This is a genomic window from Maricaulis sp. CAU 1757 (assembly GCF_054482675.1).
The window spans coordinates 439,702-495,792 of sequence record NZ_JBTLRI010000001.1 but is presented as its reverse complement, the minus strand read 5'-3'; the positions used below and the strand labels follow the sequence as shown (position 1 = coordinate 495,792).

Annotated in this window: 55 protein-coding genes and 1 riboswitch (1 of these 56 only partly in view); of the genes, 34 read left to right on the top strand and 21 right to left on the bottom strand. The window is 66.5% G+C overall.

What is annotated here, in order from left to right; all coding sequences use genetic code 11:
• The 8 genes from ptsP to ACXYMR_RS02270 all read left to right on the top strand — a co-directional run.
• A protein-coding gene (gene ptsP, locus ACXYMR_RS02305; protein WP_458941135.1) for a phosphoenolpyruvate--protein phosphotransferase crosses the window boundary here: on the top strand, nt 1–358 show its 3' portion. It extends 1,934 nt beyond the left edge of the window; only the last 358 of its 2,292 coding nucleotides appear in the window; its start codon lies beyond the left edge, outside the window; its stop codon occupies nt 356–358.
• A gap of 82 nt (nt 359–440) precedes the next feature.
• A complete protein-coding gene (locus tag ACXYMR_RS02300) occupies nt 441–1,304 on the top strand; it encodes a helix-turn-helix domain-containing protein (protein WP_458941134.1) in 864 nt (287 codons plus the stop codon).
• Nucleotides 1,305–1,415: 111 nt separating this feature from the next.
• Nucleotides 1,416–2,555, top strand: coding sequence for a flavodoxin-dependent (E)-4-hydroxy-3-methylbut-2-enyl-diphosphate synthase (gene ispG, locus ACXYMR_RS02295; protein ID WP_458941133.1), 1,140 nt, complete (start codon nt 1,416–1,418; stop codon nt 2,553–2,555).
• 90 nt (nt 2,556–2,645) lie between these two features.
• On the top strand, nt 2,646–2,993 hold the full coding sequence (locus ACXYMR_RS02290; RefSeq protein WP_458941132.1) for an ArsC/Spx/MgsR family protein: 348 nt from the start codon (nt 2,646–2,648) through the stop codon (nt 2,991–2,993).
• Between the two features lie 52 nt (nt 2,994–3,045).
• Nucleotides 3,046–3,627, top strand: coding sequence for an LOG family protein (locus ACXYMR_RS02285; protein WP_458941131.1), 582 nt, complete (start codon nt 3,046–3,048; stop codon nt 3,625–3,627).
• Between the two features lie 91 nt (nt 3,628–3,718).
• Nucleotides 3,719–5,314, top strand: a complete 1,596-nt coding sequence (locus ACXYMR_RS02280) for a lysine--tRNA ligase (RefSeq protein ID WP_458941130.1) — start codon at nt 3,719–3,721, stop codon at nt 5,312–5,314.
• Between the two features lie 138 nt (nt 5,315–5,452).
• Nucleotides 5,453–5,872, top strand: coding sequence for a hypothetical protein (locus ACXYMR_RS02275; protein ID WP_458941129.1), 420 nt, complete (start codon nt 5,453–5,455; stop codon nt 5,870–5,872).
• Between the two features lie 3 nt (nt 5,873–5,875).
• Nucleotides 5,876–6,094, top strand: coding sequence for a helix-turn-helix transcriptional regulator (locus ACXYMR_RS02270; RefSeq protein ID WP_458941128.1), 219 nt, complete (start codon nt 5,876–5,878; stop codon nt 6,092–6,094).
• On the opposite strand, the gene ACXYMR_RS02265 is transcribed toward ACXYMR_RS02270, so the two are convergent.
• Nucleotides 6,076–7,485, bottom strand: coding sequence for a cytochrome P450 (locus tag ACXYMR_RS02265; protein ID WP_458941127.1), 1,410 nt, complete (start codon nt 7,483–7,485; stop codon nt 6,076–6,078). The two genes, ACXYMR_RS02270 and ACXYMR_RS02265, sit on opposite strands and share 19 nt — an antisense overlap.
• Nucleotides 7,486–7,538: 53 nt before the next feature.
• Nucleotides 7,539–8,162, bottom strand: a complete 624-nt coding sequence (locus ACXYMR_RS02260) for a S24 family peptidase (RefSeq protein ID WP_458941126.1) — start codon at nt 8,160–8,162, stop codon at nt 7,539–7,541.
• Between the two features lie 92 nt (nt 8,163–8,254).
• Here ACXYMR_RS02260 and ACXYMR_RS02255 point away from each other — a divergent pair, with 92 nt between their 5' ends.
• Entirely contained in the window at nt 8,255–8,611 is a 357-nt protein-coding gene (locus ACXYMR_RS02255; RefSeq protein ID WP_458941125.1) for a DUF952 domain-containing protein, read from the top strand.
• Complete coding sequence (locus tag ACXYMR_RS02250; protein ID WP_458941124.1) at nt 8,608–9,642, top strand: quinone-dependent dihydroorotate dehydrogenase; 1,035 nt, start codon at nt 8,608–8,610, stop codon at nt 9,640–9,642. The genes ACXYMR_RS02255 and ACXYMR_RS02250 overlap by 4 nt, the downstream gene beginning before the upstream one ends.
• Here the strand turns inward: ACXYMR_RS02250 and ACXYMR_RS02245 are convergent.
• The 8 genes from ACXYMR_RS02245 to ACXYMR_RS02210 form a co-directional block, all read right to left on the bottom strand.
• A complete protein-coding gene (locus tag ACXYMR_RS02245) occupies nt 9,594–10,961 on the bottom strand; it encodes an MATE family efflux transporter (protein ID WP_458941123.1) in 1,368 nt (455 codons plus the stop codon). The two genes, ACXYMR_RS02250 and ACXYMR_RS02245, sit on opposite strands and share 49 nt — an antisense overlap.
• Before the next feature lie 49 nt (nt 10,962–11,010).
• Nucleotides 11,011–11,379 carry a thiol-disulfide oxidoreductase DCC family protein gene (locus ACXYMR_RS02240; protein WP_458941122.1) on the bottom strand — a complete coding sequence of 123 codons (369 nt, stop codon included), beginning with the start codon at nt 11,377–11,379 and terminating at the stop codon, nt 11,011–11,013.
• Between the two features lie 66 nt (nt 11,380–11,445).
• Nucleotides 11,446–11,865: a PaaI family thioesterase gene (locus ACXYMR_RS02235; protein WP_458941121.1), complete on the bottom strand. Its 420-nt coding sequence runs from the start codon at nt 11,863–11,865 to the stop codon at nt 11,446–11,448.
• Complete coding sequence (locus ACXYMR_RS02230; protein ID WP_458941120.1) at nt 11,862–12,350, bottom strand: PaaI family thioesterase; 489 nt, start codon at nt 12,348–12,350, stop codon at nt 11,862–11,864. Before ACXYMR_RS02230 ends, ACXYMR_RS02235 begins: the two co-directional genes overlap by 4 nt.
• 58 nt (nt 12,351–12,408) lie before the next feature.
• Nucleotides 12,409–13,158 carry a response regulator gene (locus ACXYMR_RS02225; protein ID WP_458941119.1) on the bottom strand — a complete coding sequence of 250 codons (750 nt, stop codon included), beginning with the start codon at nt 13,156–13,158 and terminating at the stop codon, nt 12,409–12,411.
• A gap of 148 nt (nt 13,159–13,306) precedes the next feature.
• Nucleotides 13,307–13,612, bottom strand: coding sequence for a DUF6460 domain-containing protein (locus tag ACXYMR_RS02220; protein ID WP_458941118.1), 306 nt, complete (start codon nt 13,610–13,612; stop codon nt 13,307–13,309).
• 53 nt (nt 13,613–13,665) lie between these two features.
• Nucleotides 13,666–14,502, bottom strand: coding sequence for a mechanosensitive ion channel family protein (locus tag ACXYMR_RS02215; RefSeq protein ID WP_458941117.1), 837 nt, complete (start codon nt 14,500–14,502; stop codon nt 13,666–13,668).
• A gap of 76 nt (nt 14,503–14,578) precedes the next feature.
• Nucleotides 14,579–15,529, bottom strand: coding sequence for a hypothetical protein (locus ACXYMR_RS02210; protein ID WP_458941116.1), 951 nt, complete (start codon nt 15,527–15,529; stop codon nt 14,579–14,581).
• 160 nt (nt 15,530–15,689) lie between these two features.
• Between ACXYMR_RS02210 and ACXYMR_RS02205 the strand changes: the two genes are divergently transcribed.
• Complete coding sequence (locus tag ACXYMR_RS02205; protein ID WP_458941115.1) at nt 15,690–18,173, top strand: ligase-associated DNA damage response DEXH box helicase; 2,484 nt, start codon at nt 15,690–15,692, stop codon at nt 18,171–18,173.
• The gene (gene pdeM / locus ACXYMR_RS02200) at nt 18,163–18,894 is read left to right on the top strand and encodes a ligase-associated DNA damage response endonuclease PdeM (protein ID WP_458941114.1); all 732 of its coding nucleotides are present in this window, start codon (nt 18,163–18,165) and stop codon (nt 18,892–18,894) included. The genes ACXYMR_RS02205 and pdeM overlap by 11 nt, the downstream gene beginning before the upstream one ends.
• Here the strand turns inward: pdeM and ACXYMR_RS02195 are convergent.
• From ACXYMR_RS02195 to ACXYMR_RS02175, 5 genes are all read right to left on the bottom strand, one after another.
• Nucleotides 18,870–19,334: a DUF3429 domain-containing protein gene (locus ACXYMR_RS02195; protein WP_458941113.1), complete on the bottom strand. Its 465-nt coding sequence runs from the start codon at nt 19,332–19,334 to the stop codon at nt 18,870–18,872. The genes pdeM and ACXYMR_RS02195 overlap by 25 nt on opposite strands.
• A gap of 95 nt (nt 19,335–19,429) precedes the next feature.
• Nucleotides 19,430–20,188, bottom strand: coding sequence for a TIGR02186 family protein (locus ACXYMR_RS02190; RefSeq protein WP_458941112.1), 759 nt, complete (start codon nt 20,186–20,188; stop codon nt 19,430–19,432).
• The gene (locus tag ACXYMR_RS02185) at nt 20,189–21,124 is read right to left on the bottom strand and encodes a sulfite exporter TauE/SafE family protein (RefSeq protein WP_458941111.1); all 936 of its coding nucleotides are present in this window, start codon (nt 21,122–21,124) and stop codon (nt 20,189–20,191) included.
• 7 nt (nt 21,125–21,131) lie between these two features.
• Nucleotides 21,132–24,215, bottom strand: coding sequence for a peptidoglycan-binding protein (locus ACXYMR_RS02180; protein WP_458941110.1), 3,084 nt, complete (start codon nt 24,213–24,215; stop codon nt 21,132–21,134).
• Between the two features lie 216 nt (nt 24,216–24,431).
• The gene (locus ACXYMR_RS02175) at nt 24,432–26,114 is read right to left on the bottom strand and encodes a hypothetical protein (protein ID WP_458941109.1); all 1,683 of its coding nucleotides are present in this window, start codon (nt 26,112–26,114) and stop codon (nt 24,432–24,434) included.
• A 117-nt stretch (nt 26,115–26,231) separates the two neighbouring features.
• Here ACXYMR_RS02175 and ACXYMR_RS02170 point away from each other — a divergent pair, with 117 nt between their 5' ends.
• The 8 genes from ACXYMR_RS02170 to ACXYMR_RS02135 all read left to right on the top strand — a co-directional run bounded on the left by ACXYMR_RS02170 (nt 26,232) and on the right by ACXYMR_RS02135 (nt 36,000).
• Complete coding sequence (locus ACXYMR_RS02170; protein ID WP_458941108.1) at nt 26,232–26,714, top strand: MerR family transcriptional regulator; 483 nt, start codon at nt 26,232–26,234, stop codon at nt 26,712–26,714.
• Nucleotides 26,715–26,783: 69 nt separating this feature from the next.
• Nucleotides 26,784–28,571 (top strand): acyl-CoA dehydrogenase C-terminal domain-containing protein, encoded by a 1,788-nt coding sequence (locus ACXYMR_RS02165; protein ID WP_458941107.1) that lies wholly within the window; start codon nt 26,784–26,786, stop codon nt 28,569–28,571.
• Between the two features lie 135 nt (nt 28,572–28,706).
• Nucleotides 28,707–29,873, top strand: coding sequence for an acyl-CoA dehydrogenase family protein (locus ACXYMR_RS02160; RefSeq protein ID WP_458941106.1), 1,167 nt, complete (start codon nt 28,707–28,709; stop codon nt 29,871–29,873).
• A gap of 22 nt (nt 29,874–29,895) precedes the next feature.
• Nucleotides 29,896–30,498, top strand: a complete 603-nt coding sequence (locus tag ACXYMR_RS02155; RefSeq protein ID WP_458941105.1) for an FMN-binding negative transcriptional regulator — start codon at nt 29,896–29,898, stop codon at nt 30,496–30,498.
• A 261-nt stretch (nt 30,499–30,759) separates the two neighbouring features.
• Complete coding sequence (locus tag ACXYMR_RS02150; RefSeq protein ID WP_458941104.1) at nt 30,760–31,965, top strand: acetyl-CoA C-acetyltransferase; 1,206 nt, start codon at nt 30,760–30,762, stop codon at nt 31,963–31,965.
• 24 nt (nt 31,966–31,989) lie between these two features.
• On the top strand, nt 31,990–34,200 hold the full coding sequence (locus tag ACXYMR_RS02145; RefSeq protein ID WP_458941103.1) for a 3-hydroxyacyl-CoA dehydrogenase NAD-binding domain-containing protein: 2,211 nt from the start codon (nt 31,990–31,992) through the stop codon (nt 34,198–34,200).
• A gap of 336 nt (nt 34,201–34,536) precedes the next feature.
• Entirely contained in the window at nt 34,537–35,628 is a 1,092-nt protein-coding gene (locus ACXYMR_RS02140; RefSeq protein ID WP_458941102.1) for an ankyrin repeat domain-containing protein, read from the top strand.
• Nucleotides 35,629–35,775: 147 nt separating this feature from the next.
• A complete protein-coding gene (locus tag ACXYMR_RS02135) occupies nt 35,776–36,000 on the top strand; it encodes a hypothetical protein (protein ID WP_458941101.1) in 225 nt (74 codons plus the stop codon).
• Nucleotides 36,001–36,060: 60 nt separating this feature from the next.
• Here the strand turns inward: ACXYMR_RS02135 and ACXYMR_RS02130 are convergent, their stop codons facing one another.
• Genes ACXYMR_RS02130 through ACXYMR_RS02120 form a run of 3 tightly spaced genes read right to left on the bottom strand, consistent with a single transcriptional unit; the run spans nt 36,061 to nt 39,030 of the window.
• A complete protein-coding gene (locus ACXYMR_RS02130; protein ID WP_458941100.1) occupies nt 36,061–37,368 on the bottom strand; it encodes a magnesium transporter in 1,308 nt (435 codons plus the stop codon).
• Complete coding sequence (locus tag ACXYMR_RS02125) at nt 37,365–38,183, bottom strand: magnesium transporter MgtE N-terminal domain-containing protein (protein ID WP_458941099.1); 819 nt, start codon at nt 38,181–38,183, stop codon at nt 37,365–37,367. Before ACXYMR_RS02125 ends, ACXYMR_RS02130 begins: the two co-directional genes overlap by 4 nt.
• A gap of 4 nt (nt 38,184–38,187) precedes the next feature.
• Nucleotides 38,188–39,030 carry a mechanosensitive ion channel family protein gene (locus ACXYMR_RS02120; protein WP_458941098.1) on the bottom strand — a complete coding sequence of 281 codons (843 nt, stop codon included), beginning with the start codon at nt 39,028–39,030 and terminating at the stop codon, nt 38,188–38,190.
• 196 nt (nt 39,031–39,226) lie between these two features.
• Between ACXYMR_RS02120 and ACXYMR_RS02115 the strand changes: the two genes are divergently transcribed.
• Genes ACXYMR_RS02115 through thiD form a run of 5 tightly spaced genes read left to right on the top strand, consistent with a single transcriptional unit; the run spans nt 39,227 to nt 43,843 of the window.
• Nucleotides 39,227–40,060 carry a methyltransferase domain-containing protein gene (locus ACXYMR_RS02115; protein WP_458941097.1) on the top strand — a complete coding sequence of 278 codons (834 nt, stop codon included), beginning with the start codon at nt 39,227–39,229 and terminating at the stop codon, nt 40,058–40,060.
• Nucleotides 40,061–40,075: 15 nt separating this feature from the next.
• Nucleotides 40,076–40,966 (top strand): LysR family transcriptional regulator, encoded by an 891-nt coding sequence (locus ACXYMR_RS02110; RefSeq protein WP_458941096.1) that lies wholly within the window; start codon nt 40,076–40,078, stop codon nt 40,964–40,966.
• 37 nt (nt 40,967–41,003) lie between these two features.
• Entirely contained in the window at nt 41,004–41,879 is an 876-nt protein-coding gene (locus ACXYMR_RS02105; protein WP_458941095.1) for a hypothetical protein, read from the top strand.
• Nucleotides 41,880–41,931: 52 nt separating this feature from the next.
• On the top strand, nt 41,932–42,957 hold the full coding sequence (locus tag ACXYMR_RS02100) for a tetratricopeptide repeat protein (protein ID WP_458941094.1): 1,026 nt from the start codon (nt 41,932–41,934) through the stop codon (nt 42,955–42,957).
• Between the two features lie 28 nt (nt 42,958–42,985).
• On the top strand, nt 42,986–43,843 hold the full coding sequence (thiD, locus tag ACXYMR_RS02095) for a bifunctional hydroxymethylpyrimidine kinase/phosphomethylpyrimidine kinase (protein WP_458941093.1): 858 nt from the start codon (nt 42,986–42,988) through the stop codon (nt 43,841–43,843).
• On the opposite strand, the gene ACXYMR_RS02090 is transcribed toward thiD, so the two are convergent.
• Nucleotides 43,844–44,761 carry a DMT family transporter gene (locus ACXYMR_RS02090; RefSeq protein WP_458941092.1) on the bottom strand — a complete coding sequence of 306 codons (918 nt, stop codon included), beginning with the start codon at nt 44,759–44,761 and terminating at the stop codon, nt 43,844–43,846.
• Nucleotides 44,761–45,894 carry an aminotransferase class V-fold PLP-dependent enzyme gene (locus ACXYMR_RS02085; RefSeq protein ID WP_458941091.1) on the bottom strand — a complete coding sequence of 378 codons (1,134 nt, stop codon included), beginning with the start codon at nt 45,892–45,894 and terminating at the stop codon, nt 44,761–44,763. Before ACXYMR_RS02085 ends, ACXYMR_RS02090 begins: the two co-directional genes overlap by 1 nt.
• Before the next feature lie 91 nt (nt 45,895–45,985).
• On the opposite strand from ACXYMR_RS02085, the gene ACXYMR_RS02080 reads away from it, so the two are divergent.
• Entirely contained in the window at nt 45,986–47,176 is a 1,191-nt protein-coding gene (locus tag ACXYMR_RS02080) for a phosphoserine transaminase (RefSeq protein WP_458941090.1), read from the top strand.
• Between the two features lie 59 nt (nt 47,177–47,235).
• Nucleotides 47,236–47,808, top strand: coding sequence for an acyloxyacyl hydrolase (locus ACXYMR_RS02075; protein WP_458941089.1), 573 nt, complete (start codon nt 47,236–47,238; stop codon nt 47,806–47,808).
• A gap of 222 nt (nt 47,809–48,030) precedes the next feature.
• Here ACXYMR_RS02075 and ACXYMR_RS02070 read toward each other — a convergent pair whose 3' ends face one another.
• On the bottom strand, nt 48,031–48,579 hold the full coding sequence (locus ACXYMR_RS02070; protein WP_458941088.1) for a hypothetical protein: 549 nt from the start codon (nt 48,577–48,579) through the stop codon (nt 48,031–48,033).
• A gap of 204 nt (nt 48,580–48,783) precedes the next feature.
• On the opposite strand from ACXYMR_RS02070, the gene ACXYMR_RS02065 reads away from it, so the two are divergent.
• The 7 genes from ACXYMR_RS02065 to ACXYMR_RS02035 all read left to right on the top strand — a co-directional run bounded on the left by ACXYMR_RS02065 (nt 48,784) and on the right by ACXYMR_RS02035 (nt 55,868).
• Complete coding sequence (locus ACXYMR_RS02065; RefSeq protein WP_458941087.1) at nt 48,784–50,073, top strand: adenylosuccinate synthase; 1,290 nt, start codon at nt 48,784–48,786, stop codon at nt 50,071–50,073.
• A 104-nt stretch (nt 50,074–50,177) separates the two neighbouring features.
• Complete coding sequence (locus ACXYMR_RS02060; protein ID WP_458941086.1) at nt 50,178–50,573, top strand: hypothetical protein; 396 nt, start codon at nt 50,178–50,180, stop codon at nt 50,571–50,573.
• A gap of 37 nt (nt 50,574–50,610) precedes the next feature.
• Nucleotides 50,611–51,006: a hypothetical protein gene (locus ACXYMR_RS02055; RefSeq protein WP_458941085.1), complete on the top strand. Its 396-nt coding sequence runs from the start codon at nt 50,611–50,613 to the stop codon at nt 51,004–51,006.
• Nucleotides 51,007–51,384: 378 nt separating this feature from the next.
• A riboswitch (TPP riboswitch) is annotated at nt 51,385–51,500 on the top strand.
• Nucleotides 51,495–51,863 (top strand): MmcQ/YjbR family DNA-binding protein, encoded by a 369-nt coding sequence (locus tag ACXYMR_RS02050; RefSeq protein ID WP_458941084.1) that lies wholly within the window; start codon nt 51,495–51,497, stop codon nt 51,861–51,863. (Overlaps the previous riboswitch by 6 nt.)
• Nucleotides 51,864–51,903: 40 nt before the next feature.
• Nucleotides 51,904–53,775 (top strand): phosphomethylpyrimidine synthase ThiC, encoded by a 1,872-nt coding sequence (gene thiC / locus ACXYMR_RS02045; protein WP_458941083.1) that lies wholly within the window; start codon nt 51,904–51,906, stop codon nt 53,773–53,775.
• 227 nt (nt 53,776–54,002) lie between these two features.
• Nucleotides 54,003–55,193, top strand: a complete 1,191-nt coding sequence (locus tag ACXYMR_RS02040) for a GmrSD restriction endonuclease domain-containing protein (RefSeq protein ID WP_458941082.1) — start codon at nt 54,003–54,005, stop codon at nt 55,191–55,193.
• 3 nt (nt 55,194–55,196) lie between these two features.
• Nucleotides 55,197–55,868 carry a hypothetical protein gene (locus tag ACXYMR_RS02035; RefSeq protein WP_458941081.1) on the top strand — a complete coding sequence of 224 codons (672 nt, stop codon included), beginning with the start codon at nt 55,197–55,199 and terminating at the stop codon, nt 55,866–55,868.
• Nucleotides 55,869–56,091 lie beyond the last annotated feature (223 nt).

Sequence of the window (56,091 nt, the reverse complement as noted above, 5' to 3'; positions counted from 1 at the left end):
GAATGCGCGTGTCTCGGATCGGTACGATGTGTTGTCGCCACAGGCACTCGACTTGCTGAAATCGATCCAGGAAGTCTGCGACAAGTACCAGACCCCAGTCTCGGTTTGCGGCGAGATCGCGGCCAAGCCGTTGGAGGCTGCGGTGCTGATCGGGCTTGGTTATCAAAGCCTTTCCATGGCGGCGGGCAATATCGGGCCGATCAAGAAACTGATTTCCGGCCTCGATGCAGAGCGTCTTGGCACTTGGCTTGCGAGTCACCGCCGCAGCCGGGTGGACAGTCTTCGCCCCCTCCTCCTGGAAGCGGGAGAGGAGGCCGGGTTGCCCCGCGAGGCTGTTGAATCGCAAAGAGGGATTTGATCTTATAGGCGTGCGGTGGGACAATGAACGCCAGGATGCGTCTAGAGTTTGATCGCTCCTAGCAGTGAGAGCGTCGAGTATCATGTCGGGTGAAGAAATGCGTGCGGGCTTCGTGCCAGTGGACGCCGTGTACCGTGATGACGGTGTCGGATATGCGCCGATGTCGGCGGGGGACCGTCTGCTGGACGCTCGCAAACGCCTGAACCTGACCCTCGAACAGGCCTCCAAACAGACCCGTATCCGCGCCGACTACCTGGAAGCGCTGGAGACCATGGACCCGCGCGGCCTGCCGGCCCGGGCCTATGCGATTGGATATCTGCGGACCTATGCCCACTTCCTGTCGCTCGACCCGGGTGGCGTCGTCGAACAGTTTAAGCGCGAGGTCGATACCGAGACCGGACGGGCCCAGCCGACGGCTGCGGCCAAGACCCGCGAGCCGATCAAACTGCCCAAGGGCGTGTTTGGTGCCGTGGCCATCCTCGCAGTCGTGGCCGGTGCTGCCTGGTGGTATTCCGAGCAGACCGGAGGTGCCAGTATCGGCAACCTCCCGTCGCCGCCCGATGCGGCACCGGAATGGGCGCGCGCCGATTTCGACACCTCGCGTCCGGCACCGGCGATCGAGCAGATCTGGCGGGATGTCCCGCTCGGCGAAGATCCCGAGGATCCCAGCGTCGTGTTGCGCGCCCTGTCTCCGACCTGGCTGGAAGTGCGTGATGCATCCGGGCGCATCCTGTTCTCGCGCCGTCTCGAAGGGGGCGAGACCTACCGCATGCGCGAGCCGGGGCTGACCGTGTCCGCGGCCAATGCCGGTGCCATCCTGATCGAGCAGGATGGGGCCGAGGTCGGCCCGCTCGGTAATATCGGGGTGGCCGTGGAGAATCTTGAAGTTCTGGCCCAGCTGGAAGCAACCCAGCTTGGCAATGCGCCCGAAGTGCAGCCACAATAGCGGGCCCCCAGGGGGCGGTCAGGTGTGGCGAATGGTCCGCTGAAGCGGGTCGTATCCTCGCCGCATTGTCGCTATATCAGGTCCCCGGACACGGACGAGCGAACACCAGTCATGACACAATCCAATGATCCGCGCAGCGTGCGCCCCTGGCGCATGATCGAGCGGCGCAAGAGCCGCAAGATCATGGTCGGCAATCTGGAAATTGGCGGTGATGCGCCGATCAGCGTCCAGACCATGACCAATACGCCGACCGCCGACGCCAACGCCACGATCTCGCAAATCCGGCGCTGCGAGGAAGCCGGCGCGGACCTGGTCCGTGTGTCTTGCCCGGACGAGGATTCGACCGCGGCGTTTCGCGACATCGCGCGGGCCGCCAGCGTGCCGCTGATTGCCGACATTCATTTCCACTACAAGCGCGGGATCGAGGCGGCGGAGGCCGGCGCCGCGTGCCTGCGCATCAATCCGGGCAATATCGGCTCCATGGACCGGGTGCGCGACGTCGTGCAGGCGGCCCGCAATAATGGTTGCGCCATCCGTATCGGCGTCAATGCCGGCTCGCTCGAGCGCCACCTTCTGGAGAAATACGGCGAGCCGTGCCCGGAAGCGATGGTGGAGAGCGCCCTGGACCATGCGCGCATCCTGGAAGACCTGGATTTCCGCAATTACAAGATTTCGGTGAAGGCGTCCGACGCCTTTCTGACCGTGGCGGCCTACCAGGCTCTGTCCGAGGCGACCGATGCGCCGCTGCATCTCGGCGTGACCGAGGCAGGCGGGACGCGGATCGGCACGGTCAAGTCCTCGATCGGCATCGGGTCCCTGCTGTGGGCCGGGATCGGCGATACCATCCGGGTTTCGCTGTCGGCGGAGCCGGAAGAGGAAGTCCGGGTCGGCTTCGACATTCTCAAATCGCTCGGCCTGCGCACGCGCGGGGTGAATATCATTGCCTGCCCCTCGTGCGCGCGGCAGGGGTTTGACGTCATCCGGACGGTGGAAACCCTCGAGGCGCGTCTGGCGCATATCTCCGAGCCGATATCACTGTCGATCATCGGTTGTGTGGTGAACGGGCCGGGTGAAGCCCTGATGACCGATCTCGGTTTTACCGGCGGAGGCGCGGGCCGCGGCAAGATGTATGTCTCCGGCCGACCCGACCATAACGTGTCCAATGAACAGATGGTCGACCATATCGTCGAGATGGTGGAGGCGCGGGCAGAAGAATTGCGGCGCAGCCGCGAGGATGAGGCTGCCGCCTGAGTGGACGACCAATCACAGATTGTGGTCCCTTGAGTTTTCTCACGGAAGCGTCACACTTCCGGTTCGGAAGGATGATTCTGCGGAACGGGGATGTCAGTGTTTGTCTACGGTTTGAAGAACTGTGACACGTGTCGCCGAGCGATGCGCGACCTCGCTTCCGCTGACGTTACCTACACGTTTGTCGACATCCGCGAGGAAGCCGACCGGGCCACCAAGGTGCCGGTCTGGGTCGAGGCGGTCGGTGGCGACGTGCTGGTCAATACGCGGTCGGCCACGTGGCGCAATCTTTCGGCCGAGGACCGCAGTTTTGCCGATGATGACCCGGCCGGCCTTCTCATCGTTCACCCGACCCTGATCAAGCGGCCGGTGATCGAGACCCCTGGCGGTTTGGAGATCGGCTGGAATTCCGAGATCCGGGACCGCATCGTTTCGTTGTGATCGAAACCGGGGTGCCGGTGCTTCTGAAGTCACTTCACAACAGGTCAGATACATGAAGGCCATATGCGTCTATTGCGGCTCGAACCCGGGCCGTGACACCCGCTTCGTCGAGGCGGCTCGCCGGGTCGGCATCTATCTCGCCGAACACGGCCTGACGACCGTTTATGGCGGCGGTCGGGTCGGGTTGATGGGTGAAGTGGCCGATGCCGCGCTGACGGCCGGTGGCAAGGTGACCGGCATCATCCCGGAATTCCTGGCGCTCAAGGAAGTGGCGCATGCCGGGCTTACTGCACTGCACGTGGTGCCCTCCATGCACGTCCGCAAGGCGATGATGGTCGAGCATTCCGATGCCTTCATCGCGCTGCCGGGCGGCATCGGTACCATGGAGGAAATGTTCGAGGTGTGGACGTGGGCCCAGCTCGGACAGCATCGCCACCCGGTCGGACTGCTCAATGTCGGCGGGTATTACGACGAGCTCGTCGCCTTCCTGGACAAGATGACGGACCAGGGCTTCCTCGCCGAGGACCATCGTTCGGCGCTGATCGTGTCGGAGGATATCGGCGAGCTGGTGGACGCCTTCCACCGTTACGAGGCGCCGGCAGCCGATGTCCGCCTCAAGACCGGCCAGACCTGATCCCGGGCGACCGCCATGCTTGACCGTTCCGGCGCGCCCCTCTACCTCGCAGCCCGAAGGAATGGCGTGGCCGTTCCGGCAGATCAACAGGATGACCGACATGTCCGCGGAACTCGCTCAGAACGCTAAGGCCTGGCCTTTTGAACAGGCGCGCCTGGTCAAGAAACGCGTCGAGGAGAAGGGGCTGAAGGGCGATGCGGTCATCTTCCAGACCGGCTACGGCCCGTCGGGCCTACCGCATTTGGGCACGTTCGGTGAAGTGGCGCGCACGAGCATGGTGCGGCACGCCTTTGTCGCGCTGACCGAGGGTCGCTACCCGACCAAGCTGATCGCCTTCTCCGACGATATGGACGGCATGCGCAAGGTGCCGACCAACCTGCCCAACCAGGACATGCTGACCGAGCATCTGGGCAAGCCGCTGACCGACGTGCCGGATCCGTTCGGCACGCATGACGGCTTTGCCCAGCATAACAATGCCCGCCTGCGCAGCTTCCTCGACAGTTTCGGCTTCGATTACGACTTCTACTCGGCCACCGAACAGTACCGCTCGGGAGCCTTCGACGACGCCCTGCTGCGGGCGCTCGAGAAGTTCGACGACATCATGAAGGTGATGCTGCCCACCCTCGGGGCGGAACGCCAGGCGACCTATTCGCCCTTCCTGCCGATCTCGCCGACCACCGGCCGCGTGCTTTACGTGCCGATGAAGGCGGTCAATGCCAAGACCGGCGAGATCACCTTCGAGGACGAGGATGGTACCGATGTGACGATGCCGGTCACCGGCGGCCGGACCAAGCTGCAGTGGAAGCCCGACTTCGGCATGCGCTGGGCCGCCCTCGGGGTCGATTTCGAGATGTTCGGCAAGGACCACGCCGCCAATGCCCCGGTGTATTCGAAGATCTGCCGAATTCTCGGTGAACAGCCGCCGGTGCAGTTCATCTACGAACTCTTCCTCGACGAGAAGGGCGAGAAGATCTCCAAGTCCAAGGGTAACGGGCTGGCGGTCGAGGAATGGCTGCGCTACGCGCCGCAGGAGAGCCTGAGCTACTACAATTTCGTCAAGCCGAAGACCGCCAAGCGGCTGCACTTCGACGTCATCCCCAAGGCGGTCGACGAGTATATGCAGCACCTGGCGGCCTATCCGGGACAGGAGCCGGCGAAGCAGCTGGAAAACCCGGCCTGGCACATTCATGACGGCGAGCCGCCGACCGACGTGTCGCCGATCTCTTTCGCCTTGCTGCTGAACCTGGCGTCGGCCGCGAGCGCGGAGACCAGCGAGCAGATGTGGGGCTTCATCGGGCGCTATGTGGATGGGGCCAGCGCCGAGACCCACCCGGTCCTTGATCGTCTGGCCGGATTTGCGGTGCAGTACTATCAGGATCAGGTGAAGCCGACGAAATCCTTCCGCGCCCCGACCGAGCTCGAGCGCGCGGCGATGCAGGACCTGCTGGCCCGACTGAAGGCGCTGCCGGCCGATTGCCGCGATGGCGAGACCATCCAGAACGAGGTCTATGCGGCGGGCAAGGAACACGATTTTGACAATCTGCGCGACTGGTTCAAGGGCCTCTATGAGGTGTTGCTGGGGCAGTCCCAGGGGCCGCGCTTCGGCGGCTTCGTGGCGATCTACGGCATTCCCGAAACGGTGCAGCTGATCGAGACCGCGCTCGCAGGCGACCTGGTCTCGACCTGATCGGCCTCGAATTCCTGGCGCCCCGGAAGGGGCGCCATTCTTTCTCCGATTCAGGTAAAATAATTTTGACATCATGTTTGCTTTCTCATACACCGTGTCATGTACAATATATTTGACATGAGGTTCGGGAGTTTTGACATGACATTTCGCGAGAAAAGCAATGCGCTGATGCTGGTGGCGCTGGTTGCGGTTTACAGCGGCCATTTCTGGCTGACCCTGCAGGCTGCCCTGGCGGGCGATGCCGTCCTCGACACAGTCCTTCTGCTCAAGACCGGCACCGTGCTCGTACTGATCGCCATCGCCGGACATGTGGTGATTGGAGTGATGTCCGCGGACAAGAACGCCCCCATCGGCGACGAGCGGGACGAGATGATCGACCTGCGCGGCGATCGGCGGGCCGGTTATGTCCTCGGCTTCTTCGCCTTTACCGCCCTGGCACTGGCGATTTTCGAGCAATCGGTGTTCTGGATCGCCAACAGCATCCTGTTCGGCCTCGTTATCGCAGAGGTCGTGAAGGGGATTTCTAAACTGGTTGAATACCGGCGTGGCGTGGTCTGAACCATGGCCCGCTCCACAGCCATTTCCAACCAGATCCGCACTCTGCGGTTTCACGCGGGAGAAATGACCCAGGCCGAACTGGCCCGGCGGGTCGGGGTAACGCGGCAGACCGTGATCGCCATCGAGCAGGGCAAGTACTCGCCCTCGCTGGAGGTGGCGTTCAAGATCGCCCGCGTCTTCCGGACCGGCGTCGACGAGGTGTTTCAGTTTCCCGAGGACTGAGCGGCGCGGCGGGTCACGCGCATCGGGACCGGTCGGTCCGGTTGCAGCGTGATGCGCATGACCGGTCGCGGGTGGTCGTCGGAGGTCAGGTCGAGCCGGACCCGGCGGTACAGTGTGGCCACCACGATAACCATTTCCATCATTGCGAAGCGGGCGCCGATGCAAACACGTGGCCCGATGCCGAAGGGCAGATAGGCGCCGCGAGGAATGTCCCTCGCGGCGTCGCCGAGAAAGCGTTCCGGTTTGAAAGCATCGGCGTCCGGCCAGAGACTGCGCTGGCGGTGCAGCAACCAGGGCGATACCAGCACATCCGTGCCGGCCGGCACAGGCAGTCCGGTCACCAGGTCCGCTTCAACCGAGGTGCGCGCCAGCATCGGCGCGGACGGGTATAGCCGCAGGCTCTCCTTGATCACTGCGGTGGTGAAGGGCAGGGCGTCGCCCCATTCCGCCGGGGGTCGATTGTCGAGACCGGCGCCATCGATCTCCGTTTCCAGCCGGTCCCGGACGTCTGGGGCCTGGGACAGCAGGTAAGTGGTCCAGGTCAGGGAGCGCGCGGTGGTCTCGTGCCCGGCGGCCAGGAAGGTGAGCAGATTGTCGATGATGGCGGTTTCGTCGAGATCGGTGGCGAGCAGCAGGTCGAGAAAGTCGGCCGGCCCTGCTTCGCCGTTCGGGCGCGGATGGGCCCGGCGGTGGCGAGCCACTTTGCCGACCTGTTGGCGCAGGTCTTCGATGATCGGTCGCGACTGGCCCTGACCGACCCGTGGGACCCAGTCCGGGAAATTCGCCAGGTCAAAAGGATGGGGCAGGCCGCTCAGCTCCAGCAATCGGTGGATGCCGGCCGTGAACCGGCGCTTGTCGAGGGCTTCGTCACCGGAGAACAGGGTCTCCATTAGGATATCGAGGGTCAGGTCGACAAACAGGTCGGAGGCTTGGATGGTGTCCCCACTGGCGGATGTCAGACGCTCGGTCTGTTGCTCGCAGATGGCCAGAATCTGCGGCGCGAACCCGTCCACCCGCCGTGGCGTAAAAGCCGGCGCCACGCCATGACGGACGGTCTTCCAGGTCTCGCCCTCGGCGGTCAGCAGGCCATCGCGCAGGAAGGGCTTGAGCACGGCCTGGCGCAGACGGTTCATGCGATAATTCGAGGCGTGGCTGACAAAGCAGTGGTGGATCGCGTCGGGGTCCGACACCAGGAGGCTGGAGCGCCCGAGAAACTGGAACGGGGCGAGGCGGATGGAAAAGTGCTGCTCGCCCCAGACTTCCAGCGGGTTGCGCCGCATGGCCCGGAAATAGGTCCAGTAGTCCGACAGGGCGAGCCGGCCGACCCCCTTGTAGACGGCGGAGGCCGGGCGTGGCGGCACGAAGGGGGGATGCGGGGCGGATTGATCCATACGCTGCAGTCTAGGTCGGTGCGTATCCCCGGTCTCGGGCCAAATGGTCGCGCTTACTGGCTGGCCCAGATGATGCGGGCGACCCAGTCCAGGTCGCGTAGCTGCAGGATGCGGTCGGGCCGGGCCGGGTTGAGCGATTTGACCTCCAGCGCGCTCACTGTGAGCCGTCCCAGGGTCCAGCCGTCGAGTGTGCCGTCACGGTGATGAACCATGATCCGGTCGCCCGCCCGCGGGGCTGCTTCGCGCGACACGATCAAGGTGCTGCCGGGGCGGAAGACGGGTGCCATGTGGTCATTGTCGACCGACAGGGCATAGGCCCGGGTCAGGTCGAAATCGGGAAAGGGAAGATCGACCCAATGGTCGCCGGACGGGCGCCCCAAGCGGTCGAATGCCGTGATCGCGGCACCATCGGCGAGCTCGAGGCCGGGCAGGGATTGCCGGCTGCCACCGCAGGCAAGGCGGGCAAAGTCGGCCAGGTCGAGATGGGCGGCCTGGAGGGCCTTCGAGAGGCTTTCCGTCGACGGCCAGCGCGGTTTGGTGCCGTCGCGCGTTGTGCGCTTGGACGGGTTGAAGGTGGTGGCGTCAAGGCCGGCGCGACGGGCCAGCCCCGACGGGCTGGTGCCGGCGTGAGCGGCGAGCTCGTCAATGCCGCGCCAGATCTGGTCATGAGTGAGCATGGCGCATCCCGTTCCTGTTTCACGCTATAGGAAAATTGTCCCATTCTCAACGCGGCCTTGCCAGCGCGAACAGGCGGGGTTACGCCCCTCCCATGACACCAAGAATCGCATACCGACTGGCCGCGCCCGAACGCTGGGCCCAGGCCATGGCCGACGGCGTCTTCAAGGGCGATCCGCATGATGTTGAGGACGGCTTCATTCACCTGTCGGCGGCGGCGCAGGTCGAAGGCACGCTGGTAAAGCATTACGGCGATCATGACCGCCTGCTGCTGGTCGAGATCGACCTGGAGGCGCTGGGCGACAGCGTGAAATGGGAGAAATCCCGGGGCGGCGAGCTGTTCCCGCATGTCTATGGGGAAATCCCGATGGCCGCGGTCACCGGCATGCGTCATGTCGGGCGCACGCAAGACGGTGACTGGATGCTGCCTGCCGATTTGGAGCGCGATTGATGGTGTTCGATCTGGCCACAGGCGTGCTGCGCCGGATGGATCCGGAGCAGGCCCACAAGCTGGGAATGGCCGGGCTCAAGCTGGGCCTCGGTCCGCGGCAGTCGCAGCCGGACGATCCGCGCCTGGCGACCCGGCTGGCGGGCATGGACCTGCCCAATCCGGTCGGACTTGCGGCCGGCTTCGACAAGCATGCCGAAGCCCCGGATGCCCTGCTGGCGGCCGGCTTCGGCTTTGTCGAATGCGGCGCCGTGACCCCGCGAGCCCAGGCGGGCAAGCCGCGGCCGAGGATTTTCAGGCTCGAGGAGGACCAGGCGATCATCAACCGCATGGGTTTCCCCAGCCAGGGTCTCGACGTGTTTCGCCGCCGCCTTGAAGAGCGCAAGTCGCGTGCGGGCGTGGTGGGCGTCAATCTGGGCGCCAACCTGGATTCCGAGGATCGCGCGGCGGACTATGTCACCTGCCTTTCGGAGCTGAAGGGCAAGGCGCAATTCTTCACCGTCAACATTTCCTCGCCGAACACGCCCGGCCTGCGTGCCCTGCAGGACAGTGCGGCGCTGGACGATTTGCTGGCCCGGGTCTGCGAGGTCCGCGGCGTCGAGCCGGTTTTCCTGAAAGTGGCCCCGGATATTGCCGACGAGGATGTCGACACCATGGTCGCGGCGGTCAGCCGGCACCGCCTCGACGGGGTAATCGTTGCAAACACAACAATCACCCGACCCAGCCATTTGAAAAGCCCGCGCATGCGCGAGGCAGGCGGCCTGTCGGGGCCACCGGTGTTTGCGCGGTCGACCGAATTGCTCAAGCGCTTCCGCTCGGTGGCTGGCCCCGACATGGCCCTGATCGGTGTGGGCGGCGTCGACAGTGCCGATGCGGCCTATGCCAAGATCCGCGCCGGCGCCAATGCGGTCCAGCTCTATACCGGCATGGTCTACCACGGACCCGGGCTGATCCGGCGCATCAAGACGGGGCTGGTGGACCGGCTTCAGGCGGACGGCTTCGCATCGCTGTCAGAGGCCGTCGGCGCCGACTGAATCCGGCGCTCCAGTGCCGGATAGGCGGCGGCAAGGAAGCCGCCCCGGGCCAAGTAGAACACCATGTAGGCGGCCCAGACCCCGTGATTGGCGAACAGGCCGGCCAGCACGACATCAGCAACCAGATAGACCGCCACAGACCCGATTGCCGCATTGCGCAGCATGCGGCCACTGGTCGTGCCGATGAAGATGCCGTCCATGAGCCAGGCCAGAGCGCCCAGCAGGGAGGCTGCAGCACACCATGGCAGGTATCGGATCGCCGCCTCGCGCGCTGCATCATCGGCGACCACCGCCCGCAGCGCGTCATCGCCGAACGCCAGGGTGATCAGGGACAGGCCGGCCGCGGTGATAAACAGGGGCTCTCCTGTCACTCGCACGACGTGCCGCATCGCCCTGACCGATCTTCGGCCGAAGGCCCGCCCGGCTTCCGTTTCGGCAACGAAGGCAAAGGCATCCAGCACAAAGGCCCAGAGCGCCACGATCTGCATCAGGATGTGATTGCCGGCGAGCGCACTGGTGCCCTGGCGCGCGCCGGCATTGGCAAACCAGGTCACGCCGATGATCAGGGTCCATGACCGGATCATGAGGTTGGCATTGATGGCGAACAGCGATTTCAGGGCGGCGCGGTCCAGCAGGGCCGGTCGCGAGAATGCACCGGGTGCCCAGCCGCCGCGCCGGCGCACCGCTTGCAGGGCAAACCCGGCGGCGGTCAGCAAGGCGCACCATTCGGCTATCGCCGTCGCCGCGCCGACCCCGCCCGGGCCATAGCCCAGGCCGAGAACAAACCACAGGTCGAGCCCGATATTGACCGATGACATGACGAAGTAGATGGCCAGGTTCGAAGCGTTGCGGCCAAGGCCGATCAGCCAGCCGGCCAGCGCGAATGTGCCGAGGGCCGCTGGGGCCCCCCAAAGCCGCGCCACGAGATAGTCGCGCCCCTTGGCCTCGACGTCAGCCTCGCCCTGCAGCACCGCCAACCCGGCCAGCGCGATGAGATCGCGCAGCAACCACGCGGCGCTTCCGAACAACGCGGCCAGTCCCAGCGCGCGCAGCAGGATGCGCTGGGTCTCCGCCGCCTGCGCCGCGCCATCCGCCTGTGCGGTCAGCCCGGTCGTGCCCATGCGCAGGAAGTAGAAGCTCCAGTAGAAGACGTTGAAGATGGCTCCGCCGAGCGCGACGCCGCCCAGGTCGGCGGTATCCCCGGCCAATGACAGCACGAAGGTGTCGGCGACGGCCGCCAGGGGCAGGGCGGCATTGGCGAAGACCAGGGGCCAGGCCTGCTTGAGGACGTCGGTGCGGGTCAGGGGAAGGTCGGCCATGGCCGCTCCTAGCCCGCGCCACTCCGGCAGGCAAGCGAGGCGCTCGGGCTCAGGTTTCGCAGGCGCCGTCGCGGCAGGTCCGGCGCGGCCGGTAGGGTGCGAGACGGCGATAGACCCAGTCGAGCGGAATCCGGATCGGGGCCGGGCGGGTGAGCATGGCCAGCCAATGCCAGCCCGGCAGCCGTTCCCAGATGGCGATGAAAGCGTTCCAGCCGGTCACCAGCTCGCCACTCGGAAGCCGCACGTGCATTGCTTCCAGGGCGGCGTCGCGGTCGACATCGTCGGGGATATCCCCGTTGCAGTCCTGCAGCTTGATGATGTGTTCGCCAAAGCGGCTGTAGTGCCGCATCTCCCGCACGCAGATCGGGCAAAGGGCGTCGTAATAGGCAATCACGGGGCCGGGTCGGGTCTGGGTCATGCCGGTGAAGTGTGTCACCCGGACAGTCGGGGCGAAGTGACGGATTGCCGCACCCGCGGTGGCGCCTCAGCCGCTGTCGCCACTAGTCGGCGTGATCAGGAAGTGGCCATGCAGGGTGGCAACCGGCGCTTCGATGCGGCCCTGCCAGGCTTCCACCCTGACATTGGCCACGCGGCGGCCGCTGCGCGCCACCACGGCCCGGGCATACACGTCGTGGGCGCGGGCAGGGCGCAGGTAGTCGATGGCCACGTCGATGGGTTTCGGCAAGCGTTCGAGCGGTTGGCTGACCAGCAGGGATGCCGATGCGACGATCTCCAGGAAAGCTCCCACGGCCCCGCCGTGCAGGGCCGGGATCAGCGGATTGCCGACCAGGTGTTCGGCATAGGGAAGGACGCCGGTCAGCTCGGTGCCCTTCTGCTCGACGCGAACTCCAAACTTGGCGACATAGGGGGCGGCCAGCAGTGTTTCGATCAGGGCCCGGCTCATGCCCCGCCTCCATCACGAACTTCCTGTGCGACACGATCCTGCGCCGCCTTGGAGACCTTTGAGATCATGAATGCGGCCTGGGCCAGCGCCACCGGATCGTCAGGGTCGCCATCGTGGGCGGTTGCACGCACGAAGGTCACCAGGCCGTGTGATTTGAGACTCGACGCCACCGCGACCACGTCCTTTCCCGGCCGCGCCGGGCGCATGTAGTCGATCCGCAGATCAAGCGTGGCCGGCGTATCGGTCGCGCCGAAGCCCGCGAAGGCGGCAATGCCGCAGGCATGGTCGAGCAGGGCGGTCACCACACCGCCGTGCAGGGTGCCGGTCTCCGGGTCACCGATCAGCTCGCTTGAATAGGGCGCGCGCATGATCGTCTCCTCGGCGGTCAGGCGATCAATGGTCAGGCCGAGCGATACGGCGTGGGGCGATCCGTCGACAATCAGCGGTGCGAGGGTTTCAAGTCGGGTCTGGAGATCGTCGGTCATGGCGGCTCCGGCTGGCTTCCTCCCTGATAGGTCACACAGGGGCGGCCGAAAAGCAGAATTAGCGCCGCCGCATCCGCTTGGCGACCACTTGCTCGAGACCGGTCACCACCGGCTCGCGCAGCTTGTGGCCATCCTCGGCCATGCGCACCAGCTGGGCCAGGGCAGCACGATGCATGTCGACAACTTCCGCCTCGATAGGCGTGTATTCCGTGAGGTGCGCCATGAAGCGCTGCAGCGAGCGACCGACCCGGATGGCGAGCGGGTCCCCGCTCAGGCGGGTTTCGTGGGCGAGGGCCACGGCGGCAGCCCGGGCGGCCTGCATGGCCGTGGTCAAACCGGCTTCGACATCGGCGGTGCGCTTGAGGCTGGGACCCTCCGCACGGCGCGGGCGGCGTCGGCGGTCCGGGCCGGAAAAGCGCGGTGATGCCACGAAACCGCGGGGCTGGCTCTCCAGGCTGCGCAGCCGTTCCTGCATGGTGATCGGGGCCAGCGGGGTCACCAGAACCTCGGTTACACCGGCGTCGCGGGCCATCTCGATGGAGCGGCGCGGACAGGGTGAGGTGACAACGATCACCGGGGTTTCGCGGGTCGCCGGGTTGGCGTGTTCGCGTATCCGGCGGATCAGGCGCAGCCGGTCCTCCTCCGGGTCATCATGCGCATCCCAGTCCATGACGATAAGACTCGGCGCGCGTTCTCCCAGCAGGCTGAGCGCCAGGTCGGCGTGTGGCACTTGCAGCACGTCACCGGCACCGGCGCTGCGCAACAGGGTGGTCAGGATGTTGCGCATGTAGCGATTGGGCTGGAGCACGAGCGGTTGTCCCGCCCGTCCCAGAGACCCGGTCGGCTCGCGGCGATCGCCGGGGAAGAGTTGCAAGGCAGACTGCATCCCCACGCGTTTACGCGCAAAGTCTTGAAATGCGGCAAAGAGGCGTGGTTAACGCAAGAGAAACAGCAGTCTAGCGACGGCCCATGGCGCGCAGCAATCGCAAGACGAACCAGATCGGAATGACGATGATGGCGCCGAGCAGGAAATATTCGATGGCCCACCCCGCACTCTCGGTCAGGAAGTGGATGAAGCGGCTCCACGCCTCGGTCACGGTGCCGAAGAAGTCGATCCACAGGCGCCGCGGATTGAGGTGGAAGGCGGCGAGGATGAAGCCGACCAGCACACACAGGAAAACCAGCCGTGCGACGTCGGTGGCCGACACCGCCACGAGGCGCTGGACGAAGCTCTTGCGTTCGGAAGAAGTGTTTTCGCTCATGCGGTTCACTCTAGCAGCAAATGAGGCCGTTGCGGGGCCGCATGTGCACGGGCTCAATCGTCGCGATTGACGATGACGCGGTGCGGATAGGGGATGGAGATGTCATTGGCATCAAAGGCCTGTTTGACATTCTTCAGGCCGTCGAACTTGACGCCCCAGTAATCACCGGTGGCGGTCCAGGCGCGCGCCGTGATGTCGACCGAGGAGGCGCCATGGGCGCTGACCGCGGTAAACACGGCCGGGTCGGTATGGACGCGCTCATCGGCGGACAGCGTGTCGCGGATGACCTGCATGGCCTTGTCGATGTCGTCATCGTAATCGATCGAGAACACGAAATCGACGCGGCGCGTCGGGTTGGCGCTGTAGTTCGTGATCACATTGCCCCAGACCTCGCCATTGGGGACGATGACCTTCTTGAGATCGCCGGTGGCCAGTTCGGTGGTGAACAGGTTGATGTCGACAACGGAGCCGGACACGCTGCCCACTTCCACCCAGTCGCCCAGCTTGTAGGGCCCGAAGATCACGATCATGACGCCGGCGGCGAGGTTGGAGAGCGTGCCCTGGAGCGCCAGACCGATGGCCAGGGTGGCCGCACCGAGCGCCGCCACCAGGCTGGTCGTCTCCACTCCGAAGCGCGACAGTACGGCGATGATCACCACCACCATGACGGCGTAATAGGCGACGGAACCGAAGAAGTTGCCAAGCGTCGGATCGATCCGCTTGCTGCGCGAAATGGCTCGCCTGACATTGCGTTTGATGAAGCCGGCAACCATGAAGCCGGCGACCAGGATAAGCGCGGCAAGGACCACGTTCACGGTCATGCTGAGACCGTAATTGGCGATGACGGCGAGCGTTTCCGGGTTGATCAGGTCGGTATCCGAGACAGTCAAAGGGCATCTCCTTTTGGCCTTTCAGGCTGCCTAGCATGACTGTAACGATACGTGAAACCCGTTGCGGCGAGTGCGTCTATGACGAGGTCACGGCGACGGCGGTACTGGTCGATGCGACCATTGCGGCCATCATGGCCGCCTGGGCCGCGAGAATGGCCGCGAGGTCGCCGGCTGCAGAAGTCACCGGCAGTTGGCCGGCTTCGGCCTGGGCCAGGCGCATGGCGATGCGCCCGGCAGCACCGCCGCAGGATCTGGGCTTCAGCGATCTGACATGGGCATGACCGGAAAGCAGTGCCTCGGCCATGGCGTGTCCCGGACCGCTCGCGGCAAGCACGGCGAGCCCTTCGCGTCCGATATTGCTGCGCAGGCTGCCATGCTTGCGAACGGCCAGATTGATCGTCGTCCAGTTTCCGCTCAGCCGGTCGGGCCGGTAGGGCAGCAGCATGACTTCGTGCATCGCCTTGGTAGCCACACCCTTCGGAATGCCGGCATTGACGAGGTCCCGCTCGGTGCGCTCCAGCTTCTCGCGGGCCGTAACCGGAGTTTCACCAAGCGCTGTCAGGCAGGCTGCCAGAACAGCTTCGCTATTGGCGTCGCGGCGCCACCAGGGGGCGGAGATGGTCTCGCGGATATCGAAAAAATCGTCGGCCATGTCGGGCTTGCCACCGGCGGCGACCAGCGCCAGCGCAGCCGGGCTTCCACCCTGGGCGAGGCCGCGTGCACCGCGCGCCTTGCGCCGTTCGGACAGGGCCGTGCGGACCCGGAAGAATTCGGCGACACTGCAATCCGCTGCGGCCAGGACGGCAGCGTAGATCGGGCGCATGGCCCGCTCGGGGGCACGCCAGTGGCCCAGCCGGTCATTGAGGCCACCCAGTCGTTTGAGGGTTTCCCTGGCAAAGGCTTGCGGCGCGAGGGCCGAATTGATGCCGGCCAGGGCTGCGAACGGAGCGTGGGAACGATCCTGGCGCGGCAAGGACTCCCGCAGGGCATCCACCGTCTGGCTGAACCGGTTATGTACTTCGCTCATGGGAAACCCCCTCCTGACACCCGATACGCTTGATTTGAACAGTATTTCACCGGGCCCCGTTCCGCGGCAGGGGGACGGTGCACCGCCGCTTCCCCCGCGATCACGGGTGTGACTACGCTTGGCCGTCGCATCGGGCGCCGTCCGGCGCTAGATAGGAAGCATGGTCGACACGCCGTCCCTGTCTCGAGTGCTGCCTGCACGCTTCGCCGACTGGTTCGCCCGGCGCGGCTGGCAGGCCCGCGATCATCAGCTGGCCATGATCGAGGCCGATCAGGCCGGCGAGGATGCCCTGCTGATTGCCCCGACCGGCGGCGGCAAGACGCTGGGCGGCTTCCTGCCCAGCCTGATCGACCTGGCCGAGATTGCTGACGGGGCTGGCGGGGCCCGGCGACCTCATCGCCTGCACACGCTCTACATCTCGCCGCTCAAGGCCCTCTCGGTCGATGTCGCGCGCAATCTGATGATCCCGGTCGAGGAAATGGCACTGGATCTGCGCATCGAGACGCGCACCGGCGATACCTCCACCTCCAAGCGCCAGCGCCAGCGAGCGCACCCGCCGGACATCCTGCTGACCACGCCGGAACAGCTGGCGCTGTTCTGCGCCACGGCGAATGCCAATGTGTTCTTTGCCGACCTGCAACGCATCGTCATCGATGAAATCCATGCCGTGGCACCGCAAAAGCGCGGCGATCTTCTCAGCCTTGACCTGGCCACCATCTCGAGCTGGGCGCCCGACGCACGGCGGGCAGGGCTGTCAGCGACGGTGGCGGACGAACAGGGGCTGGCGCGCTGGCTGACGCCGCAGGCACCTGACGCGTCGCGCTTCGCCCGTATCGTGCGCGGCCAGGGCGGTGCGCGCCCGCAGGTCGACCTTCTCGACCCCGAGGACCGCATCCCGTGGGCCGGTCACTCGGGACGCCACGCGCTGGCCGATGTCTATGAACGCATCAAAGCGGCGCGCATGGCGCTGGTCTTTGTCAATACGCGCTCCCAGGCCGAGCTGACCTTCCAGGAATTGTGGGCGCTCAATGCCGACAGTCTGCCCATCGCCCTGCACCATGGCTCGCTGTCGCCGGAGCAGCGCCGCAAGGTCGAGGCGGCAATGGCGGCGGGGCGGCTCAAGGCGGTGGTGTGCACCTCGACCCTCGATCTCGGCATCGACTGGGGCGATGTCGACCTGGTGGTCCAGATGGGTGCGCCCAAGGGGTCCTCGCGCCTGATCCAGCGCTTGGGGCGATCCAATCACCGGCTCGACGCGCCGTCGCGGGCGCTGCTGGCGCCGACCAACCGGTTCGAACACCTGGAATGCCAGGCGGCCCGCGACGCGGTGGCCGAAAACGCCCTCGACGGCGAACCGCTCAAGGCGGGCGGGCTCGACGTGCTGGCCCAGCACGTGATGGGTCGCGGCTGTGGTGAGCCGTTCGACGCCGACGCCCTGTTCGCCGAGGTTCGACAGGCGGCTCCCTTTAGTGAACTGGACCGGGCAACCTTCGACCGGGTACTCGATTTCACCGCCACCGGTGGCTATGCGCTCAATACATACGAGCGTTTCCGGCGCCTGATCCGGGGGCGCGACGGGCGCTGGACGGCGCGCTCGCCACAGATCGCCCAGCGCTACCGGATGAATGTCGGCACCATCGTCGAAGCGCCGATGCTCGACGTGGTGCTGAGCGGGCGCGGACGGCGCGGCTTCAAGCTCGGCGAGGTCGAGGAGTGGTTCATCGAGCAATTGGTGCCGGGCGATACCTTCATGTTTGCCGGCCAGGTGCTTCGTTTCGAGGGGCTGGAGGAGATGGCGGCGAAAGTGACGCGGTCCAGCGATACCGACCCCAAGATCCCCAGCTATAATGGCGGCAAGTTCCCGCTTTCGACCTATCTGGCGGCCCGGGTGCGCGAGCTGGTGCAAGACCCGGCGCAATGGCGTGACCTGCCCGACCAGGTGCGCGAGTGGCTCGCGCTGCAGCAGAAACGCTCGCGCCTGCCCGCGGCGGACGGCCTGCTGGTCGAAACCTTCCCGCGGCACGGGCGCTACCATCTGGTCTGCTACCCTTTCGAGGGACGGCTGGCGCACCAGACGCTGGGCATGTTGCTGACCCGGCGGCTGGAACGGCTGCGGCTGCGCCCGATGGGGTTCGTGGCCAATGAGTACGCCGTCTCGGTCTGGGCCCTGCGCGATCTGTCCGGCGTCGATTTCGACGCCCTGTTCGATGAGGACATGATGGGCGACGACCTGGATGCCTGGCTGGCCGAGAGTCCGTTGATGAAGCGGACATTCCGCAATTGCGCAGTGATTTCCGGGCTGATCGAGCGCCGCTTCCCCGGGCAGGAGAAAAGCGGCCGCCAGGTCACCTTCTCGACCGATCTCATCTATGACGTGCTGCGCGAGCACGAGCCGGATCACATCCTGCTCCAGGCGGCCTGGTCGGATGCGGCGCGGGGATTGCTCGATGTTCAGCGCCTGGGGCAGGCCCTCGGTCGTGTCCGCGGACATGTGACGCATCAGGCACTTGACCGGATCTCGCCGCTGGCCGTGCCGGTGATGCTGGAGATCGGCCGGGAACCGGTTTATGGCGAGGGCCATGAGAGCATCCTCGCGGATGCCGAGGACGAGCTGATCGCGGAGGCCATGCGGCTTGACGACTGACGAGACTACAGACAGCCCCTGGCTGGAAAGCCAGGTTGGCGGTGAGGCGGTCCTCGCCGATGCCGAAGGGGCGCTGGTCCTCGTTGATCATGGCACGCTGATCGTCTCCGACCTGCATTTCGAGAAAGGCTCGTCCTATGCGCCGGGCGGTCAGCTCCTGCCGCCCTACGACACCCGCGCGACCCTGCGCCGGCTGGCCGATGTGGTGGCGCGCCACCAGCCGCGCCGGGTGATCGCGCTGGGGGACAGTTTCCATGACCGCGCGGCACATCTGCGCATGGATGCCGCGGATGCGGACGGGCTGACCTCGCTGGTCGCTTCGGTGGCGGACTGGGTGTGGATCGAAGGCAATCACGATCCGGCACCGCCGCCGCAGTTCGGCGGCTCGGTCATGGCGACACTGAAAGTCGGGGCACTGGTTCTGCGGCACGAGCCCAGCGAGGGGCGGGCACCGGGCGAGATCGCTGGCCACCTGCACCCCTGCGCCAAGGTGCGCGGGCAGGGCCGGGCGCTGCGCCGGCGCTGTTTTGCCAGCGACGGTGACCGGCTCGTCATGCCGGCCTTCGGGGCCTATACCGGCGGACTGAATGTCTGTGATGACGCCTTCGCCCGCTGTTTCGGTCGCGTGCCGGATGTCTGGGTGATGGGGCGGTCGAGGGTCTACGCGGTCCGGGCCGGCAAGTGTTCGCCGGACCGCTATGTCCGCGCGGCCAGCGCATAGCTGACAGCGATCACCAGCCCGGCGAGCACAGCCCCGCCGGTCAGCACGATGCGCAGTTTTCCGTACCAGTCCGGAAGCGAGCCGCCGGCTACGCTTCTCATGTCCCAGGCAAACAGGGCGAGCAGCCCGGCAATGACCAGCGCCAGCCCGATGAATGGCTGGCCGTGGCCCCGCAGGGACAACGCGGCAAGACCCAGCAGGCTGGGCAATACGGCACCCACCCACAGCGTCGCATCCGGGCGAGCGTCGGGAGCCAGGGCGCGGCCCCATCGCACACCCCCCAGAAATGACACGATGAGTGCGCCGTAGACCGTGTAGAGCGGCAGCGCCATGCCGCGCGTCGGCTCGTAGGCCAGCGACAGGGCGGCGATCCAGAACGGTACCAGGCCGAGAAGGCCGAGCCAGCGGGCGGTGGGGGGGACAGTGGACAGCAGGGACATGATATTGATCTAGGGCGCAAGGCGGCCCGAGTCAGGGGCAGCGCGCATCCTCAGGCATCGTCGTGTGCCCGCTCTCCCGGAGGCGCAACGCAGGGTCAGCGACGGCTGAAGGCGACGCTGGCGAGATAGCCGGCGAGCATGGCGAGGAGGACACAGGCGAGGCCGTAGAGCGCCGGCAGTCCGTGCGCGAATTCGTACACGAAGCGCTCCAGCCCGGCTTTCTCGACGCGCAGGCTGGCGGAGCGGCTGGCCACAGGGCGACCATCTCGGAACAGATAGACCTCGGCCACGTAATTGCCGACGGGAGTGAGCGGGGGCAGGGCGATGGTCGCCCGGAACAGGCCGCCATCGAGCACTTCCACGCCGCGATGCGCTTCGGCGAACAGGCCCTGGGCCCGACCGGTCCGGGCCATGGCCTCGACATAGGCGTCGAGGTCGGCGTCGGGACGCCGGTCGGCGACGGCCTTGGCATGATTGAGCAGGGTGGCCTGGAGGCCGATGCCGCTGGTCAGCAGCTCGTCCTCGGAGGCGATGTCCTCGAGCGGCAGCGATGTGGCGATGGCGTAATAGCTGGGCACATTGTGGAATTCGAGCGGCGCGGTATTCATCCAGACGCCGAAATTGCGGTGCTTCTGCATGACCCGCAGGTCGCGTCCCGGGCCGCGCAGGACGACGACGATCTCGTCGCGAATGGTGAGGCCCTGTGTGGCGCCGTAAAGTACAAGTTCCATGCCGTCGAAGTCCTCCCGGATCTCGACGGTCTCGTGGGTCAGGGCAGCGACGATGCTGGGCGGGGCCCGGGTGATCGTGGGCTGGGTCTGGAGCGCCGCGAGGAGGACCAGGAGGGACAGCATTCAGAGACCCTCCCCGCCTTGTGGCAGCACCACGAACATGTCGGACGGGGTGGCCACCAGGTCCCAACCGATCTTCAGGCAGACCGCGACCACCATCAGGGCCAGCAGGGCGCGCAGCTCTTCCGCCGGCACGTGCCGGCCGGCGCGGGCGCCGAACTGGGCGCCGACCACGCCGCCGATGATCAGCAGGGCGGCCAGGATCACGTCGACGGTCTGGTTCTGGGTCGCCTGCAGGAAGGTGGTCAGGGCGGTCACGAAGAGGATCTGGAACAGCGAGGTTCCGATGACGACATTGGTCGGCATGCGCAGCAGGTAGATCATTGCCGGGACCATGACAAAGCCCCCGCCGACACCCATCACGGCGGCCAGCGTGCCGACCAGGAAGCCGATGGCCACAGGCGGGATGACCGAGATGTAGAGGCCGGAGCGCGGGAAGCGCATCTTGACCGGCAGGGCGTCGATCCAGGTCCGCTTGCGGCGTGTGCTGAGGCCCTTGGGCCGACGCTCCGGGTAGCGCTTGTACCAGAGCGAGCGCCCGCTCTCGACCAGCATCAGCGAGCCGATGATCCCGAGGAAGCCGACATAGGCGAGGGAAATGATCAGCTCTTCCTGTCCGATTGCCTGGAGTATGCCGAGCAGCTGCACGCCAAGCACCGAGCCGACCGCGCCGCCGGCCAGCAGGAGCAGCCCCATCTTGACGTCGAGGGTTCGCCGTTTCCAGTGTGCCAGCGCGCCGGACGCCGAGGAGGCGACGATCTGGTTGGCCTGGGTCGACACGGCAACGGCCGGCGGGATGCCGATGAAAAAGAGCAGCGGTGTGAGCAGGAAGCCACCGCCGACGCCGAACATGCCGGAGAGAAATCCGACTCCCGCGCCAAGCCCGAGCAGGAGGAAGATGTTGACTGAGATTTCGGCGATCGGGAGGTAGATTTGCACCTTGGATCTAGCCGGCCGCGGCCTGCGCCAGCTGCTCGAGGAGAGCAGCGTCGATGCGGCCGGTGGGGCTCAGTCCCTGATCATTTTCAAACTGCATGATGGCATCGCGTGTCTGGGTACCAATCATGCCGTCAATCGGGCCCGGCGTATAGCCCAGCACCGAGAGGAATCCCTGGGCGCGACGAACCATGGCCGGATCAGAGGGGGTTCCATCCTGCCAGGGCATGTTCGAATAGAGACCGTTGGCCTCGGCATCGATGGCGCGCGGCGTGAAGCTGGCTGCCGTCGCCTGCGCGGCGGCGAGGGCGTCAGGCTCGATCATTTCCTCGATCGCGGCGGCACGCTGACTGGCGGTCGGATCGCCATCCGTCGAGGCGATGGTGAACCACGCATAGGCGTCGGGCAGGCTCAGCGGCACGCCATCGCCGGTTTCGTACAGCAGGGCCAGGTTGAACTGGCTATCCTGCAGTCCGAGCAGGGCGGCTTCCTGGAACCAGCGTGCCGCCTGGGCCGTGTCGGTGGACACGCCGGTGCCGTAATAGTGCATGACGCCAAGATTATGCATGGCGCGCCGATGCCCGGCATTGGCGGCGCGCTCGGTCCAGCGGCGCGCTTCCTCCAGGTCGATCTCCACGCCTTCGCCGCTTTCCAGCAATTTGGCGTAGCGATACTGGGCCGCCGGGACGCCCTGTTCGGCGGCGCGGCGCAGCAGGATGGCGGCGGTCGCCGGATCATTGTCTTCGATGGCCCGCATGCCGAGCATGTAGCGGGCGACCGGGTCGCCTTCGGCAGCGGCGCTCTCCAGCGTCACGGCAGACGTTGGCGCTGAGCTCACCGGGGCGACCGAGCGGGCCGGGCTGTTGGAGGGGGCCGGCACCGACGTGTTGGACGCATCGGCCATGACATTGGACGGCGCCTGGGTGCGAGCCGGGGCGGACTGCGATGCGCCTGGGCGGTCCGGTGCGCCCGATGCCGTCGCCGCGCTCGCTTCCGCCGCGCGTTGCTCGGCCACGGTCTGGCGCGGTGCAGCCTGGGCCGGGGCACTCAGCGCCGGGGTGGTCTCGGCGAGGCCGGCTTCGACCTGTGCGATGAAGTCACGGCCGCCGTCGTCGAGGCTGGCCCGGGTTGCGGCGCTATCGGACTGGGTCGCTTCCCAGACCAGGATGACACCGGCGCCGGTGAGCATGATCAGGGCCACGACCGGCAGCGCGTAGAGCAGGCTGCGGCCAAGCTTGGAGTGCTGGCGCTGCGCGCCGGCGGCCATCGAGTTGGCGGTCAGGCGGGAGCGTTCACGGGCCGCGGCGAGGAAATCGGGGTCGGCGGTGGCGCCGATGCGGCGGGGCTGAGGGGCAGGGCGCGGCGCCGCGGCGGGCTTGGCCTTGGCCTGCGGTTTTGGCTGGGGTGTGGGACGTTCGCGCAGAATCGGGGCCGCGACCGGCGCCGGGTCGGGCTCCAGGAAGGGGTCATGGACATCGCTCTCGAACCGGCTGGTCGGTGTCTCAGCCTGCGGCGGCGGTCCCAGCGGCTTGGAGAAGTCCGTGTCTTCATCGGCCGTGCCAGCGTCGTCGTCGGTAGCCTCGGACGCCGGCTTGCCAGACGGCTTGGCCGGCGTGCGCGCCTCGATGGCTTCCAGCCGGTCGGCCAGCGCGGACATGGCCCGCTGGACAGGCGACAGGGCATCCTCGGTATCGGCCCGCACGGTCGCCATGCGTTCCTGGACCCCGCTCAGCGCATCTTCGATCCGCTGGGCGGTCCGCTCCTCGGACTGGCGCAGGCGGGCTTCAAGGTCTTCCTCCCGGGCACCGCGGTTCTCATCGAAGCGGTCGAGCATCTGGGCCATGCGCTCGGTGGCCGTGTCGACCATTTCATTGGTGCGCTCTTCCGACTTGACGATGCGATCGGCCAGCGAGCGGCCGAGGCGGGTCACTTCGTCGCCCATCTTGCGGATGGCCTGGCGGTTCTCGTCGCGAACCTCGTCGAAGCGGCGCTCGAGCTGGTTTTCCTTCTCGCTGTCGCGGCGCAGTTCGGTGGCGCGCTGCTCGCTCTCGGTGAGGCGGCGGTCGATGGCGCCGGCCAGCTTGGTGATCTCCTCGCCCAGGCGGGACATGCTTTCGGTCTGGCGGCGTTCGGCATCGCCGATGCGCTCGAGCGCCTGGGTCAATGCCGCTTCCAGCTTCTCGACGCGCGGTTCGGCGGCCGCCTTGTCCACGGCCTTGGTCATCTGGGCGCGCGTGTCGGCGATGATGGTGGCGACCTCGTTGGAGAGGCGGTCGAAGCGTCGCTCCAGCTCGAGCGTTTCGCTGGAATTGCGGGTTTCGAGGCTGCGCAGCCGGTCATCGAGCTTGGACAGAGATCCCTCGAGAGCGCTGCCGGCCTTGTCGGCAATACGTTCCGTGCTCTCGACGCGGGCGCGCAGGCTGTCTGTATTGCGCTGCATGTCCTGCAGCGAAATGGCCGTGCGGTCCTCGCGTTTCTTGCTGAGTTCGGCGAAATCGTCAGCCCGGCTTTCCAGGCGGGCGAGGCGGCTTTCCAGAGTTTCCGAGGATCTGCGCTGGTCCTCGTCGACCGCGTGCAGGCGGGCGGCGGTGTCGTTCTCGTGTTCGTAGAGACGCCGCGCCAGCTTCATGATCGAGGTTTCGACGGCGCGGTCGGTCGACGCGGTTCCGGCCGGACGGGATTCCAGGTCGCGAATGCGGTCGCCCAACTCGTCCTGGCCGATGCGGATCTGGTCGAGCGCGTCGCGGGCGGTCTTGATCTCCTGGGCGCGGGTCGTGTCGTCCTTGGCAATGCGTTCGGCCAGCTGGTTGATGGCGCGGTCGAGATTGCCCAGCGTCTTGGCCGACATGGCCTCGGAGGATTCAACGCGATCGGTGAGCCGGTTGACCATGGCCCGCAGCAGACGGTCCTCGTCGCCGTCGAAGGCCTGGCCGCCGCTGAAGCCCGGGAAAGCCTCGAGGGCATCATCCCATTGCGGGCCGGCCGGGTCATTGTCGTCGAGGATGACGCGATTGAGCCATTCGCCGAGGGTGACCCCTTCCTTGCGCGCAGCTGTCTTGGCCCGCGCCCGAGCGCGTGGGTCAATACCTTTCACGCTCCAGGGACCACCTCCAGCCGACATTCGAATCGCTCGCTCATTCTAACCGGACCACGCTATCGGCCGGTTAATTTGGTGTAAACCAAGGGTGGGGACACAAGATGTAGTGTTTCCACACCGAATCACCGGAATCGGTCCCAAGGGATCGAATTCACCTTCCAGTACAAGGCCGCGACTCGGTTAATGGGCGGTAAAATCTGTGGACAAGTGGTGTTAACGCGGCGCCTCGGCGACGAAGAATTGTGGTGCCAGGCTGCGCAGCTGACTGCGCATGGCCGCGGCCTCCCGGCTCGGCGGCAGGTCGGGGTGCGAGGGCAGGCCGGCGGCGATCTCGAACAGGAGCCAGGCGGCATCGAGGTCATCGCGGGCCGCGGCATAGCGGCCGGCATGCCAATAGGTCATGGCGGCGTGCGGATCGGCGGCGGCGCTGGCGCTGAACAGGCCGATGGGTTGCAGGTCGACATCGGCACCGGGGTCGGTGCTCCGCAAGGTGGCGAGGGCCTGCGCGGCCAGCAGGTTGGCGGCGGCGCCGGCCGGCCCCGGGCGGTCGAGATGGGGACGCAGGCCGGCGATGGCCGCCGCCCGGTCGTTCGTCATGTTCGACAGGGCGTTCATCAGGCCCTGGAATTCGGCATTGCCGAGACCGGCGGCCGCGACCTGGCTGATACGGGCGCAGCTCGGCCGGTCGGTCTGGGCCCGGCATGGCCCGTACACGTGTGAGGACTGGAACAGGGCGAGGTAGGCACCGGCCAGGTCGCCGGCCGCCTGCAGCCGGTCGGCTGCCGCGATGAACCCGGCATCATTGACGGGCTGCGGTGTCTTGAGGGCGGCGTGACCGATATCAATGAGGCTGGCCAGGGCCGTCGAGCTCTGCGCGTAGGCCGAGCCGCTGGCGGCAGTGATGTCGGACGGCCAGGGGTAGCTGGCGTGGCCGGATATGGTCTCGATGCGGGTCCAGCGTTCGCGGCGGCCATCCGGGCTGCTGGGGCTGAACACGATGAATTCGAAGGTGCTGGGCAGGCCCGCGGTTTCGTCGAGGGCCAGCAGGGCATCGGGGTGGATCGGCAGAGTGTGGCGCAGCCACGAGATGAACAGGGTTGCGGCCGCACCGCTGGTCGAAGGGTCGGGGGTGAAGCCGAATACGACACTGCCCAGCTCGGCGCGCCGGACTTCCGTCGCTCCGTCATCGGTCACGGTGGTAACCAGGTCGACCGGCGACAGGCGCACGCCCATGGCGGCCTCGATCCAGAAGCGCTCGAACAGGGCGCCGCCCGGGCCCGCGACCTCGTCCAGCTCTCCGCCCTGGGTGAAATAGGCGAAGGTGTTCATCTGCCGGTGCACGTGGGTGACCACCGGGCGGTTGCGCATCACCGTTCCGTCGAGCGTCTGGGTGCGGCTGAGAATGCGGTTAAGGTCGAAGTCGTGCACCGTGCCGTCGGCGCCAGTCTCGAAGGCATAGCCGTCGCCGAGCACGATCTCCCGGGTCTCGCTGTCGAGCGGGCTGCCATCAAGGGCGCTGCGCTCGATTTGCCAGCGCGTGGTCAGGATCGAGGCGTCGCGGATGCCGCGGGCTTCCAGATAGCTGGAACGATCGAGGTGGGCACCGCCGACAGGAGGCGAGCCGACCAGGGCGGGGGCTTCGATCGGTTCCTGGTTCGACGGATCGGGCGCCGTGTCTGCCGGTGCGGGGCCGGTGGGCAGTGGACGCACCCCGGTCGGCAAGCTCACCGTGTCCTGTGCGGCCGCTTCGGGTTCGGCGTCGGAACTTGCCTCCGCGGCGGGCGCCATGATCGAGAAGCCGGGGTCCGGCTGGGCCTCGTCGCGGTCCTGGGCGGTGGCGGGTGCAGCCAGGGCGAGGCCGGCAACGAGGGCGGGGGTAAGGCGGGTCAACAACATGGCGCGACCATGCCGCGCGCGGCGCCAGCTGGGAAGGGGGCGGGTGCGTTGATTTTTCGTCATGGGCGTGCGGTTTTTACGTTGACGTTCGCGTAAGCGTGTGCCCATGATGCATTCATGATCAAGCCGGTGACCCCCGATACCGAATTTTCCATCCGCGAGCTGTCGCAGGAATTCGGCGTGACGCCCCGGACGCTCCGTTTCTACGAGCAGAAGGGCATGATCCATCCCACCCGGCGCGGCGCCGCGCGCATCTATTCGGCCGCCGACCGGGCCCGTATCGACCTGATCCTGCGCGGCAAGCGCGTCGGCTTTGCCCTCGACGAGATCAAGGAAATCCTCGACCTGGAAGCGATCGACCGCGGTGGCCGCGAGCGTCTCGGGCCGGCGATCACGCGCTTCGAGGCGCGCATCGAGGTGCTGCAGCAGCAGCGCGAAGACGTCGAGCGCGCCATTTCCGAACTGAAAGCCGGCTTGGCCTGGATGAAGGAGCGCATGGAGGACCGCACGCCGCCGGACGATGTGCGCCGCCGGGCCCGCGCCTTCGAGGCCCTGGCCGAAGCGCGGCTGGAAGGCTGGTCCGGCCTGTCGCCGGGCTGACGCCATGTACGCCTCCCGACCGTCCCTCACCTCCCAACGACCTTCCCCTTACTCCCCGGAGACCCTCACATGACCCCTTATCGCGCCCCGGTCCGTGACATCCGTTTCGTCATGCATGACGTGCTCGAGCTCGACCAGTACTCCAATCTGCCGGGCTTCGCCGATGCGGACGCCGACACGCTGGATGCCATCCTCGAGGAGGGCGCCAAGTTCTGCGAGGGCGTGCTGGCGCCGCTCAACAGCGTCGGCGACAAGGAAGGCTGCGTGCGCGATGCCGACGGCAATGTGAAGACGCCGACCGGCTTCAAGGACGCGTTCAAGCAGATGGGCGAAGCCGGCTGGACGGCGTTGTCCGGCGACCCGGAATATGGTGGCCAGGGCCTGCCGCATGTCCTCAACCTGGCCATCAACGAGATGGTGTCTTCGTCCAACATGGCCTTCGGCATGTATCCGGGCCTGACCCTGGGGGCCGCCGCGGCGCTGCACACGGCGGGCACGGACGAGCAGAAGGATCTCTACCTGCCCAAGATGATCTCCTGCCAGTGGGGCGGGACGATGAATTTGACCGAGCCGCACTGTGGCACCGATCTCGGCCTGCTGCGCACCAAGGCGGTGCCGCAGGGTGACGGCTCCTACAAGATCACCGGCCAGAAGATCTGGATCTCCTCCGGCGAGCACGACATGGCGGAAAACATTGTCCACCTGGTGCTGGCCCGTATCGAGGGCGCGCCGGAAGGCGTGAAGGGGATCTCGCTGTTCGTGGTGCCGAAATTCATTCCCGACGCGGACGGCAATCCGGGGGAGCGCAACTCGCTGAAGTGTGGCGGCCTGGAAGAGAAGATGGGCATCCACGGCAACGCCACCTGCGTCATGGACTATGACGAGGCGACCGGCTGGCTGGTCGGCGAGGAGAACAAGGGCCTCAAGGTCATGTTCGTGATGATGAACGAGGCGCGCCTGGGCGTCGGCCTGCAGGGCTATGCCATGGCCGAGGCGGCCTACCAGCAATCGGTCGCCTTCGCCCGCGACCGCCTGCAGGGGCGCTCACTGACCGGACCGAAGAACCCCAACGGCCCGGCCGACCCGATCATCGTCCACCCGGACGTGCGGCGCATGCTGATGGACCAGAAATCCTTCGTCGAGGCGGCCCGCTGCTTCGGTCTTTGGACGGCCCTGCAGGGCGATCTGGAGGAAAAGGCCGACGATCCGGCGGTGCGCGAGAAGGCCGGCGATTACATGGCCCTGCTCACCCCGGTGGTGAAGGGTTACCTGACCGGCAAGGGCTTCGACATGGTCTCCGCCGGCCTGCAGGTCCATGGCGGCTCGGGCTTTACCGAGGAGTGGGCCGCGTCGCAGCTGCTGCGCGATACCCGCATCACCCTGATCTACGAGGGCACCAACGGCATCCAGGCGCTCGACCTGGTCGGTCGCAAGCTGGCGATGAATGGCATGCGCCCGATCACCAGCTTCTTCAACGAGCTGGACGAGTTTGTCGCCGCGGGCGGGGATGAAGCAACCCAGCCCTTCATCAACGCGGTGGCCGACACCAAGGGCAAGCTCAAGCAGGCTACCGACTGGCTGATGAACAACGCGCTGGAGAATTTCGACCATGCCGGCGCGGCCAGCCACGATTATCTCAACCTCTTCGGCCTGACCTGCCTGACCTATATGTGGGCCAAGATGGCCAAGGCCGCCGCGGCAAAGGTCGCAGCCGGTGACAAGGATCCGGTCTATGCCAACAAGCTGGTCACGGGCCGGTATTTCCTCGACCGCTGGGTCCCGGAAGCCGCCATGCACCTGGCCAAGGTCGAGGCCGGTGCCGACACCATGATGGCGCTGGAAGCGGAGGCCTTCTAGGCGCAGACTGTCAAGGCGGGACCGCGCCGGTGAGACGCGCGGCCCGCTCTTTCCAGTCGTGCATGCAGACGCATTTCCAGCGGGGATAGCCGAGCTTCGGCCCAATCAAAGACTACGTTCTGGGGAGGACGTTACATGTTTCAGGATCCACTCAATGTGCCACGCCCGGCCTTTCTCGATCGCGAGGATGTCCGGATCTTCGAGGATGCCGTGCGCGGCTTCATAGAGAAGGAATGCGTGCCCAATGCCGAGCGTTGGGAAAAGCAGGGCATGGTGGATCGCGAGCTGTGGACCAAGGCCGGCGAGGCGGGCATCCTGTGCCCGTCCGTGCCCGAGGAGTTCGGCGGCGCCGGCGGGGATTGGGGCCATGAATACGTCTTCCACACGGCCGGGGCCGAGGTCGGCGCGGGCGGCTGGGGCGTTGGCCTGCACAACTCGATCATCGCGCCTTACGTCACCCATTACGGTTCGGACGAGCAGCGCAAGTCGATCCTGCCGCGGATGATTTCCGGCGAGCTGATCGGTGCCATCGCGATGAGCGAGCCGGGCACCGGCTCTGACCTTCAGAACGTCAAGACGACGGCCCTGAAGGACGGCAATGGCTATCGCATCAACGGCTCGAAGACCTTCATCACCAATGGCGGTTCGGCCAATTTCATCATCGTCGTGGCCAAGACCGATCCGTCCAAGGGCTATGACGGCGTGTCGCTGCTGATGGTCGAGACCGACAAGGTCGAGGGCTTCCGGCGCGGCCGCCTGCTCGACAAGGTCGGCATGAAGGCCCAGGACACCGCCGAGCTGTTCTTCGAGGATGTCTGGGTGCCGGCCGATGCGCTGCTCGGCCCGGAGGAGGGCCAGGGCTTCATCCAGCTGATGCAGCAATTGCCCCAGGAACGCCTGCAGATCGCCGTCCAGGGCGTCGGTGCCATGAAGCGCGCCCTGCACGAGACAATCAGCTATGCCAAGCAGCGCGAGGCCTTTGGCCGGCCGATCCTGAAATTCCAGAACACCCAGTTCAAGCTGGCCGAGTGCAAGACCAAGGCGACGATGGCGGAAGTCTTCGTGCACCACTGCTCGGAGCGCCTGATGAAGGGCGAGCTCGACGCCGCCACCGCCTCGATGGCCAAGTACTGGGTGTCCGACGCCCAGAACGAGGTGATGGACGAATGCGTCCAGCTGCACGGCGGCTATGGCTACATGAACGAATACCCGATCGCCCGCATGTGGCGCGACAGCCGCGTCCAGCGCATCTATGGCGGCACCAACGAGATCATGAAACTGCTGATCGCGAGGACGCTTTGATCGGTCACCGGAGATCCGCCTGATGTACACACCGCCGCACAACAAGATGGATGACCAAGCCCAGATGCGCTCCTTCATCCGGGCCAATGATTTTGCCATCCTGCTGATCCCGGGCGAGCCGGACCTGGCGGCGACGCATATCCCGATGCGGCTGGCGGATGAGCGCGAAGTCCTGATCGGTCATGTGGCGCGCATGAACCCGGCCTCCGAGGCGATCCTTGCCGGCAAGGAGGCGATGGCCATCTTTCCCGGCCCCCACGCCTATATCTCGCCGACCTGGTATGCCGATCCGTCGGTCAATGTGCCGACCTGGAATTACGTCACCGTGCATGTCCACGGCAAGCTGGTGCCTTTGGCCGGAACCGAGGCGGAGCGCTCGCTGTCCGCACAGATCGCCGATTTTGAAGAGGAATGGCGCATCACCGATATTCCCGAGCCGCGCCGCACCCGGCTCGAGGCGGCGATCCAGTGCTTCGAGCTGGAAATCACCCGCATGGAAGGCAAGGCCAAGCTGTCGCAGAACAAGTCGCTCTCCGAACGCGCCCGCCTGATCGAAGCCCTGCAGGCCCGCGGCGAGCACGCCATCGCCTATTTCATGGACGAGGAAGTGGAGGAGGAAGGGTGACTGAGCTCTCCGCCAGCTTCGACGTCAGGTATGACTTCCCCCGCGCGCGGGGGAAGGGGTTGAGCGTCAGCGAAACCGATGGGGGCCGGCGACGGACCCGTCGCCGGTCTCGCCGCCTGCGCAATGCCCAGACCGACGCCTTGACCAAACCCAGCTTCGACACGCCGCTTCGCGGCGCCCCCATCGGCCCCGCCTGCGGCGCGGCCACTTCCCCCACGCGTGGGGGAAGGAAACCGACTTTGTTCCGAAAGGATAAATTCCATGACTGACGCATACATTTTCGACGCCACGCGCACACCGCGCGGGAAGAAGAAGAACGGGGCGCTGAACGAGATCACGGCGTTGCAGCTGGCGACGCAGCAGCTCGAGGCGATCCGGGACCGGAACAATCTCGACACCTCGATGGTCGATGACGTGATCATGGGGGTCGTTTCGCCGGTCGGCGAGCAGGGCGCCAATATCGCGCGCTCGGCGGTGATCAATGCGGATTATGCCGAGACCACGGGGGGTTACCAGCTCAACCGGTTCTGCGCCTCGGGCCTGGAAGCGGTCAATGTGGCGGCGGCCAAGGTGATGTCCGGCGAGGCCGACATGGCCATTGGCGGCGGTGTCGAGGCGATGAGCCGGGTGCCGATGGGGTCGGACGGTGGAGCCATGGGCATGGACCCGGAGATCTCCTTCGACCACTACATCGTGCCGCAGGGCGTCTCGGCTGACCTGATCGCCACCAAGTACGGGTTTTCCCGTGATGATGTCGACGCTTACGCCGTTGAGAGCCAGAAGCGGGCGGCTCGGGCCTGGAAGGAAGGCCGATTCTCCAAATCGGTGGTGCCGGTCCGGGACCAGCTCGGCGTGACCATTCTCGACCATGACGAACACATGCGTCCGGATACCGACATGCAGGGCCTCGGGGCCCTGAAATCGGCCTTCAAGGACCTCTCCGACTTTGTCGGCTTCGAGCAGGTGGCCATCCAGAAATACCCGGAAATCGAGTATCTCAACTGGGTCCATACCGGCGGCAATTCCTCCGGCATTGTCGACGGTTCCGCCATGGTCCTGGTCGGCTCCAAGGAAGCCGGCGAGCGGGCCGGGCTGAAGCCGCGGGCGCGCATCCGCTCGATGGCCTCGATCGGGTCCGAGCCGACCATCATGCTGACGGGGCCGGTGCCGGTGACCGCCAAGGCGCTGAAAAAGGCCGGTATGGACGCCAAGGACATTGATGTCTGGGAGCTCAACGAGGCCTTCGCCGCGGTCGTTCTGCGCCTCATGCAGGCTTATGATATCGACCATGACAAGATGAACGTGAATGGCGGCGCCATCGCCATGGGCCACCCGCTCGGAGCGACCGGGGCGATGATCCTCGGTACGGTGCTCGACGAGCTGGAGCGCTCCGGCAAGGAGACCGCGCTGACGACGCTGTGCGTCGGCGGCGGCATGGGCACCGCGACCATCATCGAGCGGGTTTAACGGGATCGATCAGGAGACATGACCATGAAAAATTTCAACCTCGAGATCGATAGCGACGGCATTGCCCTGGTCACCTTCGACAGTCCGGGCAAGTCGATGAATGTCATTTCCGCCGATGTCATGGACGACTTCGACGCGCTGACCGACAAGATCCTCAATGACGACGCCATCAAGGGCGTGGTCATCACCTCGGGCAAGAAGGCGTTCTGCGCCGGCGCCGACCTCGGCGAGATGGGCGGCTCGATGGGCGAGCTGGCCAAGCTGCCGGAAGAGGAAATGAAGGCGAAGCTGTTCGAGCAATGCTTCCGTCTCAACAAGACTTTCCGGACCCTGGAAACCTGCGGCAAGCCGATCGCCGCGGCGGTCAACGGGCTCGCCCTGGGCGGCGGTTTCGAGATCGCCCTGGCCTGCCATTACCGGGTTATGCCGTCGGACAACCCATCCGCCAAGCTGGGCCTGCCGGAAGCCATGGTCGGCGTGCTGCCGGGCGGTGGCGGCACCCAGCGCCTGCCGCGCCTGGTGGGCTTGATGAATGCCGCGCCGATCATGTTGCAGGGCAAGCAGTATGACGCCGAAACGGCCAAGGCCCAGGGCGTTGTCGACGCGGTGGTGCCGGGCGACGAGCTGGTGGCCACGGCCAAGCAGCTGGTCAAGGACGATCCCAAGGGCGCCAAGCAGCCCTGGGACGGTGACAAGTTCAAATTCCCGGGCGGCGGTCCCTACCACCCCGCCGGGGCGCAGATCTTCGGTGCCGCCAGCCCGATGCTGCGCAAGACGACCTACGGCAATTACCCGGCCCAGCGCTACATCCTGTCCTGCGTCTACGAGGGCAGCCAGGTGTCGATGGACCAGGCGATCCGCATCGAGAGCCGGTATTTCACCAAGCTCCTGCTGCGCCCGGAAAGCCGCAACATGATCCGCTCGATCTTCCTGTCCAAGCAGGACCTCGACAAGGGCGGTCGGCGGCCGGAAGGCCAGGAGAAGCGGCCGGTCAAGAAGATTGCCGTGATCGGTGCCGGCTTCATGGGTGCGGGCATCGCCACGGTGTCGGCCCAGGCCGGTATCGAGGTGGTGCTGATCGACGCCAACCAGGAGGGCGCCGACAAGGGCAAGCAGCACGCCGTGGATCATTTCCAGAAAGGCGTGCAGCGCGGCAAGGTCGCACCGGAGAAGGCGGACAAGCTGGCCGGCCTGATCACCCCGACGACGGACTACACGCTGATCAAGGATGTCGACCTGGTGGTCGAGGCGGTGTTCGAGAACTCCGAGCTCAAGCACAAGATCACCAAGCTGGCCGAGGAGCAGATCGGCAAGGACGCCGTGTTCGGATCCAACACGTCGTCGATCCCGATCACCTCGCTGGCCACGGCGTCCGACCGTCCCGACAATTTCATCGGCATCCACTTCTTCTCGCCGGTCGAGAAGATGAACCTGGTCGAGATCATCATGGGCGAGAAGACCGGGGACTATGCCCTGTCGCGGGCCATCGATTTTGTCACGGCGATCAAGAAGACGCCGATCGTGGTGTCCGACACGCGCGGCTTCTACGCCAATCGCTGCGTCATGCGCTATATCGGCGAGGGCATGAATCTGCTCTCCGAGGGCGTCAAGCCGGCGCTGATCGAAAACGCCGCCAAGATGGCCGGCATGCCGGTCGGTCCGCTGTCGCTGCAGGACGAGGTGGCGCTGGATCTCGGCGTGAAGCTGATCAAGCAGACCAAGGCCGATCTCGGCGCCTCCTACAAGCCGAGCCCGACCGAGCCGATCCTGTTCAAGATGGTCGAGGAGTATGAGCGCTTCGGCCGCAAGAACTCCAAGGGCTTCTACGACTACCCGGCCGAGAAGGGTCAGCCCAAGCGGCTGTGGCCGGAACTCGAGCAGTTCGCGCCGAACGGTTCCTATGCCGAGGACCAGCCGAGCGTCGACACGCTCAAGGACCGCATCCTCTACGCCCAGGCGATCGAGGCGGCGCGCTGCATGGAAGAGGGCATCGTCGAGGATCCGCGCGAGGCCGATGTCGGCTCGATCCTGGGCTGGGGCTTCGCGCCCTGGTCGGGCGGCACGCTGTCCTTCATCGACACCATCGGCGCCAAGGCGTTCGTGGCGCGCGCCGACGAGCTGGCGGCGGCCCATGGCGAGCAGTTCAAGGTGCCCGGCCTGCTGCGCGAAATGGCCGAGAAAGGCGAGACCTTCTACGGCCGCTTCGGGGCCAAGGCGCCGGTCGCGGCGGAATAGGTCAGATCCGACAGATGGACCGGAAAGCCGGCCTGGTCTTCCAGGCCGGCTTTTCATTTCTGGGGATGATATTTTTTCCATCCCCGTTTTCCACGAAGCCCTCCGTTGCGATTTCAGAGGCTTGCGATTTTTCCCGTGCAAATAATCCGACCGGGTCTGTCCGGCCTCAAACTGGTTGCCCGGATGGAGCAGATGCGTCCACCCAAATGCGGACGGACGTGGAGGACGGAGTTGCCGGAAAGCGATCGACACCGGCTCGCGAGGACGTCGCGGGATTGTGAGATGACCGGAGCGGGGCGGCGGCTAGTCTGGCCGCTTAACGGATGGGGGATTGCCATGAAAACGCTGATGGTTGTGATCGCAAGCTTGTGGGCAGGGCTGGCCGTGCTGGCTGCCGCGCCGACTGCCGGGGCGCAGGTGCCGGAGGCGATGGCCACGGCCCTGAGCGAAGGCGATGCGCCGGCATTGCAGGCCGCCCTCGCAGCCGGTGCCGACCCTGACGCCCGCCATGAAGAGGGGCTGCAGGCGACGGCGCTGATGCTGGCGGCGGCCAAGCCCGACCCGGTCCTGGTGGAAATCCTGCTGGCCGCCGGCGCGGCGCTCGACACGGCCGATGCGATGGGTGATCCGGCGATCAACTGGGCCGCCTATTACGGGCATGGCGAGGTCATCGCGGTCCTGCTGGCGGCGGGTGCCGACATCACGCTGAGCGGCCACGGTACGGCTCCGGAAATCCTCATGCGGCGCGGGCACCAGGCGGCGCTGGCCAACCTGGTCCGGCAGGCCGGCCTGGCGCCGGATCGCGGGCCGGCCGAGCTGGCCCTTGAAGCGGCCCTGGACAGCGGCGACGCCGCGTCCGTAGCGCGACTGGCGGCGGAGTTCCCCGGCCACGAGGCCCGAGATTTCGCCGGTCGGCCGGTGATCCAGGCGGCCGCGCGCAGCGGGCGGGTCGAGGCGCTCGAGGCGCTGCTGGCGGCCGGCTGGCCTGTCGACGCTGTCGATACCATCGGCTTCACCGCCCTGTTCGAGGCCGCCCGCGACGGGCAGGAGGCGGTGGTGGAGCGCCTGCTGGCAGCGGGCGCCGATGCCGGTCACGTGGCCGAGGCCTCCGCCCTGTCGCTGACCCCGCTGCACATGGCGGCGATCGGCGGCCATGTCGCCATCATCGAAACGCTGCTGGCGGCCGGTGCGCCGCCCGACGCGCAGGGCAGTATGGGCGGCACGCCGATGCTGTGGGCCGCCTATGAGAACCAGGAGGCTTCGGTGCTGGCCCTGTTGCGGGGCGGCGCGGACCCGGCGGTCGCGGCCCCGGATGTCCCCCCGATGGCGGAGATTGCCGAGATGCTGGGCTGGTCCGCGGTGGCGGCCTGCCTGGCTGGCGAGGACCGGTCCGGTGACGCGTGTGCCGACCCCGGGTTGGCGGACTGATGGCGGGGCCGGGCTTTAGGAGATGGCGACAAGTGACGGTTAACCAACATGAATGCCAGATTAATGAAAAATGACATCGGGATTCCGCGTTAACCAGAGAAAATAATCTTGCCGGGCAATTCTCCGGTCAAGAATTCCGAGGCCTCCATGAGCCTGCCTGAAGTCGAGTTCGGACGCGGAGCGTCCCGGTCCATTGCGTGGACGTGCTGGGGCGCGGCCCTGGCGCTGACCCTTGTGCTTGGCCTGTCGGCGCTCAATGCGCTTGAGCGGGCCAACAGCCCTGCCGGCGTGATCGTGGAATTCGCCGAGGCCAAGCCGGCCGAACGCGACTCCGGGGCCCTGCTCGCCTTCGAGCCCGCTTCGGAAAAATAGCCCCACAAGCTCCTGAATCCTGCCCTGGTCCGTCCGCCTGGCGTTCGCCTTGCCGGATGCTCAGAGGAATTGCATCAACAGGGTGGCGATGCCGAGGAAGGCGAAGAAGCCGGATATGTCGGTGACCGTGGTCAGGATGATCGAGGACGACGTCGCGGGATCCTGACCAAGCCGTGTCAGGATGACCGGTATGACCGCCCCGGCGAACCCGGCGGCGACCATGGCCAGCACCATGGATGACATGATCACCGCGACCAGGCCGGGCGAACGGCTCCACACATAGACGCCGATGCCGCAGGTGATGGCGATGGCGATGCCGTTGAGCAGGCCGGCCAGCACCTCCTTGCGCATGACCCGCGCCCATTGCCGCGTGGTGATCTCGCGCAGGGCCAGGCCGCGCATGGTCACGGCCAGGGCCTGGGCGCCGGTATTGCCCGACTGGCCGGCCACCACGGGCAGCAGCACGGCCAGCGCCGTGACCTGGGCGATGGTACCCTCGAACACGCCCACCACGGCCGCCGCCATGAAGGCGGTGAGCAGGTTGACCTGCAGCCAGGGCATGCGCTTGCGCACGGTGAAGAGCGGGCTCGACAGGGCACGCTCCTCCGGGCTGGCGCCGACCATGGTCTGCAGGTTGATCGCCGCATCGGTCTGGATGGTGCGGGCAATGTCGTCATGCGTGATGGCGCCGAGCAGGATGCCGTCGAGATCGACCACCGGAAGGTCGAGGACCTGGCCCTGTTCGAGGATGGTGGTGATCTCGTCGAGATTGTCGATCGGTCGCACCGTGGCGATGACCGGGTGTTCCAATTCCCCCAGCGTGGTGTCCGGCGCGGCCAGGGCGACATCGGTGAGGGCCGCCTTGCCGGTGAGGCGCTGGGCATCATCGACCAGGAAGAGGCTGCGGGCGGTGTTGAGGCCGCGGGCGCGCAATTGCTCGAGCGTGGCGGCGGCGGTGGCATCGCGGCGAAAGGTGGAGACCTGGGAATTCATCAGACGACCCGCCGTGTCGCGCGGATAGGCCAGCAGGGTTTCCAGCTCGCGGCGGGTGGCCGGGTCGAGGCGGGCCAGGCGAGGCTCGACCTCGCCGGGCGGCATGAAGCCGAGCAGGCGGACTGCCTGGGAGGGCGGCACTTCGGACAGGAGCCGGTCCGCCACCTCCTCGGGCAGGGCGCGCAGCAGGCTGGCGGCGGTCTCCGGCAGCAGGCTGCGCCACACCGGGGCCAGGATCTTGACCGGCTGGCGGGCGGCGACAGCAGCCACGCTGGCGACCGGCAATTGCTCGATGCGCCGCGCGGCCTCCAGCGGGTGGTCGACCAGGAAGCGCCGGTCGAGCTCGACTTCGGCGCGGGAGGAATCGCCGGTCATGTCTGGTCCCCCCCGGCAAGCAGCTGGACCAGGCCCGAGGTGCTGGCGGCGAACGCCATGACCAGCGCGCCCGGCAGGCTGTCGCCGAGCCCGGCGGAAGCGGGTTCGCCCGGGCGCCCGGCCTGCAGCACGCGGGCGCGTGACACGACGCCGGTCAGCCGGCCATTGCGGTTGAGCACGGGCAGCGTGGCGTGACTGTCCCAGGCGGGCAGATCGGCCACGGCGCTGAGACGGGCGCGGGCGGACACGGGGCTCACCTCCCGGTCCATGATGTCGGCCAGGAGCGCGCTGTCCGGGCGCTGCAGCAGGTCCGCGGCGCTGACCTGGCCGAGCAGGCTTCGCTTGTCGCTGACGATATAGACGGTGTCGACGCTGGCGGTGCGCGGACTGCGCAATTCGGCCAGGGCGTCGGCCACGCTGTGATCGGGAGGCTGGGTGATCAGGGCAAAGGACATGTGCGCGCCGACCGTGTCGGCGGGGAAGGCGAGGCTGGCCCGCAGATCCCGCGCGAGGGTGCGCGGCAGGGCGGCCAGAACCGGTTCACGGTCCTCCGGCGCCAGCAGGCGCAGGATCGAGGCGGCCTGTTCGTAATCCAGCGCATTGGCCAGTGCGGCCGCGCTGACAGGGGTCATCAGGGTCAGCATCCGGGCCGCGGGCCAGGCATCCATGCGCGCCAGAACGAGGGCTGCATAGCGCGTCTCCAGGGTGTCCAGGAAGGCGGCGGCATCCGCCGGTTCGAGCGCCGCCAGGGCGCGCGCCGCGGGGCGCGGCCGGGTCTCGATGAAGCCGATGCTGAGCGGCGAGATCGCGGCCATGCGCCTAGTCCTCCCCGGACCCGTCATCGGCCAGCACGACCAGGCCGTCGGTCTCGGCCCGGGCGGCCGGTATCAGGGCCCGCCCCTCGGCCGTTTCGAGGGCGATCTGCGTGGCAGTGACTTCCAGCAGCACACCCTCGCTGTCACCGACGCGCAGGCGGCAGCCCGGCGCCAGGCTGCGCCGGAGACTCCGGGCGGCGACCAGGCTGGCCACATGGTCGCGAGCGCCGAGGGCAAAGGCGAGCGACAGGGACAGGGCGAGCGCACCGGCCAGAATGGCGAACAGGGTCACGAGAAAGCCGACATCGATGCCGACCTGGTCGAGGGCCATGATCACCGCGCTGAGTACGATGGCCCCCTGGGCGAGGCGACCCAGCAGCGCGCCCTGACCCGAGCGGGCGGTGCGGGCCGCGCGTTCGACCTGTTCGCCGACCACCAGTCCGAGCAGGTAGCCGAGCGCGAGGATGAGCCCGCCCAGCAGCAGGTTGGGAAGGTAGCGCACGATCTGGTCGAGCCAGCCAGCGAGAGCCGGCAGGCGGGCAATGCGGGCGGCAATGGTGATGGTGATGACGATGACGGCCCAGTAAGCGAGTTCGCCCAGCACCGGCGCCGTGGCGGCGGGCAGGCGGGCGCGGCTCAGGGTCGTCGACCCGACGCCGCGCTCGACGAGGCGGCCGAGACCGGAAAGGGTGCGGCGCGCTGCGGCACGCACCGGGCCGGCCAGCAGCCAGCCGACCAGGACGACGAGCAGTGCGCCCGCGAGGGCCGGGGCATAGTCCAGACCGTTGGCGGCGGCCTCGGCGAGCCGGGCTCGCGCGGTTTCGGTGAAGTTGGCAGATGCTGTCACACGGGTCTCCCTGGCGGAACCGTGCAGACGCAACGGGTGGGTGCGTACGGTCCATCCCCCTCGGATTGTTAGCAGATCGCTGGCCCCAAGTCGCGCAAATACGGGCTTCGCAGAGCCCGGTGGCGGCTTCAATTAGCGATGGATGTTGACTGTCGGACGGCGTTAGTCTGGCGTCCAGCGACAGGGAGTTCACATCGTGTCCGACGCCATCCTCGACGACGACGATTACATCATCGGAGCCAATCAGCAGGAAATCGACCGGCTCGGCTTGCAGCACGCGATCTGGCGCGAGGCGGCGCTGGCGGCCTGGCGCCGGGCCGGGCTGAAGCCCGGGATGACCGTGCTCGATGTCGGGGCCGGCCCGGGCTATGCCGCCTTCGACCTGGCGCGCCTGGTCGGACCGGAGGGCCGCGTGGTGGCGCTGGACCAGTCGGAGCTTTTCCTCAAGGCGGTCGAGACCGGCGCCGAGCTGCGCGGCCTGCGCAATATCGAGTGCGTGCACACCGATCTGGCCGAACATGACTGGCCGGAAGGGGCGTTCGACGCCGTGTGGTCGCGCTGGTGTCTGTCCTTCGTCCCGCACCCGGAACAGGTGCTGGCCGGCATTGACCGCAGCCTGCGCCCGGGCGGCGTCTTCGTAGCCCAGGAATATGTCGATTACCGCAGTTTCCGCATCGAGCCGAACGAGCCGGTGTTCGACCGCTTCCTCGAGGCCGTGAGCGCCAGCTGGGTGCATTTCGGCGGCGATCCGAACGTGGCCCGGCGGTTTCCGGCCCTGTTTGCGGAGATGGGTTGGGTGACCGGCGCTATGCGTCCACTGATCCATGCGGCACAGCCCGGCGACATGATGTGGACCTGGCCCACCACCTGGCTGCGCGAGGCGCCGGACCGCATGGTCGAGCTGGGCTTTCTCGACGCCGCCGATGTTGCCGAGTTCCGCGACTTCCTGGCGCGCCGGGAGGCGGACGAGAATTCGGTCCTGTTCACCCCGATGGTGCTGGAGACCATAGCCAGCAAGCCCGCGGGCTGAGGCCGGGAGGCGAGCATGGACCGCATTGATGCCCTGCGACTGTTCTGCTCGGTCGCCGAGCTGGGCAGTTTTACCCAGGCCGCCGAGCGCGAGGCGATGACACCGGGCGCGGCATCGAAGCAGATCAGCGCCCTGGAAGCGCGGCTGCAGGCGCGCCTGTTCGAGCGAACCACGCGCTCGGTGCGCCTCACCGAGGCCGGCGAGGCCCTGCTCGACCGGGTGCGGCCCTGGCTGGAGGAGTATGACGCGCTCGAGGCCGGCGTGGCGGATGCGCGCTCGGCCCCGGCCGGGCTGCTCCGGGTGACCGCGCCGGTCGATTTCGGGGCCAGCCGGTTGATGCCGGTGGTGGCTGATTTCATGAATGAATGGCCGGACGTGGAAGTGCGCCTGTCGCTGGCCGACCGCATGGTCGACCTGGTCAATGAAGGCTTCGATGTCGGCATCCGGATCGGCAATCTGGCCGACAGCGCCCTGATCGCCCGGCGCATGGCCGAGGCGCACATGGCGACGGTGGCGGCACCGGGCTATGTGAGCCGGGCCGGCCCGCTGGCGCATCCCGATGACCTGTCCGGGCACGACGTTATCATCGACCGCAACAAGCCGAGCCCCCAGTCGCTGCGCTTTCTCAGGGGCGAGGAGACGGTCGATGTGCGGGTCAGTGGGCGCCTGTCCCTGAACGGCGCCCAGGCAGCGATCCAGGCCGCCAGCGCCGGCATCGGCATCGCCTGTTCGCCGCGCTGGGCGGCCGAGGCCGCGCTGGCGCAGGGGCGGGTCGTCGAAGTGCTGCCGGACTGGCAGGCCGAGCCTCGCCACCTGTGGGCGGTCTTCCCGTCGAGCCGCTTCCTGGCCCACCGGGTGCGGATTTTCGTCGACTATGTGGCCCAGCGGTTTGAGGCCGGTCTGTAACGGGCTAGACTGGCGGTGGGAGTGCGGGGGTATCAGAATGCACAGTTTTCAGCTTGCCTGTCGCGGTAAGGCGCTGGCCGTTCTTGTCCTGGCCGGAACCGTGGTCACCGGGTGCGCAACCACGACTGTCGGGCCGGGCGTAGCCCCGATGCGCATGGCCGGGTTCGATCACCCGCGGGCGCGCAGCGAACAGGCGCCGGGGTCTGGCTATGGCTACGCCATGACCGGCGCCGGCGAGTGGTCGGCGCGCCTGGTCTACGAGACCACGCCGGGGATTCCGGAAGCCCGGCTGGACTTCGTCCGCGACGGGGTCAGCGGCACGGCAGACATGGTTATTGGCCGGCCCTACCTGGAGGACGGGCTGCGGCGGTTCTCCGGCAGCACCGCGGCCGGCGAGGCGGTGGAGCTCGAGATGCAGGCCGGGCCCTGCCCGGGCGCGGACGGAGCCCCGATGCAGTACTTCGTCAGCCTGGATATTGGCGGACGCAGGCTGGAGGGCTGCGCCCGCGTGAATGCGCGCGTGGATCACTGGTCGAACTATCTGGTCAGCTATCTGCCTGCCATCGACACCTGCCTGAACGAGATGAACGGCCGGGCCGACCACGTCACCGCGGCCTATACGCTCTCGGGCGGCGAGACCGGTGTCAGGGTGGTCGACCACGACCTTCTGACCTGGGAATGCACGACGCGCGAGGACGGTGCGGCGATGAATTCGCTGCGCGCCCTTGATGCCGCCGACGCGGCCTATGGCGAGGGCGATCCGATCTTCGTGCGCGGGCGTTATCCGCAATTCGGCGAGGGCTGCTATGTCTACGAGACCGTGCGCGACGCCGAGGGTGTGCTGATCGGTTCGTTTGGCTATGATGCGTGCAATGTCGCGCCGGTCGCGACGGCCGAGCCGGTGACCGGTTAGGCGTGCGGCCGGCCCCTTGGTGACTGACCCGTAAGCGAGCCAGGAATACCCCATGCGCCGATGCCTGAGTCTAGTCTGTCTCGCCGCCCTGCTGACGCCGGCAGCGGCCGCCGATCTCCGCAATGTCACCGTGCTCGAAAGCGACGGCGCTGCGCAGGTCTGGCTGGCGTTCGACGAGCAGCCCCAGGCGGTCAGTGTGACCCTGCTGGCGGACGGGGCGCAGCTTGTGGTGACCGGCGGCGGCTTGCGGGACCGTGAGATCGTGCCGGCCGATGCCTCCGTGCTCACCGGCGTGCGGGTGCGGACCGGCGAGGACGGCGACGGGCGGCTGGTGCTGCACGGGCTGACGCCGTGGACCGCGGCCGAGGCGGAAATCCGGCGCGGCGGCATCCTGCTGAGTCTGGAAGGGCCGCTGCTCGGGCGCGGCGGAGCGATCGCCATGGCCCCGGCCGCGACGCCGGACCCGGCCGCGACGCCGGACCCGGCCCGGCCCCCTGCGCAAACCGATCCCATGCCGGTGGCCGAGACGGACAGCGCTGTCCCGGCCCCGGCCGACCTGACCGCGTCTGCGGTCGCCGACAGTGACAGCGACGGCATGGCGGTCGACACCGGCGCGGCGGATGTGGCAGGCGAGACCGCCGCCGTCACCGCGACGGATGCGGCGGACGAGACCGGGGCCGAGCTTGCCGCGGAAATCGTCGAGACGCCGCCTGAAACGGTCACCGACGAAGCCGGGCCGGAGGCGGCTCCTGCCGCTGCCCCCGAGCCCGGAGACGGGCCGTGCGCGGCGGAGACCGCGGCGGTCGCGGCAGAGCCGTGGAACGAGGATTACCTGCACGCCCAGGCAAATTGCCTGGTGGAGCAGGGAGACCTGGCCGCGGCGGCGGCGATCTTCGAGCAGATGCTGGCCTTCGAGCCGGAGAATTTCCGCGCCACCGTGGCGCTGGCCGACATTCGCGAGGCCCAGGGCCGGCGCGAGGATGCAGCAGCGCTCTATGACGAGGCGTCACGCCATGCCATCAGTGACGCCGAAGCGGCGCGGGCCCGGTCCCGCCTGCGCGAGTTGCGCAACCAGTAGACACCACCCCCCAGCAGCGGAGCCCGAGATGGACCTGCCCGACGATATCAAGGCCCTGTCTTCCAAGGGCGAGAGCGCCGACACGCCCAGTTTTGCCGGCCGTGTGCTGGTAATTGCCGGATCGGACAGTGGCGGCGGCGCCGGCATCCAGGCCGATATCAAGGCGATCACCGCGATGGGCGGATATGCGGCTACAGCGATCACCGCCATCACAGTGCAGGACACCCGGGGTGTCAGCGCCGTGCACCCGGTGCCGGTCGACATCGTGAAGGCCCAGGCCGAGGCGGTGCTGGACGATATCGGGGCCGATTTCATCAAGACCGGCATGCTGGGCTCGGCCGAGCTGGTCGAGGCCGTGGCCGCGCTGCTGGAAAGCCGCGACCCGGCGGTACCGCTGGTGCTCGATCCGGTCATGGTGGCGACCTCGGGCGACCGGCTGGTCGACGAGGCTGCGGTCGAGGCGATCCGTGACCGGCTGCTGCCGCTGGCCACCCTGGTGACGCCGAACATCCCGGAAGTCGAGGCCCTGACCGGCGGCAAGGTGGAGAATCTGGAAGACCAGATCGCGGCCGGCGAGGCCCTGCTCGAGGCGGGTGCCCGCGCGGTGCTGGTCAAGGGCGGGCATCGCAAGGGCCCGGTGGTCACCGATGTACTGGTATCGAGCCGGGGCATGGAGATCATCGAGCGCCCGCGCATCAAGACGACCAGCACGCACGGCACCGGCTGCACCCTGGCTTCGGCCATCGCGGCACTGCTGGCCCAGGGCCGCGACCTGTCCGACGCGGTGCGCACCGGCGGCGATTACGTGCACGAGGCGATCGTGCGCGCGCCGGGCTTCGGCCAGGGTCACGGTCCGATCGCCCACGCCTGGGTGCTCAACCCGTGATCATTCCGCGTGTGGGTTGGCCAGGGGTTTCGGCCGGGTCTGCGACAGCCAGACACCGGCCAGGATGATGCCCAGGGCCAGCCAGGCGTTGAGCCCGATGCTCTCGCCGATCAGCAGGCCCGTGATGACCGCGGCGACCGGCGTCAGGTAATTGACGATGGCCAGGAAGTTCGGCCCGGCGGTGGCGGCGATGCGCATCAGCAGCACCGCGGCGAAGGCCGTCGGTGCGAGGGCGAGCCAGAGCACCGCGGCCCAGGCGGTCGGCACGATGCCGGTGGCCTGGCCGATGTCCGAGAGCCCGATCGGAATGGCGAAGATCGACGCCGCGATCATCATGCCGGAGGCCGATACGGAGGGCGGCGTGTCAGGCAGGAGGCGGGCCAGGATGGCGTTGATGGCATAGCAGGTGGCGGCCAGCACGACACCGATCTGGGCCAGCGTGTCGGTGCCGCCCAGCCGCGTCAGCGCCGATGGCCCGAGCAGCACCACGACGCCGGCAAAACCGATCAGCACGCCGATCAGGCGGCGTGCGGTCAGGTGCTCGCCGGGCACGAAGGCGTGCGCCATGACCACGGTGACCAGCGGCATGGTGGAGACCAGGATGCCGGCCAGGGCACTGTCGATGTGCTGCTGGCCCCAGCTGATCAGGTAGAAGGGCAGCGTGTTGCCGAAGAAGCCGATGGCGGCGAACCACAGCCAGCGCTTGTCGCGCAGCGGCGGCAGGCGGCGGCCGCGGGCATAGGTGTAGAGCGTGATGGCCATCGCCGCGACGGCGATGCGGACGGTGATCAGGGCGCCGGGCGGGAAGGTCTCCACGCCGTGCTTGACGACCGCGAAGGCCGAGCCCCAGAGCACGGTCAGGATCAACAGCGCGATCCAGTCGCGGATCGTCGGCGGGTGCGGTTGCGGATGCGCCATCAGAGCTCTGCCTTGAGGCCGTCGACGAGGCGCGCGATGTCGCGGGCGTCGTTGTAGACGTGCGGGGTGACGCGCAGCCGGTCGCCGCGCTGGGACACATGGATCTGGCGGCTGGCCAGCCGTGCGACGAGGTCTTTTGGCGCGCCCTCGGGCAGGGTCAGGCACAGATAATGGTCGGCCCGGTCCGGCGTGGCATCGCTCAGACCCAGGGGCTGGCAGGCCTCGGCGATGTCGGTGGTGAAGCGGCCCAGCGTCGTGGCCAGGGCAGTGTCGCCCCAGTCCAGCATCAGATCGAGACAGGTCTTGGCCGCGGGCACCAGCTGGAAGGCGGAGCGTTCGCCCATGTCGAAGCGGCGCGCGCCGGGCGCGTGGGCATCGGCATAGTCGACCAGGCGGGCGAAATCCTCCGCCTTGTCGCGGACGATCCAGTTCTGCTCCAGCGGTTCGCCGTCCTGGTGCTGCGGGGCGACGTAGAGAAATCCCATCGAATACGGGCCGAGCAGCCATTTGTACGAGGCGGCGACGGCGAAATCGGGCTGGATGAGGTCCATGTCGAAGGGCATCACGCCGAGCGACTGGGTCAGGTCGAGCACCAGGGCCGCGCCCTGGCGGCGGGCCGCCTCGCTGATCGCCGGCAGGTCGAGCCGGCCACCATCGGCCCAGTGCACCTGCGGGCAGGCGACAATCGCCGTGCGCGGGCTGATGCCGCCGAGCACGGCCTCGCTCCAGCTCTGATTGGCCGAGCGGGTCACGCTGCGCAGGCGGGCACCCGTGCTCCGGGCGAGGTCCCGCCAGACATAGACATTGGACGGGAATTGCTCGGCCAGGACGAGGATCTCGCTGCCCGCCTCGGGGGCCAGGTTGCGGGCCGCACTGGCCAGGCCATAGGAGGCGGCGGGGACCAGGGCGATGTCGTCGGCCGTGGCCTGGAACAGGCGCGCCGCGGCGCCGCGCAGCTGTTCGGGCGCGTCGAAGAAATCGCGCTGCACGACGTGCTGCCAGGGCCGCCCCTTGAGCGTGTAGCTGTCCTGTCCTGCCGTCACGGCGGAGCGTGGCATCGGCCCCATATAGGCGGCGTTGAGATAGGTCAGGTCGGCGGGCAGGTCGAACAGGTCGCGTTGTGTCGGGATCATGCAAAGCCTCTTGCCCGCCCGGGCCGGGGGCGTCAACGTGGGCATCTGTTTCGGGGTCCGCCCCGGCCGCTTCAGTCGAGGGGAATAGCACGTGTCCGAAACCATCACCGAGAGCGCCGTCACGGCCCGTCCGAAACCGGTCCTGCGCCCGGCGGATCCGCGCTTTTCCTGCGGGCCGGTGAAGAAGTATCCCGGCTGGTCCTTCGAGGCGCTGGCCGATGCGCCGCTGTCGCGCACGCACCGGGCCGGCGCCCCCGTGGCGCGCATCAAAGAAGCGCTCGAGCGCACCCATGCGCTGCTGCAATTGCCGGCGGACTACAAGGTGGCGTTGATGCCGGGCTCGGATACCGGCGCCATGGAAGCGGCCATCTGGTCGCTGCTCGGCGCCCGCGGAACCGACGTGTTCAGCTGGGACGTGTTTGGTCATCGCTGGACCAAGGATGTGCGCGACGAGCTCAAACTCGACGATCTGCGCGTCTTCACCACGCCGGCCGGCGAGCTGCCGGACCTGTCGGCGTATGACGGCACGCGCGATGCGGTATTCACGCTCAACGGCACGGCGGCAGGCGTGATCATCCCGGATTTCGACTGGATCGATGCCGACCGCGAGGGCCTGACCATCTGCGACGCCACGTCGGCGGCGTTCGCCGTCGACATCGACTGGTCGAAAATCGACGTCCTGACCTATTCCTGGCAGAAATGCCTCGGCGGCGAGGCCCAGCACGGCATGCTGGTGATGGGGCCGCGCGCCATCGAGCGCCTCAACGCCCACCGCCCGGACTGGCCGATCCCGGGACTGCTGCAATTGCACTCTGAGGGCAGGGCCAACCTGGCGCTGTACGAGGGCTCGACCCTCAACACGCCGTCGCTGATGTGTGTCGAGGATTATCTGGCGGCGCTCAAATGGGCCTCCCGGATTGGCGGGCTGCCGGCGCTGATCGGTCGCCGCGTGGCCAATTTTCGGGCCCTCGATGCCTGGGTGCAAGCCTCCGACTGGGCCGGCTATCTGTGTGCCAACGCCGCGGCGCGCTCTCCGGTCTCGGTGACGCTGCAATATACCGAACCGCGCGTGGCCGCCCTCGACGAGGCGGCGAAGTGGGACCTGACCAAGCGCATATCCGGGCTGCTGGAGCGGGAGAATGCGGCGCTGGACATCACCATGCACCGCGCTTCGGTGCCGGGCCTGCGCATCTGGTGCGGCCCGACGGTGGAGGCCGACGACCTGGCGGCGCTGGGGCCGTGGCTTGACTGGGCCTATGGCGAAGCGCTGGACGGGCTGTGACAGGCAGGCTATCGAAAGCGCGACCACAGTTGACTGGCGCCACTGCGCAAGGGGACATCATGACACGTTTGCTGACCGCCGCGGCCGCTGCCGCCCTGCTGACCGGCCTCGCCGCCGCCGATGATGATCGCGGCCTGGAAGTGCGCCTCGGCGTCACCGCCCACGACCTCGCCGACCATGTCGAGGACGGGCCCAACGTGACCGCCGAAGTGCTGTTCGCCTCGCCGGAATTCCTGGAGTGGGCGTTCGAGCCGCGGCCCTTCCTCTACGCTTCGATCAACACCAATGAGCTGACCAATTTCGGCGCCGCCGGACTGGCCTGGGACTTCGACTGGACCGATCGCCTGAACTTCGAGTTCAAGACCGGCATTTCCTACAATGACGGCGTCACCGACATCGACCAGAATTCCGCTCCGGGCGATCCGACGCGTATCCGGCTGGCCACCACCCGTTCGCTGATGGGCGCCCACTGGCTGTTCTACAACTCCTTCGGTCTCGACTACGACCTCGACGAGAACTGGTCGATCGGTGCCTATTACGAGCACATCTCGCACGGCCAGATCCTCGCCAACGGCCGCAACCAGGCGCTCGACAATGCCGGGGTGCGGCTGGGTTATCGCTGGGGTCGGTAGGGCTCGCTCCAGGCCGCATGCATCAAACCCGCGCTCCGGCGCGGGTTTTTTGTTGGGGGTCGCAGACAGGTCCTCCCCCTTGATGGGGGAGGTGGATCGCCGCGTCAGCGGCGAGACGGAGCGGGTGAACCCCGGTGCTGGACGAGGCTGGCACCGGGATTCACCCCATCCGAGCCGCATGCGCGGCCCACCTTCCCCATCAAGGGGAAGGACCTTGAGCCCCTACTCCCCACGCGCTTCCGCCGCTTCGTCTGCCCGCGGATCGTCGGCAAGCGGCACGTAAATCCCGACGAACCAGTCTGACCATGTCCCGTCCTCGCCCTGTTGCTGGAAGTGCTGGCGGACAGTGCCATCCTCCTGCAGCGTCCAGGTGCCGCGAAAGGCGGCGGTGGCGGAATTGGCAGTGTAGTGGATCTGGCCATCGAGCTGCATGGCGCCGCTCTCGGTGAGGCCGCCGGTATAGTCGATGAATGTGCCCGGGCTGACCCAGACCTGGCGCCAGGCGCCGGCGAACGGGTCGTAATAGTTCATCGACTGGCCGGCGCTGCCGGACGCGCCCTGCCAGTGCTCGGTGATCAGGCAGCCATTGGCGGTCTTCTCGATGCGGTTGAAGCCCTGATAGGGACCGGCCCCGGGGGCGTAGACATTCCACTCGCCGATCCAGAAGTCGAAATCATCATGGGCCTCGGCGGAGCAGCCGGGCGGCGGGCCGGCGGCGGCCTGCAGGGCGAAGCTGGCGGCGAGGGCGGGCAGGGCGAGGGTGAGGCTCATGGCAGGGGCTCCCGGGTCTGTCTGCGCGCCCATAGTGCGGGCCGCGACGGGCGGGGCAAGGGCGGATCAGGCCGTTACACCAAAGTGTGATGCAGGGCTGCATGACAGATGCGCCTTCGCGCGGTCTTGTGAGCCCCGCCGATCCGGTTTAAGGCTCGCGCGGAATCCGGCCGGGGGCCGGACCGACGCGAACGGAGAAGCGGCATGGCCAATGTGACCGTGGTGGGCGCCCAGTGGGGCGATGAGGGCAAGGGCAAGCTGGTCGACTGGCTGTCGCACCGCGCCGATGTGGTGGCCCGCTTCCAGGGCGGCCACAATGCCGGCCACACGCTGGTTGTCGGCGACAAGGTCTACAAGCTCTCCCTGCTGCCCTCCGGCGTGGTGCGTGGCAAGCTGTCGGTGATCGGCAATGGCGTCGTCGTCGACCCGTGGGCCTTCATGGCCGAGATCGAGCGCATCGCCGAGCAGGGCGTCGAGATCACCCCGGACGTGGTCAAGGTGTCGGAGACGGCGGCGCTGATCCTGCCTATCCACCGCGAGCTCGACGCCATGCGCGAGAACCGCGATGACGGCGAGGCCATCGGCACCACCCGGCGCGGCATCGGGCCGGCCTATGAGGACAAGGTCGGGCGGCGCGCCATCCGGGTCGTCGACCTGGCGGACGAGAAATCGCTGCGCTTCCGCGTCGGCGAGATCCTGCACCACCACAACGCCCTGCGCCGCGGCATGGGCCAGGCGGAGTACTCCGCCGACCAGCTCGTTGCCGAGCTGATGGAAATCGCGCCGAAGATCCTGCCCTATGCGGCCCCGGTCTGGCGGGTGCTGTCGGACGCCATCCGGTCGGACCAGAAAGTCCTGTTCGAGGGCGCCCAGGGTGCCCTGCTTGATGTCGACCACGGCACCTATCCCTTCGTCACCTCGTCCAACACGGTGTCGGGCCAGGCGGCGGCGGGCACCGGTGTCGGTCCGCGCGAGGTCGGCTATGTGCTGGGCATCGCCAAGGCCTACATGACGCGCGTCGGGGCCGGGCCCTTCCCGACCGAGCTCGACGATGAGGACGGCCAGCGCCTCGGCGAGCGCGGCCATGAATTCGGCACCGTGACCGGGCGCCAGCGTCGCTGCGGCTGGTTCGACGCGGTGATCACCCGGCAGACGCTGCGGGTTTCCGGTGTGCACGGTGTCGCCCTGACCAAGCTCGACGTGCTCGACGGCTTCAAGACCATCAAGGTGTGCGTCGGCTACGAGCTCGACGGCGAGACGCTCGACTACCTGCCCGCCGGCAAGGATGCGCAGGCCCGTATCACTCCGGTCTATGAGGAGCTGGAAGGCTGGTCGGGTTCGACTGCCGGCGCGCGGTCCTGGGCCGAGCTGCCGGCCGAGGCGGTCAAGTATGTGCGCCGCATCGAGGAACTCATCGAATGCCCGATCGCCCTGGTCTCGACCTCGCCGGAACGCGAGGACGTGATCCTGATGCAGGACCCGTTCCGGGGGTAGGCCGCACCGGCACGGCCGCCGGATGGCGGGGATCCGCCGATTGCCTGCACCGCGCGCGGCGCGTACGCTGAGCCTCATGGTCATCCGGTCGCGGGGAGGCGTCCATGATCCAGTCGCTGTCAGCCAATGCCATCATCCTGCTCGGCTTCGGCCTGTACGCGCTGGCCGTCGGGCTGGGCATGCTGGTCGATCCGGACCGCATGGAGCGGCTGCTGGCCGAGCTGCGCCAGCTCGCCGTGGCCGGTTTCATCGCCGGCATTCTCACCCTCGGCATCGGCGTCGCCATGCTGGGCCTGGCCGGGCCGGGGCCGGGCCTCGACGCGATCGTGGTGCGGGTGCTCGGCTGGGCGGCGCTGATCAAGGGGCTGGTCCTGCTGGTGCATCCCGGCTGGCTGCTCGGGTTTTCTAACCGTTTCATGGCCAGCGAGCGGATGGTGCGCGCATGGTCGGTCGTGACCCTGGTGATGGGCGCGCTCGCCCTGGTGCTCGCCCTGCTCTAGGGCCGGGCCGGCGACACGACGCGGCGGGGAGGCTGCCATGTTCGACGAAATGACTGCCAACGTCCTGATCCTGACCGGGTTCGGCCTGTACGCCGGAAGCGCCGGGCTGGGCATGCTGATCGATCCGCACCGCGTCGAGCGGATGATGGAGGAGCTGCGCCAGCTTGCTGTCGCGGCCTTTCTCGCCGGCATCCTGGTGCTGGTCATCGGGCTGGCCATTCTCGGCGTCGCGACGCCGGGCCCGGGCCCGGTGGCGATCCTGGTGCAGGTGCTCGGCTGGGGTGCGCTGGCCGAGGGCGTGCTGCTGCTGGTGCGGCCAGACTGGCTGATGGCGCTGGCCGGACCGTTGATGCGCGGCGCGGCGGCGCTGCGCATCTGGGGCGCGGTGACCGTGGTGCTGGCGGTGGCAGCCCTGTGGCTGGCGCTGGGGTGAGCGCGGGCGGCTCTCCCTGAGCACCGCGCCGTGGCGCGGGGATGACCGATAAACCCTCGATGGCGGACTCCCGGCAGCAGATGAAGGGCCGGTGCGGGCGCGATGCGTCGGCGTTTGCGCGTGCGCAGGGCGGCGCGGATGGCGCTGGTCCGGCGGCTGTTCGGGGGGAAGCTGCCACGGACGGCCCGGTGCGGTGTGGGCTTGGGGGGAGGGGAAGCCGGGGGTACCGCGATCCGGGCCGTCAACGTGACACCGGAAAAACGCCCGCTTGCCGCATCGGTTCCTTGCGGCGGTGAGTTTTTTTTGGCGACCGTGTGGTGAGCCCCGCACAGGCGCCCGCCGCTTGCCAAATCGGTGCCCGGCGTCCATCTTCGGCGCACACGCACCAAGGGGTGCCCCGACGCGACCGGCGACGCTGCCGCGACGGGGCTGAGACATCACCCTTAGGACCGGATCCGGGTCATGCCGGCGTCGGGATGGAGCTTCGGATGGACCAGGAACGCTATAATGCCGTCTGTGGCGGCCTGCCGCACACCACGCACGTGGTGCAATGGGGCGGCTCGGACGTGTGGAAGGTCGGCGGCAAGGTGTTTGCCGTGGCCGGCTGGGCCGCCTCGCCGGACGATTTCGCCGTCTCGTTCAAATGCTCCGCCACCACCTTCGACATGTACAGGGACGCGCCCGGCGTGCGCCCCGCCCCCTATCTCGCCTCGCGTGGCATGACCTGGCTGCAGGTCTTCTCCGACGCCACGCTCGATGACGACGCGCTGGCGGCCTACCTGGCCGAGAGCCACCGCATCGTCGCCGCCGGCCTGACCCGCAAACTGCAACGCGAGCTCGGCTTCCTGCCGGCCTGAGCGCGCTTTCCCGACACCTCCAGAAACGGACCTTCGAGCCATGAACAAGCCCACCGCCCAGAACGAATTCGACACCCCGAAGGTCACCACCGGGCCGCTGCCGGGCTCGCGCCGCGTCTATTCCTCGCCGGCACAAGCGCCCTCGCTCAAGGTGCCGCACCGCGAGATCGACCTGCACCCGACCGCCAACGAGCCGCCGGTCCGCGTCTATGACACGTCCGGCCCGTACAGCGACCCGCAGGCCAGGATCGATGTCGAGCACGGCCTGCCGCGCCTGCGCGAGGCCTGGTACAAGGACCGCGACGTCGAGGCGTATGACGGCCGCCCCCTGTCGCCGCTCGACAATGGCGGGGCGACCGGCAAATACCTGGCCCGCGAATTCCCGACCCGGCACCAGCCGCTGAAGGGCCGCGGCGACGCGCCGCTGACCCAGTACGAGTTTGCCAGGGCGGGCATCATCACGCCGGAAATGGTCTATGTCGCCGAGCGCGAGAACCTGGGCCGCAAGGTCGCCGTCGAGGGCGCCAAGGCGCGCATGGCCGACGGGGAGAGCTTCGGCGCCGCCATCCCGGAGCATGTGACGCCGGAATTCGTGCGCGACGAGATTGCGCGGGGCCGCGCCATCATCCCGGCCAATATCAACCACCCGGAACTCGAGCCGATGATCATCGGCCGCAATTTCCTGACCAAGATCAACGCCAATATCGGCAATTCCGCCGTCGCGTCTTCCGTGGAGGAAGAGGTGGAAAAGATGGTCTGGTCGATCCGCTGGGGCGCCGACACGGTGATGGACCTGTCCACCGGCAAGAACATCCACAACACCCGCGAATGGATCCTGCGCAATTCGCCGGTGCCGATCGGCACCGTGCCGATCTACCAGGCGCTGGAGAAAGTTGGTGGAGTGGCGGAGGACCTCACTTGGGAAGTCTTCCGCGACACCCTCATCGAGCAGGCCGAGCAGGGGGTGGACTATTTCACCATCCATGCCGGCGTGCGCCTGGCCTATGTGCCGCTGACCGCCGACCGCGTTACCGGCATCGTCTCCCGCGGCGGCTCGATCATGGCCAAATGGTGCCTGTCGCACCACAAGGAGAGCTTCCTCTACACCCATTTCGAGGACATCTGCGACATCATGCGCGCCTACGACGTCTCCTTCTCCCTCGGCGACGGCCTGCGCCCCGGCTCGATCGCCGACGCCAATGACCGCGCGCAATTCGCCGAGCTGGAGACGCTGGGCGAGCTGACCAAGATCGCCTGGGACAAGGGCTGCCAGGTGATGATCGAGGGGCCGGGCCATGTCGCCATGCACAAGATCAAGGAGAACATGGACAAGCAGCTGGAGTGCTGCCACGAGGCGCCGTTCTACACCTTGGGCCCGCTGACCACCGACATCGCCCCCGGCTATGACCACATCACCAGCGGCATCGGCGCCGCCATGATCGGCTGGTTCGGCTGCGCCATGCTGTGCTACGTGACGCCGAAGGAGCATCTCGGCCTGCCCGACCGCGATGACGTCAAGGTCGGCGTGGTGACCTACAAGATCGCCGCCCACGCCGGCGACCTCGCCAAGGGCCACCCGGCAGCGCAGATCCGCGATGATGCGCTCTCACGCGCCAGGTTCGAGTTCCGCTGGGAGGACCAGTTCAACCTGGCGCTGGACCCGGAGACGGCACGCGATTTCCACGACCAGACGCTGCCCAAGGAGGCGCACAAGGTGGCGCACTTCTGTTCGATGTGCGGGCCGAAATTCTGCTCGATGGAGATTACGCGGGAGATCCGGGACACGTTCGGGAGCGCGCGGGCGCCGAATGAGGCGGAAGCCGGGATGGCGGAGAAGGCGGCGGAGTTTAGGGAGAAGGGTGGGGAGATTTATCTGTCGGAGGACGGGACGGTGAGGGTGCCGATTGATTGAGGCACCACAAGACGCCGACTCTTGTTTCGTGCTCTGCGTAGAGGGTTAATTGTTTCCAGATGTTAGTCCCGCACCTCGGCTCCGCAAGCGCCTATCGGAATTCCGCTGGACCAGAAACAAGAGTGTCTAGGATAGCGGTAGCTATTTGACTAAATAGGTATTCTCAGAAACGTTTGTTAGATGGCATCTTTAGGTCAGTAGCTCTAAGGGTTTCAAAGGTAGATTGCATGATGGAAACAGGCGCCGAGTCGGATCTATTTGAAGGTGAACGTGAGCTTCCAGCATCTGACATAAACGAAGATGATTTGGTTGGCGTAACCCGTGAATCCATATCTAAAACCGTATTATACCCAACAGACTGGACCGTGGGCGTTCTGTTGGATTTACTGAAACGGAAGAAGATAGATCTTTCTCCGCATTTTCAGAGACGTGTCGCTTGGGATGCGGCAAAAATGTCAAAGTTTATAGAGAGTATATTTCTGCAGCTTCCGGTGCCCCAAATTGTATTAGCTGAAACGCGGCCCGGCAGATACTCAGTAATCGATGGTAAGCAGCGATTAACGGCGTTAGCACGATTTTGTCTCTCAGATATGGACTCGCCATCTTTGAAATTGAAGGGGTGCGAGTATGTGTCTGAGGTAGAGGGTAGATCTTTTCAGGACATTAAATCTGATCCCCAGCTCGATTCTTTATTAGACGCGTTCGAGTCCACAACTATTAGAACAGTGGTTATTAAGAACTATCCGTCTAAGGAAATATTGTACCTAATGTTTCTTCGGCTTAATCAAAACAGTGTAACGTTGTCCCCCCAAGAGCTTAGAAAGGCACTATTCCCCGGAGAGTTTTATGACTGGTTGGACGATTGGACCTCTTCCTCCAAAGCTCTTGGGTTTATTTTCTCAACAGTTCCCGACTTTCGAATGCGTGATATAGAGGTGACCCTTCGGCATATCGCGTTTCAATTATTTGCAGAGCAGTATTCCGGTAATATAAAGAAATTTTTAGATGATGCTTCTGATCAACTAACTAGAAGCTGGTCGCAAAGTCGGGAAACTATCGAGCGTGTTGTGCAGAATTTCGAGCTGGCTTTAACATGTACTAATGAGATTTTCGGCGATAATGCGTTTAAGGTATACGAGGCGGGAGAATACAAAAAGGCCCCGAATAGAGCCGTTATTGATATAATGACGCACTTTTTTGCGGACCCTAACGTCCGCGAAGAAGCAATGAAAAATAGAGATCGCATCGTCAGGTCATTTGAAGACCTTTCTGGAGGGAACTCTGATTTTCGGAAGTACCTTCAATCATCTACGAAAACAAATGAAGCCACATTCGGGCGATTTCAGCATTGGCGACATGCCCTTCAAGAGATCGTAGAAAGCGACATTCCGGCGGTTGCCATCCCTGAAAAGCGATAAGTTATGGCGACCCAGGAATACCGCCGGCTCGAAAAGCGCTTAATGAGCTTGAAGGATGATATCCCAGCTGTTCCGTCTTCTCGATTGAATCTTACCGATAGCGAAAAAGATCAGCTAGCGACGGTGGCTGTGTTTGTCCACGCTGCAGCGGAATTCTTCGTCGAGGAGCGCTGTGAAGGAGTTGTGGCAAAAGCTCAGGAATATTTCGATAGAAATCGTCACTTGAAGTATTGTTTACGAAATTTGCTTGTTGTTCGATTTGCTAAAACTGACGACCGAAAGCTTGAGAGATTGGAGAAAATCTGCGTGGGCTGGGGTGGAGGCTTGCGAATTAGGCGGTCCAGACTTGTCGGCCACGATGCTGACCTAAGGGCCGAAATTGAGGGCGCTTGTAACGCTTATAAGCAAGAAATAATACGAAAAAATCACGGTGTTACAATTAAATATTTACGTAAAATGTTGGTGCCACTAGGCTTTTCATCGGATGATTTGGACCCCGACATGATTTCGGCGATATCTGACATTGCTCGGATGAGGGGCGCAGCTGCGCATACTTTGGGATTGCATGCAGTTCGGATTGTTCATCCTAGCCAGATGCCGGGCAAGATTGATCGAGTTGCGAAAGGGTTGAGAGACCTCGATAGCCAGCTCGTAGGTCTATTACGAAGGAAGTAAAGGTAGCAAGTGGCGATTGTATATCCTTCATAGTTAGATTAGTTCATCCCGTGATATGTTAGCCGGTAGAATGGCACACACTATTTAATCTCGGCTTCGGGTAAATAGCGCTTATCCTCCCCCGTCTTGCGGAGCGGCGGGAGGGGTTGCCGGGCGAGAGCCCGGCAAGGCAGCGAGCTCCGCCCCCTCACGGGCTTCGCCCGCGACCCCTTCGGCCCGGCTT

Coding starts and splice junctions, on each gene's coding strand:
- ACXYMR_RS02300 (WP_458941134.1), top strand. CDS start 441: ATGTCGGGTGAAGAAATGCGTGCGGGCTTCGTGCCAGTGGACGCCGTG.
- ispG (WP_458941133.1), top strand. CDS start 1,416: ATGACACAATCCAATGATCCGCGCAGCGTGCGCCCCTGGCGCATGATC.
- ACXYMR_RS02290 (WP_458941132.1), top strand. CDS start 2,646: ATGTCAGTGTTTGTCTACGGTTTGAAGAACTGTGACACGTGTCGCCGA.
- ACXYMR_RS02285 (WP_458941131.1), top strand. CDS start 3,046: ATGAAGGCCATATGCGTCTATTGCGGCTCGAACCCGGGCCGTGACACC.
- ACXYMR_RS02280 (WP_458941130.1), top strand. CDS start 3,719: ATGACCGACATGTCCGCGGAACTCGCTCAGAACGCTAAGGCCTGGCCT.
- ACXYMR_RS02275 (WP_458941129.1), top strand. CDS start 5,453: ATGACATTTCGCGAGAAAAGCAATGCGCTGATGCTGGTGGCGCTGGTT.
- ACXYMR_RS02270 (WP_458941128.1), top strand. CDS start 5,876: ATGGCCCGCTCCACAGCCATTTCCAACCAGATCCGCACTCTGCGGTTT.
- ACXYMR_RS02265 (WP_458941127.1), bottom strand. CDS start 7,485: ATGGATCAATCCGCCCCGCATCCCCCCTTCGTGCCGCCACGCCCGGCC.
- ACXYMR_RS02260 (WP_458941126.1), bottom strand. CDS start 8,162: ATGCTCACTCATGACCAGATCTGGCGCGGCATTGACGAGCTCGCCGCT.
- ACXYMR_RS02255 (WP_458941125.1), top strand. CDS start 8,255: ATGACACCAAGAATCGCATACCGACTGGCCGCGCCCGAACGCTGGGCC.
- ACXYMR_RS02245 (WP_458941123.1), bottom strand. CDS start 10,961: ATGGCCGACCTTCCCCTGACCCGCACCGACGTCCTCAAGCAGGCCTGG.
- ACXYMR_RS02240 (WP_458941122.1), bottom strand. CDS start 11,379: ATGACCCAGACCCGACCCGGCCCCGTGATTGCCTATTACGACGCCCTT.
- ACXYMR_RS02235 (WP_458941121.1), bottom strand. CDS start 11,865: ATGAGCCGGGCCCTGATCGAAACACTGCTGGCCGCCCCCTATGTCGCC.
- ACXYMR_RS02230 (WP_458941120.1), bottom strand. CDS start 12,350: ATGACCGACGATCTCCAGACCCGACTTGAAACCCTCGCACCGCTGATT.
- ACXYMR_RS02220 (WP_458941118.1), bottom strand. CDS start 13,612: ATGAGCGAAAACACTTCTTCCGAACGCAAGAGCTTCGTCCAGCGCCTC.
- ACXYMR_RS02210 (WP_458941116.1), bottom strand. CDS start 15,529: ATGAGCGAAGTACATAACCGGTTCAGCCAGACGGTGGATGCCCTGCGG.
- ACXYMR_RS02205 (WP_458941115.1), top strand. CDS start 15,690: ATGGTCGACACGCCGTCCCTGTCTCGAGTGCTGCCTGCACGCTTCGCC.
- ACXYMR_RS02195 (WP_458941113.1), bottom strand. CDS start 19,334: ATGTCCCTGCTGTCCACTGTCCCCCCCACCGCCCGCTGGCTCGGCCTT.
- ACXYMR_RS02190 (WP_458941112.1), bottom strand. CDS start 20,188: ATGCTGTCCCTCCTGGTCCTCCTCGCGGCGCTCCAGACCCAGCCCACG.
- ACXYMR_RS02175 (WP_458941109.1), bottom strand. CDS start 26,114: ATGTTGTTGACCCGCCTTACCCCCGCCCTCGTTGCCGGCCTCGCCCTG.
- ACXYMR_RS02170 (WP_458941108.1), top strand. CDS start 26,232: ATGATCAAGCCGGTGACCCCCGATACCGAATTTTCCATCCGCGAGCTG.
- ACXYMR_RS02165 (WP_458941107.1), top strand. CDS start 26,784: ATGACCCCTTATCGCGCCCCGGTCCGTGACATCCGTTTCGTCATGCAT.
- ACXYMR_RS02160 (WP_458941106.1), top strand. CDS start 28,707: ATGTTTCAGGATCCACTCAATGTGCCACGCCCGGCCTTTCTCGATCGC.
- ACXYMR_RS02155 (WP_458941105.1), top strand. CDS start 29,896: ATGTACACACCGCCGCACAACAAGATGGATGACCAAGCCCAGATGCGC.
- ACXYMR_RS02150 (WP_458941104.1), top strand. CDS start 30,760: ATGACTGACGCATACATTTTCGACGCCACGCGCACACCGCGCGGGAAG.
- ACXYMR_RS02145 (WP_458941103.1), top strand. CDS start 31,990: ATGAAAAATTTCAACCTCGAGATCGATAGCGACGGCATTGCCCTGGTC.
- ACXYMR_RS02140 (WP_458941102.1), top strand. CDS start 34,537: ATGAAAACGCTGATGGTTGTGATCGCAAGCTTGTGGGCAGGGCTGGCC.
- ACXYMR_RS02135 (WP_458941101.1), top strand. CDS start 35,776: ATGAGCCTGCCTGAAGTCGAGTTCGGACGCGGAGCGTCCCGGTCCATT.
- ACXYMR_RS02130 (WP_458941100.1), bottom strand. CDS start 37,368: ATGACCGGCGATTCCTCCCGCGCCGAAGTCGAGCTCGACCGGCGCTTC.
- ACXYMR_RS02125 (WP_458941099.1), bottom strand. CDS start 38,183: ATGGCCGCGATCTCGCCGCTCAGCATCGGCTTCATCGAGACCCGGCCG.
- ACXYMR_RS02110 (WP_458941096.1), top strand. CDS start 40,076: ATGGACCGCATTGATGCCCTGCGACTGTTCTGCTCGGTCGCCGAGCTG.
- ACXYMR_RS02105 (WP_458941095.1), top strand. CDS start 41,004: ATGCACAGTTTTCAGCTTGCCTGTCGCGGTAAGGCGCTGGCCGTTCTT.
- ACXYMR_RS02100 (WP_458941094.1), top strand. CDS start 41,932: ATGCGCCGATGCCTGAGTCTAGTCTGTCTCGCCGCCCTGCTGACGCCG.
- thiD (WP_458941093.1), top strand. CDS start 42,986: ATGGACCTGCCCGACGATATCAAGGCCCTGTCTTCCAAGGGCGAGAGC.
- ACXYMR_RS02090 (WP_458941092.1), bottom strand. CDS start 44,761: ATGGCGCATCCGCAACCGCACCCGCCGACGATCCGCGACTGGATCGCG.
- ACXYMR_RS02085 (WP_458941091.1), bottom strand. CDS start 45,894: ATGATCCCGACACAACGCGACCTGTTCGACCTGCCCGCCGACCTGACC.
- ACXYMR_RS02075 (WP_458941089.1), top strand. CDS start 47,236: ATGACACGTTTGCTGACCGCCGCGGCCGCTGCCGCCCTGCTGACCGGC.
- ACXYMR_RS02070 (WP_458941088.1), bottom strand. CDS start 48,579: ATGAGCCTCACCCTCGCCCTGCCCGCCCTCGCCGCCAGCTTCGCCCTG.
- ACXYMR_RS02065 (WP_458941087.1), top strand. CDS start 48,784: ATGGCCAATGTGACCGTGGTGGGCGCCCAGTGGGGCGATGAGGGCAAG.
- ACXYMR_RS02060 (WP_458941086.1), top strand. CDS start 50,178: ATGATCCAGTCGCTGTCAGCCAATGCCATCATCCTGCTCGGCTTCGGC.
- ACXYMR_RS02055 (WP_458941085.1), top strand. CDS start 50,611: ATGTTCGACGAAATGACTGCCAACGTCCTGATCCTGACCGGGTTCGGC.
- ACXYMR_RS02050 (WP_458941084.1), top strand. CDS start 51,495: ATGGACCAGGAACGCTATAATGCCGTCTGTGGCGGCCTGCCGCACACC.
- thiC (WP_458941083.1), top strand. CDS start 51,904: ATGAACAAGCCCACCGCCCAGAACGAATTCGACACCCCGAAGGTCACC.
- ACXYMR_RS02040 (WP_458941082.1), top strand. CDS start 54,003: ATGATGGAAACAGGCGCCGAGTCGGATCTATTTGAAGGTGAACGTGAG.
- ACXYMR_RS02035 (WP_458941081.1), top strand. CDS start 55,197: ATGGCGACCCAGGAATACCGCCGGCTCGAAAAGCGCTTAATGAGCTTG.